The following is a 57,013-nucleotide window of genomic DNA, read 5'->3' as shown; positions in this document are numbered from 1 at the left end:
GACGTGGCCCTGGGCTAGCCCCGGGCCCGGCGGGGCATCCTGAAGGGCAGCATCAGCTGCACCACCGGACTCTCGAAGCGATTCAGCGAGAGGCTCTCGTGGAAAGCCACGGCCTTCTCCCCGTGGATGCGGGCATCCACCAGGGAGCGCGCGTAGAACGGGGTGTCTTCCAGGGTGTGCCGGATGGTTGCGCTGCCGGCGTCGGCGCGGGTGGCCCTGGGGGCGCGCCAGATGCGTGCCGTGGGGAGGCCGTGCGCTGGCGGTGCTTCCACCTCCCGCGCCTTTCCGTCTGCATCGAAGCGCAGTGAAAGCAGGCTGTGACCACCGTCCCGGCGGTCCGCCTCGTAGAGCACCACGGTCTCCTGATCTTCCATCACGGCCCGTGACCAGTCCCAGTAGCGGAAACCTTTCTCCACGGGCTCCTCACCCCGGTTGCTGTCCAGGTAGCCGCGTCCCTCCCATTGCAGGCCGGGTTGCTCCAGATCCACTTCCACCCGCGCCGAGGGCGCGATAGGGCGCCACTGGTGCAGGCCCTTGCCGTCCAGGGCGAAGCTGTATCCGGTGAGGCAGTGGGGTGTCAGACGCACCTGTCCTCGCAGTCTGGAGGGGATGGGTGCGGTGGTCTCATCGATGGTCACGGTGAGTGCCTTGCCATCCCAGGACATGGCGCTGGGGCCGATGATCAGGTTGTGGCTGTCCCGCGCCAGATCGCCCCGGCCCCGTTCCGTCATGGCCCAGCGCTTCACGTCACCGTACAGGGCGACATTGATGGCGCAGTGGTGATTCGGATCGGGATTGCCGCGGCGGCGGGCCCAGGCGTAGTAGGGGGAGAAGACACTGCCCACGAAGCCGATCAGGGTGATCCCGTAGCGGCCGTCATCGCTCAGGGCGTCCAGGTACCACCACAGATAACCTCCGGGGGTTACCGTCTCCGTGAAGTCAGGTCCTGACGCAGGGCCGATGCTGCCAGACGTCCCGAGAGGCTCGCCATCGGCACGCCCGCGCCCGGATGCACGCTCCCCCCGGTCAGGTACAGCCCCGGTATCCGGCTGCGGGCCCCCGGACGATTGAACGTGGCCCTCCATCCATGCGTGGCCTGGCCGTAGAGGCCCCCGCCCGTTCCCGGAAACAATCCCTCGAACTGGGTCGGCGTGGTGACCACGGGTTGGTCCGGACCCGTTTTCACCTGCAATCCACAGCGTTCCAGCACCCGGAAGGCATTGTCCTGACATTGAGCGATCTCCTGTTCATCGAAGGTATGGCGGTCGCCGATGGGCGGGGCATTGATCAGGCACAGCATGCGTTCGGGACCGGATACCCCGTTGCCGTCCCGATCGCCACGGTCCTGAGCGCAGATGTACACCGTGGGTTCAGCCGGCACTCGCCCTTGCTTGAAGATATGGTCAAATTCGGCTGGGTAATCACGGCAGAAAAACACATTATGGCGTAGCAGAGGGAATCCGTCAGTGGGTGCCACCAGGTTCCAGGTCATGGCCGACAGGGAGCGCCCTTCGCGGGCCACCGGCGCCACGGCACGACAGGCCTCCGTGCCCAAAAGGCCCTGGCTCAGGGCCGAGATGTCCGTGTTGGAGATGACCGCATCGGCGTTAAGGGTGTCGCCGTCGCTCAGACGCACCCCGGTCACTCGGCCGCCGCGGGTTTCGATGGACTCCACACGGGTGCGATAGCGCACCGTGGCACCACGTTCCTGGGCGAGGGAGGCGAGGGCCTCGGGAATGCGGGCCATGCCGCCTTCCACCATCCATACTCCTTCCTGCTCCACATGGGCCACCAGCATCAGGGTGGCCGGCGCCAGGAAGGGGGATGAGCCGCAGTAAGTGGAATAGCGCCCGAACAGTTGCCGTAGCCGGGGGTCCTGGAAATGCCGGCCCAGGGCGCTCCATAGGGTGTCGTAGGGCGAAATCCGCATGAGTCCGCCCAGGCCCCGGATACCGGCGCGCCCCACCAGGCTCAGTGGTGTGGGACGGGTATCGCGGATGAAGGGGCCTTCCAGGGCCTGGTAGGTGCGTCGTGCCCGCTCGCAGAACTCCTGAAATCGCCTGGCTTCAGCGGCGCCTGCGAAGCGGCCCACCGCATCCACCGAGGCATCATGATCCGCGTGCAGGTCAAAGCGCTCATCCTCGCTCCAGGCGTGGCGAGCCAGGATTGACATGGGTTGCAGATTCAGATGATCGGTCAGGGAAGTGTCAACCGAATCGAACAGTTCCTCGAACACCCAGCGCATGGTGAACACGGTGGGTCCCGCATCGATTCGGGCGTCGCCGACACCCACTTCCCGGATTTTGCCGCCGGGGCGGGCGGCCTGCTCGAGAACCGTCACATTCATGCCGGCGTGAGCCAGTTCCAGGGCGGCGGAGAGGCCTGCGATGCCCGCCCCAATGATGGCGATATTGGGTGTGCCCATGTGATTCCTTGTCGTTCGGCCAACGCCTTTGACTCGGCCCTGGCTTGTGTCTATGCTGAGCGAAACGTACCAATGACAACCTAACCTTACACTACGGGGCGGAGGCATACCATGGAAGCCACGACGCGAATCGAGCAGGCACTTGAACAGGCTCTGGCTGATGGCGAGTCGCCGGCCGGGCCGCCCTTATTGCTTGAAGCGATTCGCTACGCAGTCTTCCCGGGCGGTGCCCGGATCCGCCCCCAATTGGTGCTGGCCGTTGCCCAGGCCTGCGGTGATGATGCCCCGGAAGTCACCGATGCCGCCCTGGCCTCCATCGAGCTGATGCACTGTGCCTCTCTGGTCCACGATGATCTGCCCTGTTTCGACAGCGCCGACATGCGTCGCGGCAAGCCCTCGGTTCACGCTGCTTATGGGGAGCGCCTGGCGGTGCTGGGTGGAGACGCCCTGATTGTCCTGGCCATGGAAGTGCTGGCCCGGGGTACGGCCAAGTCACCGGAACGGCTTGCACCCCTGCTGCTGACGGTGGGGCAGGGCGTGAGCGTGCCCTCGGGCATCATCGCCGGTCAGGCCTGGGAGTGCGAGCCCAAGGTGGATCTGGCCGAGTACCAGCGTGCCAAGACAGGCGCCCTGTTTGCGGCGGCCACCATGGTAGGGGCTGCGGCGGCGGGTCATGACCCCGCTCCCTGGCGTGCCCTGGGCGAGAAACTCGGAGAAGCCTTCCAGGTGGCGGATGATCTGCGCGACGCGGTGTCCAATCCCGAGGAACTGGGCAAGCCGGTGGGTCAGGACGAGGCCCTGGATCGGCCGAATGCGGTTCGCCAACTGGGCGTCAAGGGCGCGACCGAACGCCTCAAGCGTTTGCTGGAAGAAGCCATGGGTTCCATCCCGACCTGCCCGGGTGAGGCCGAGTTGCGTGTGCTCCTCATGAAGCAGGCCGCCAAGTTCCTGCCCAAAGAGCTGGCCCAGCAGGCCGCCTGAACCCAGGCAACTCTCCCATGACAAGATACTGGAAGCGGATGGCGACAGGCTCGTCATCCGGAGCCCTGTGGCGAGGCGGCTTCCTGTCGCTGCGTAATCGCATCCTCTCCAACCCTGCCTTCCAGCGCTGGGCGGCTGCATTCCCTCTCACCCGGCCCATTGCCCGTCGGCGTGCCCGCCACTTGTTCGATGTGGTCGCGGGCTTCGTCTATTCGCAGGTGCTCTACACCTGCGTGCGGCTCAAACTGCTGGAACATCTGCATGCTCAGGGCCCGCAAACCGTACCGGAGTTGGCCCGATATCTGGATCTGCCTGAGGAAAACTGCCTGCTGCTGCTCAAGGCGGCGGCTTCGCTCAAGCTGACCGAATATTACGGTCGTGGCTGTTACGGGCTGGGCGCGCAGGGGGCCGCCATGATGGCCAATCCCGGTATCGCTGCCATGGTGGATCACCACGCCATGCTCTACGAAGACCTGGTGGATCCGGTGGGCCTGCTGCGCGGGCATTACCCGCAGACCCGTCTTGGGGGTTACTGGGCCTACGCGGGAGATGGTCCGCCAACGACGCTGGCGGGTGAGCAGATCACGCCCTACACCCGACTCATGTCGATCTCTCAGCAATTGGTGGCGGAAGAGATCCTTGATGCCTTCAATCCCAAGGGCTACAAGCGGCTGATGGATCTGGGGGGTGGCAATGCCACGTTTCTGTCTGCGGTAGCCCGGCGCGCCCCGGACATCGAGCTTGTGCTCTACGACCTGCCGGCGGTGGCGGAGCAGGCTCGGGCAAATTTCCAGGCTCAGGGGTTGGCCCATCGAGCCACTGCCATGGGCGGGGACTTCTTCCAGGATGAGTTGCCCAGGGGCGCGGATCTCATCTCCCTGGTGCGTGTCGTTCATGATCACAATGACGACCATATTCTGGGCCTGCTTCGCGCCGTCCGCGAAGCCTTGCCTGAGGACGGTGCCTTGCTGTTGGCAGAACCCATGTCCGGCACCCGGGGTGCCGAACCCATAGGCGACGCCTATTTTGGCATTTACCTCTTCGCCATGGGGCGCGGGCGGCCCAGAACCCCTGTCGAAATCGAAATTTTGCTAAGAGAATCAGGGTTTAGCCGGGTGCGCTTGCTGAATACCAGAAACCCCTTATTGACCCGTGTCATGTTGGCCCAGCCGTGACCTCGGGTGCGTGTTAGTTTGGGTTGACAACCTCTAGGGTCACGCTAGACTTACACGCATATCTCGTAGGGGCAAGAACGCCCCGGGTCAAATTGCCATGAAAGCGACAGCCGTCGTCATCGAAAAGCCTGAGCATCTTGTGATCAGTGAGCTGGACCTGTCCGTTCCAGGCGATGCTGACGTGGTCGTTGATATTGCCTTCAGTGGTATCAGTACCGGCACGGAGCGCCTGCTGTGGACCGGACGCATGCCCAGCTTTCCCGGCATGGGCTATCCCCTGGTGCCCGGTTACGAATCGGTGGGGCGCATCGCTGCTGCCGGTCCTGAGTCGGGTCGGCAGGTGGGTGAAGAGGTCTTTGTGCCGGGCGCAGCCTGTTATGGCGAGGTTCGCGGTCTTTTCGGCGGTGCCGCCTCCCGCGTGGTGGTGCCGGGCGCAAAGGTGGTGCCGCTGCCGGATGATCTGGGTGAGGAAGGTGTCCTCCTGGCGCTGGCGGCCACGGCCTATCACGCCATCTTTCAGGGTAAGCCGGTGGATGGGCTGGACAAGGCCGCCCTGCCTGAACTGATCGTTGGTCACGGTGTGCTGGGTCGCTTGCTGGCCCGCGTCGTCGTGGCGGCCGGTGGGCAACCGGTGGTCTGGGAACTGGATGCCGAACGGGCCCTCGGTGCCGAGGGCTACACGGTGGTCCACCCGGATAAAGATGAGCGCCGGGATTATCGCTGTATCGTGGATGTCAGTGGTGATTCAAAGATCCTGGATACCCTGGTCGCTCGCCTGGCGCGCGGTGGGGAAGTCATCCTGGCTGGCTTCTACAGCCAGCCGCTGAGTTTCGAGTTCCCCCCTGCCTTCATGCGCGAGGCCAGGATCCGATGTGCGGCTGAGTGGCATGCATCGGATCTGATTGAGGTCAAGAAGCTCATTGAGTCGGGTGGGTTATCCTTGAAAGGCTTGATTACCCATCGGTATCAGGCGGCCCAGGCAAATGAGGCTTACCGCATCGCCTTTGGTGACCCCCAGTGTCTGAAGATGATCCTCGACTGGAGGAGTGGCCAGTGAAGAAGGCAGACGGCCAATCCTCCGTATCACTTGAAAGCCTCCGTGGCCAGCTCCGTTCCGGGGCCGGCATGGACTCCAGTCAGCCCGAAGGGGACGTTAGCGTGCAGAGCTCTTCCGCCAAAGAAACCCAGATTATCGCCATCTACGGTAAGGGCGGGATTGGCAAGAGCTTCACCCTCTCCAATCTTTCCTACATGATGGCGCAGCAGGGCAAGCGCGTGCTGCTCATCGGTTGCGACCCCAAGAGCGATACCACCTCTCTGTTGTTCGGTGGGCGTGCCTGCCCGACCATCATTGATACCGCGGCCCGCAAGAAACAGGCGGGCGAGCAGGTGGAGATCGGTGACGTCTGCTTCAAGCGGGGTGGCGTGTTTGCGATGGAACTGGGCGGGCCCGAAGTAGGGCGCGGCTGCGGGGGGCGTGGCATTATCCACGGCTTCGAGATCCTCGAGAAGCTGGGTTTCCATGAGTGGGGTTTCGACTACGTTCTTCTGGACTTCCTGGGTGATGTAGTCTGTGGCGGCTTTGGCCTGCCCATTGCCCGTGACCTGTGTCAGAAGGTCATCGTGGTCGGCTCCAATGACCTGCAGTCCCTGTATGTGGTGAATAACGTCTGCTCGGCAGTGGAATACTTCCGCCGTTTGGGTGGCAACGTGGGGGTTGCAGGCATCGTGATCAACAAGGATGACGGTACCGGCGAGGCTCAGGCCTTCGCCAAGGCAGCCGACATCCCGATTCTCGCGGCAATCCCAGCCAATGAAGACATCCGCCGCAAGAGCGCCAACTACCAGATCGTGGCCCATCCCGATGGGGAATGGGGTCCGCTGTTCGCCGAACTGGCCACGCAGGTGGCCGAAGCGCCACCCAGGCAGCCTCATCCGCTGAGCCAGGACGAGCTTCTGGGTCTGTTCACCAGCGAAGAGGTTGGTCGTGATGTGGTGCTCGAACCGGCCACCCAGGAAGACATGCATGGTGGCACCATCGTCAAGAAGCCATCCCTCGAGGTGATCTATGACGATGTCTGAAGGACATCGCGGTCACCCGGGCGACGCCAGTCTCGCTGAGACCGCCTCCGGCGCGGGAGAGGGTGTATCTGCTTCCGGTGTTTACAACGCCTCGGAGAGAACATCGGTTGAAACCATCCCCGTGACTGTAGAGACCGCGCAAAGTGCCCAAGGTTCACACTCGGGTAAGTCGGCCAAGGGCCCTCATGATCAGCCTCAGAGCATGTGCCCGGCGTTCGGATCCCTGCGTGTGGGTCTGCGCATGCGTCGCACCGCCACAGTGCTTTCCGGCTCCGCGTGTTGTGTCTATGGGCTGAGCTTTACGTCGCATTTCTATGGTGCGCGTCGCACCGTCAATTACGTCCCCTTCGACTCCGAAACCCTGGTCACCGGCAAGCTGTTCGAGGATATCCGCGAGGCCGTGCACCAGTTGGCCGACCCCGCAGTAAACGATGCTGTGGTGATCATCAATCTGTGTGTGCCCTCAGCTTCCGGTGTGCCGCTCCGGCTGCTGCCCAAGGAGATCAATGGAGTTCGCATCATCGGACTGGATGTTCCGGGCTTTGGGGTCGGCACCCATGCCGAGGCGAAGGATCTTTTGGCGGGCACCATGTTGCGCTATGCCCGGGGCGAGGCAGAACAGGGCCCGGTGCAGGCTCCGCGCGAGGGCCGCAAGGACAAACCCACCGTGACGCTGCTGGGTGAAATGTTCCCGGCCGATCCCATGGGTTTGGGCGCCATGCTCGAGCCTTTGGGTCTGGCGACCGGGCCGGTGGTGCCGACCCGCGAGTGGCGCGAGCTCTATGCAGCTCTCGATTGCGCTGTGGGCGCTGCCATTCACCCGTTTTATACCGAGTCCGTTCGCGAACTGAATGCTGCGGGCCGTGAGGTGGTTGGCTCTGCCCCGGTGGGGTACGACGGGACAGCGGCATGGCTGGACGCCATTGGTCAGGCGTGCGGTGTGAAGCAGGCCGCGGCGGACGCGGCCAAGAACCGCTTCCTGCCAGCGATCAAGGGTGCCTTGAGCAGTGCGCCCATCAAGGGCCGGATCACGGTTTCCGGTTACGAGGGTTCGGAACTCCTCGTGGCCCGTCTGCTGATCGAAAGCGGCGCGGATGTCCCTTATGTGGGCACGGCCTGCCCCAAAACGCCCTGGTCCGCATCGGATCGGGAGTGGCTGGAGGCCAAGGGTGTGCGTGTTCAGTATCGCGCCACTCTGGAGCAGGATATTGCCGCCATTGAGGAATTTGGTCCGGATCTGGCTATCGGTACAACACCGGTGGTGCAGCACGCCAAGGAGCGCGCGATTCCTGCCCTGTACTTCACCAACCTGATTTCAGCTCGTCCCTTGATGGGACCTGCCGGCGCCGGCTCCCTGGCCCAGGTGATCAATTCAGCGCTGGGCAACCAGGCGCGTTTCGATCGGATGAAGGCCTTCTTCGGTGATGTGGGCAAGGGTGCCAATGCAGGTGTCTGGGATCACGTACCGCAGGATGAGGCTGAATACCGTGACCGTTTGGCCAGACAGCGCAAGGCCTCCAGAAAAGGGGGGGCAGTCTGATGCTGGTACAGGATCTGGATCGCGCGGGTGGTTACTGGGGCGCAGTCTATGTGTTCAGTGCCATCAAGGGCCTGCAGGTCATCATTGATGGTCCCGTAGGCTGCGAGAATCTGCCCGTCACCTCGGTGCTTCATTACACCGATGCCCTGCCGCCCCATGAGTTGCCCATTGCGGTGACCGGTCTGGGCGAAGAAGAGCTGGGTCAGAGCGGAACTGAAGAGGCCATGAAGCGGGCCCACAGCACGCTTGATCCCGAGTTGCCGGCAGTGGTGGTGACAGGATCGATTGCAGAGATGATTGGTGGGGGTGTCACGCCGGAAGGAACGAACATCCAGCGTTTCCTGCCTCGCACCATCGATGAAGATCAGTGGCAGTGCTCCGACCGTGCCTTGAACTGGCTCTGGACCCAGTACGGATTGAAAAAGGTCCCTGAGTTGAAGGCGCGCAAGGCGGGCGAAAAGCCCAAGGTCAATATCATCGGCCCCAGCTATGGCAACTTCAACATGCCATCGGATCTGGCTGAGATTCGTCGCCTGATCGAAGGGATTGGCGCCGAGGTGAACATGGTGTTCCCCCTGGGTAGCCACCTGGCAGAAGTGCCGCGGCTCGCGGACGCCGAAGTGAATGTCTGTCTGTACCGGGAATTCGGGCGCCAGCTTTGCGAGACCCTGGAGCGTCCCTATCTGCAGGCACCCGTGGGCCTGCACAGCACCACAAAGTTTCTGCACAAGCTGGGCGAGTTGCTGGATCTGGATCCGGAGCCATTCATCGAGAAGGAAAAGCACACCACCATCAAGCCTGTGTGGGATCTGTGGCGGTCGGTGACGCAGGACTTCTTCGGTACGGCCAGCTTCGGCATCGTGGCAACTGAAACCTATGCCCGGGGGATACGGCATTTCCTGGAAGACGAGATGGGCATGCCCTGTCACTTCTCCTTCTCGCGTAGCGCGGGTGTCAAGCCGGATAACGCGGCCGTGCGCAAGGCGGTGCACGAAAAGACCCCACTGGTGTTATTCGGAAGCTACAACGAACGCATGTACTTGTCGGAGATCGGTGGTCGGGCCATGTACATCCCGGTCTCTTTCCCGGGCGCCATCGTGCGGCGTCACACGGGGACCCCGTTCATGGGCTACGCCGGTGCCACCTACCTCGTGCAGGAGGTGTGCAACTCATTGTTTGATGCCTTGTTCCACATTCTGCCTCTTGGGACGGATCTGGATCGAGTGGATGCCACGCCCACGCGGATGCACCGTGAACTCTCCTGGGATGACGATGCCAAGGCGGCGCTGGACAAACTGGTGGATTCCTATCCTGTGCTCACCCGTATTTCTGCGGCCAAGAGATTGCGGGACGCCATTGAAGGCGCCGCCCGCAAGGCAGGTGAGGAGCGTGTGACCTTGGAACGTGTGACGCAGAGCGCGGCTGGTGTGTCGGCCGGGAGCGTGGCATGAACGCGGTTTTTCTTGATTGTTGCCGAGTGGGCTGTGTCAAGGGCCTGGCGGCGGCGATCATGACCTCCCAGAGGGGAGGTTATGGGTCGATCGTGGTGGGGGCTGCAGAGATGGAGGAACCTCCGTTCTCGGATGGCTTCGACCAGATTCGGGGATTTACCTGTTCTGGATCACGATCGTTGAACCTGTCGTAGTGTAAGGTTTACTGCGACGTAAGTGATCGCGTTGAGTCAACGCGGTATTTGCCAATTAGGCTCATTTGGAGGGTATTTAAATGGTTGATGAAACGAAAGGTTCGCTCTCGGGGCTGAATGAAGAGGAGGCCATGGAGTTTCATGGCGTCTTCATGACCAGCATGATGGGCTTCCTGGCGGTTGCCGCTGTGGCCCACGTTCTGGCCTGGATGTGGCGTCCCTGGGGTGTGGCTTGGTAAGACGCTTCGCCTGAAAGGCGAATCGAGTCTTAAGCCGTACCTTTAGCGAAGCATTAAAAGCAGTTTCTTTCCAATATAGGAGATTTCAATATGTGGCGTGTTTGGCTGCTGTTCGATCCGCGCAGAGCGCTGGTTGCCCTGTTTGCGTTCCTGGCCGTGCTGGCTCTTCTGATCCACTTCATCCTGTTGAGCACCGAGCGCTTCAACTGGATGCACAGCGCCTCTCTGGTCGATACGACCGAGCAGGTTGCGGTGCAGGCTCAGACAGGCAAGTCAACCCTGGGCTGAAGACGTCTGATGCCCACGCTCCCGGGCGGGATAATGGCTGTGAAATATTCATCCCGCCCGGTATCTGGGCCAATACGTTGACCAGAGTGTTGAGAGTATAGGGCAGCGGCCGGAATCTCCGGCCGGTGCCTTCTGACCGGAGGTTCTAGGAATGTCCATGCTGAGCTTTGAGAAGAGATACCGCGTACGCGGGGGGACGTTGATTGGGGGCAATCTATTTGACTTCTGGGTAGGCCCATTCTACGTTGGTTTTTTTGGGGTGCTAACGGCCATCTTCGCAGCGCTGGGAACGCTGCTGATCGTCTGGGGCGCGGCGATGGGCCCAACCTGGAATATCTGGCAGATTAATATCGCCCCACCTGACTTGAGTTATGGCCTGGGTCTGGCTCCTCTTGCTGAGGGCGGCCTATGGCAATTCATTACCATCTGCGCCATCGGTGCGTTTGTCTCCTGGGCACTTCGCCAGGTAGAAATCTGTAACAAACTGGGCATGGGCTACCATGTGCCGATCGCGTTCGGTGTTGCGATCTTTGCCTATGTCGCGTTGGTGGTCATCCGCCCGGTTCTGCTGGGTGCCTGGGGTCATGGTTTCCCCTACGGGATCATGAGCCACCTGGACTGGGTGTCCAACGTCGGTTACCAGTTCCTGCACTTCCACTATAACCCGGCACACATGCTGGCCATCACCTTCTTCTTTACCACGGCCCTGGCCTTGTCGCTGCATGGCGGCTTGATCCTGTCCGTGACCAACCCGAAGAAGGGCGAGGCCGTCAAGACTCCCGAATACGAAGATACCTTCTTCCGTGACACCGTCGGCTACTCCATTGGCGCCCTTGGTGTGCATCGTCTGGGTCTCTTCCTGGCCTTGAATGCCGCTTTCTGGAGCGCCGTGTGCATCATTCTGAGTGGTCCCTTCTGGACCCGCAGCTGGCCGGAATGGTGGAACTGGTGGCTTAACCTTCCGATCTGGGCTTAATGTAAGGGGACCACAATGGCCGAATATCAAAATATATTCAATCGAGTGCAGGTCCAGGCGGAGCCTGAGGCCGGCGTCCCGCTGGAAAATGAACGGGAGCGAATCGGCAAGCCGATGCTGATGCATCTAGCCGGCCGGTTCGGAAACGCCCAAATTGGCCCCATCTATCTGGGTTATACGGGCCTGTTCTCGATCCTCTTTGGTTTGATCGCAATCCTGATCATTGGTTTCAACTTTTGGGCCCAGGTGAACTGGGATCCCGCGCAGTTTGTACGTCAACTGTTCTATCTGGGTCTGGAGCCGCCGCAGGCGGAGTATGGTCTGGGCATTGCGCCGCTGGCTGAAGGTGGCTGGTGGCAGATGGCAGGATTCTTCCTCACGGCTTCGATCCTGCTGTGGTGGGTACGTGTCTATCGTCGGGCACGGGCGCTGAACCTGGGCACGCATGTGGCCTGGGCGTTCGCGGCGGCGATCTTCCTGTATCTGTCCCTGGGCTTCTTCCGTCCGCTGTTGATGGGTGACTGGTCCGAAGCGGTTCCGTTCGGCATTTTCCCTCACCTGGACTGGACGACGGCCTTCTCCCTGAAGTACGGCAACCTGTACTACAACCCGTTCCACATGCTCTCCATTGCCTTCCTGTATGGCTCGGCGCTGCTGTTTGCCATGCATGGTGCAACGGTTCTGGCAGTGGGCCGGTACGGCGGTGAGCGCGAAATCGAGCAAATCACTGACCGCGGTACAGCTTCCGATCGTGCCGCTCTGTTCTGGCGCTGGACCATGGGCTTCAATGCCACCATGGAATCCATCCACCGCTGGGCCTGGTGGTTCGCCGTCCTGACCGTGATTACCGGCGGTATCGGCATTCTGCTCACGGGCACGGTGGTTGATAACTGGTACATGTGGGCGATTGATCACGGCGTCGCACCGTCGTATCCGAACATCTATCCGCCCGTCGAAGATCCAGCCATGCTTCAAGGGATGTCGCAATGAATACCATTACGCGCAAAACTGTGACAGTGGCAGCACTGACAGGTGCTGCACTCCTGGTGACTGGCTGTGAACTGCCAGTTGGAATTGAAACCGAGCAGAAGGGCTATCGCGGACTGGGCATGGAGCAGGTGACCAAGCGTCATCTGGAGGCCAGAAAGCGTGTTGACATGGTCATCCCGGATGCCGAACCGCCGGCAAGTGATGCTGGCCCGCGCGCTGGGGATATCTACTCCAGTGTGGAAGTGCTGGGCGATCTCAGCATTGCGGAGTTCAACCGCCTGATGAACGCGATCACCGCCTGGGTGTCGCCGGAACAGGGTTGTAACTACTGCCACGTGCCGGGTGACTTCGCGGATGAGAACATCTACACCAAGATTGTCTCCCGCAACATGCTCGAGATGACCAAGACCATCAACACCGAGTGGGATGCCCACGTGGGTGAAACGGGTGTGACGTGCTACACCTGCCACATGGGTCAGCCCGTGCCTGCGGAGATCTGGTTCGAGGACCCGGGCCCGAGACAGGCCGGTGGTGTGGCCGCGAGCCGGATGGGCCAGAACCTAGCTGGTCCGAATGTGGCCTCCACATCGCTGCCCAACGACGTGTTCAGTGCGTTCCTGGCGGATGATCCCAAGGATCTGCGTGTAACCCCGCGTTCCACGCTGCCCATGGGAGACAATCCCCATAACGTCATGGACGCCGAGTGGGGCTATGGTCTGATGATCCACATGTCCAAGGCGCTGGGTGCCAACTGCACGACCTGCCACAACACGAACAACTTCCCGGACTGGCAAACCAGCCCGCCGGAGCGTGTGACGGCATGGCACGGCCTCGAGATGGTTCGGGCGCTGAACGTGGACTATCTGGATCCGCTGCAGCCGGTGTATCCGGACACCCAGTTGGGCCCCCTGGGTGATGCACCCAAGACCAACTGCGCCACCTGCCACAACGGCCTGCAACTGCCTCTGGATGGGGCCAACATGTTGGCAGACTACCCCGAACTCAACCGCGTGCAGCGGCGTGAGGGCTGGGCACCTACAGAAGCCGATGCCGAGTTGAGCGAGACCCAAGTGGATCCCGACATCTCTGCGGATGACTTCGATGATGACGCAGCCGAGGAAGCGGCTGGTATCTAAGGTTGGAACGGGCTCAGGCCTGCTGAAAACCTGAAGCAGTATCACAGGGGACCCGCAAGGGTCCCTTGTGCGTTTTGGACAGCCCGGTTCGTGTTCAGCTCAGGTGGTGGCCCTGGGTGGGTGAATGAAGGGATTTTCCGGATGCAGTGCTTCCTGGGTTTGTGTATCGTTCAACAGATAAAATCTCCACTTCTCAAGCCTTCCAGGCGGCCATACGATCGTGATACCCGAGCGGTTCAGTAAATCCATACCCTTCTCCTCAAGCGAAAACCTCGGCACCTGGCACTGGTTGCTGGGCGCCGCTGCGGTCGTGGTCATCCTCGCCGGGCTCAGGGAGGTGAGCCACATACTCACGCCTTTCCTGCTAGCGGCATTCCTGGCCATCATCTCAGCACCGCCGCTCACCTGGATGGAACGCCGCGGAGTACCTGGTGCCCTGGCTGTGCTCATTCTCTTTCTTTGTGTGGGATTCACGTTCTTCCTGCTGTTTCTGGCCTTGAGGGGGGCGGCTGAAAACATGGCCAGTCAGGCGCCGCTTTACCAGGAGCGCCTGGAGCAGTGGTTGGTGGATCTGCGGGAGGCTTTCGAGGCAAGGGGCTTGCCGGTGGAGGCGTTACCGGAGGAGGTCTCCTTACCGGGAGCGGCGACGTTGACCAGTGCGGCTCGAGGGATTGCGGGGGGCTTGGGGGCGTTCACCGCGAGTACTTTCCTGGTCCTGCTGGCTTACATGTTTCTGTTGCTGGAGGAACGTACGCTGGCTGCCAAACTCAATGCGGCCTTCCCGGGGCGCCCTCGGGCCCGCGTTCGCATGCGCCGTTTCCTGCGGTCTGTGTATCGCTACCTGTTGATCAAGAGTGCGGCCAGCTTCACGACGGGCATTGTCATCTGGGCGGGCCTCGCGTTGATTGGGGTCGACTTCGCCGTGCTCTGGGGCATTCTGGCCGGTTTGCTGAATTTCATCCCCAATGTGGGTTCCATCATCGCGGCGGCGCCCGCGCTTTTGATCGCGTTGCTGGGGATGGGTATCCCCGAGGCGCTGATGGTGCTTGGCCTCTATGTAGCCGTGAACGTCACCATTGGCAGTGTTCTGGAGCCGCGTTTCATGGGGCGCACGCTGGGGTTGTCGCCGGTGATCGTGCTGGTGTCATTGCTGGTGTGGGGTTGGGTGTTCGGCCCGGTGGGGATGATATTGTCCATTCCGCTGACCATGATCGCCAAGTTGGCCTTGGAGGCGCAGCGGGATACCCGGTGGATTGGCATCATGATGAGTGACCGGGTGAGACGCGGTGACTGACAGGCGTCCCCATAACGGGTCTGGCGAGTAAAGCTCATAATTGGATGAATCAATATGGAGACCTCCGTGGGTATTGTTCCTGTGATCCTTTCCGGTGGCGCCGGTACGCGGCTGTGGCCCATGTCGCGCCAGCACTACCCCAAGCAGTTCTTACCCCTGACGGGTCAGGGTCAGACCATGCTTCAGGCGACACTGGAGCGACTGCCCAAGGACACTGCTCTGGTAGCCCCCGTTGTCGTGTGCAACGAAGCGCACCGCTTCCTGGTGGCCGAGCAATTGCGGCAGACGGGTGTGGACCCATGCCAGATCATCCTGGAGCCGGTGGGCCGCAATACCGCCCCGGCGGTGGCATTGGCGGCACTGGAGCAGACGGCGTCCGGGGGCGATCCGGTCATGGTGGTGATGCCTGCGGACCATCTGGTTGCCGATGTGGAGGCCTTTCAAAAGGCCCTGGATGAGGCCGTATCCCTGGCCGAGGACGGTGATCTGGTGACCTTTGGCGTGGTGCCCACCGAGCCCCATACAGGTTACGGGTATATCCTTGCGGATCACGTCAAGGATCGCTCTGGCGCGCCGGTGAAGGCGTTCGTGGAAAAACCTGATCGGTCCACTGCCGAGGACTATCTGGCCTCCGGAGATTATTACTGGAACAGTGGCATGTTCGTGTTTCGCGCCTCGGCGTATCTGGAGGAGCTTGAGCAGCATGCACCGGATATCCTGGAGGCCTGTCGTCGTGCCATGGAGGGCACGCAGGCAGATCTGGACTTTTTGCGGGTGGACCGGGAGGCCTTCGCCGCCTGTCGTTCCGAGTCCATCGACTATGCGGTGATGGAGAAAACACGCCGTGCGGTCATGGTACCCCTGGATGCCGGCTGGAGCGATGTGGGCTCCTGGGAGTCGCTATGGTCGGTGGGCAAGCAGAACGGGGATGGCAACGTGGCTGTGGGCGATGTGATGACGGTGGGTGCCCGCAATTGCTATGTGCACGGCAGTCATCGCCTGGTGGCGGCCGTGGGTGTGGAGGATCTGATCGTGGTGGAGACCTCCGATGCGGTGCTCGTGATGCACAAAGACCGCAGTCAGGATGTGAAAGAAGTGGTGGCACGCCTGAAGGCCGATGGTCGACAGGAATCGGAGAATCACCGCTGTGTGGCACGTCCCTGGGGAACCTACGAACAGATCGACATGGCCTCGCGTTTTCAGGTGAAGCGGATCACGGTGAAGCCGGGTGAGACCTTGTCACTGCAAATGCATTATCACCGGGCCGAACACTGGGTGGTGGTGAGGGGCACTGCACGCATCACCCGGGGCGAGGAGCAGTTCGTGCTCACGGAGAACCAGTCCACCTTCATCCCGCTGGGGGTGACGCATCGGCTGGAGAACCCGGGCAAGATCCCCCTGGAACTCATCGAGGTGCAGTCGGGGAGTTACCTGGGGGAGGATGATATTGTCCGGTTTGAAGATACCTACGGGCGGGCATGATTTGGGTCGCCCAACCCCTCTCCCGCAAGCGGGAGAGGGGTTGGGGTGAGGGCCGCGCTCAGGCCGCGGCATCCTGCTTGATCTGCAGCCGCCCCAGCAACTGGTTTACGCTCTCGACGCGCTGATCCAGACTCTCCATTTCGGCGTTGAAGCGCAACGTATCCTGGCCATCAAGACGGAAGCTTTCGGGCTGGGATTGCACCAGCTGGATCACGCTCATCGGGTCCACCGATGGGTTGGTGTGGAAGATCAGCCTGCCACCCTTGGGCCCGACTTCCAGTTTGCGCGCCCCCAGGGGCTGCAGCCTCAGCTTCAGCCGCGTGGCCTCCACCAGGTTCTTGGCCTGCGCCGGCAGCAGTCCGAAACGGTCCACCATCTCCACTTCCATCTCCCTGAGTTGGTCCGTGTCCTGGCAGGCAGACAGGCGCTTGTAGAGGATCAGGCGCGTGTGGATGTCGGGTACATAGTCATCGGGTAGCAGTGCCGGCAGACCCAGGTCCACCTCCGTGGTATCGGATGTGGTGTGATCCAGGTCGGGGACCTTGCCTTCCTTGAGGGCTTTGACAGCCCGGTCCAGCAGTTCGTTGTAAAGGGTGAAGCCGATCTCCTGGATTTGTCCACTCTGCTCGTCCCCCAGCAATTCGCCGGCACCCCGGATCTCCAGATCGTGGCTGGCCAGGGTGAAGCCGACCCCCAGGTCCTCCAGGGACTCGATGGCCTCCAGTCGTTTGACGGCATCCTTGGTCATGCCCGACGGATGCGGGGTGATCAGATAGGCATAGGCGCGATGGTGGCTACGTCCCACTCGCCCCCGCAACTGGTGCAGCTGGGACAGGCCCATCTTGTCGGCCCGGTTGATGATGATGGTATTGGCGGTGGGCACGTCGATGCCGGTTTCGATGATGGTGGTGCACACCAGAACGTTGTAGCGCCGGTGATAGAAATCCAGCATCACCTGTTCCAGTTCCCGCTCACGCATCTGGCCATGGGCAATGCCAATGGTGGCTGACGGGACCTGTTCCTGAAGCTCCCTTGCAGCCTTTTCGATGGTCTGAACCTCGTTGTGCAGGTAGTACACCTGCCCACCCCGGCGAATCTCCCGCAGACAGGCCTCCTGGATCAGGGCACTGTTCCACTGGCTGACGAAGGTCTTGATGGTCAGACGCTCCTCCGGCGGCGTGGCGATGATCGACAGATCACGCAGACCCGACAGGGCCATGTTCAGGGTCCGGGGAATGGGCGTGGCGGTGAGGGTGAGCATGTCCACCTCGGCTCGCAGGGACTTCAAACGCTCCTTGTGGCGGACCCCGAAGCGCTGTTCTTCATCAATGATCACCAGCCCCAGGTTCTTGAAGCGCAGGTTGCCCTGGATCAGCTTGTGAGTGCCGATGACGATGTCCACCCGGCCATCTTCAAGGCCCTTCATCACTTCCTGGTGCTGTTTCTGGGAACCGAAGCGGGACAGGGATTCGATGCGTACAGGCCAATCGGCGAAGCGGTCGCGGAAGTTCTGGTCATGCTGCTGGGCCAGCAGGGTGGTGGGCACGAGCACCGCCACCTGCTTGCCGCCCTGGATGGCCACAAAGGCCGCCCGCATGGCCACTTCGGTCTTGCCGAAGCCCACATCCCCGCAGACCACCCGGTCCATGGGACGCTCGGAGGCCATGTCGTCAAGCACGGCGTCGATGGCACTGAGCTGGTCCGGGGTTTCCTCGAACGGGAAGGCGGCGGCAAATGCAGTATATTCCGCGCCTCTTGCCTGGTAGGCATGGCCCTGGCGCGCCGCCCGGCGGGCATAGATGTCCAGGAGCTCTGCGGCCACGTCGCGGGCCTTTTCGGCTGCCTTGCGCCGGGCCTTCGACCAGGTTTCGGTTCCCAGCTTGTGCAGCGGGGCGTGTTCGGGGTCGGCCCCGGTGTAACGGCTCACCAGATGCAGCGAGGCCACCGGCACATAGAGTTTGTCGCCGCCCGCGTATTCCAGGGTGAGAAATTCCGTTTCCTGACCACCGGCGGTGATCTTCTGCAGGCCAAGGTAACGCCCCACGCCATGATCCTCATGGACCACGGGGGCGCCTGCGTGCAGGTCGGTGAGGTTGCGAACCACCGCGTCTGCATCCCGGGTGGGTTTGCGTCGACGACGTTCCTGGCGGGCCTTCTCCCCGAACAGCTCGGATTCGGTAAGTACCGCAATCCCCTCGCCGGGCAGGCAAAGGCCTGATTGCAAGGGGCCGATGGTGATGGCCGGTGAGGCATCTGACGCCAGAAATTCGGCCCAGGATTCCACGTGGTGCGGAATGATGCCGAAGGGTCGCAGGGTATCCAGCAGTACCTCTCGACGCCCGGGGGATTCCGCCATGAGCAGCACCCGGCCCGGGAAATCCTTGAAAAAGTCGTTGAGTGCCCTGGCAGGCTCGGCCTGGCGAGTCTGCAGGCGCAGGTCGCCGTGGGCATGGGCGTTGGCGTTGTGGGTGCTGGCCGGGCCGTTGTCCTCCAAGGGCTCGCTGGTCAGTTCCAGCGTGGGCCAGTCGCGCGTGCCGTTCGCTACGTCCTCAACACCGAGGAAGAGGCTATCGGGGGGGAGCAGGGGGCGTTCGCGGTCGTGACGGCGCTGTTCGTAACGATGGGCCACTTGATCGGCAAAGGCCTGTGCGGCAGCCAGGGTATCTCCGACGTGAACCGCCAGGGTATTGTCGGGCAGGTAGTCGAACAGGGTTTCCATCTGCTTGAAGAACAGCGGTAGATAGTACTCGATGCCCGCCGGAGCAGAACCCTGGCTCACCTCCCGATAGATGTGGCTGGCCTGGGGGTCTCCCTCGATCACGGTGCGGTAATGCTGGCGGAAGGCCTTGATGCCGGCCTCATTGAGAGGGAACTCATGGGCGGGCAGCAGGCGCACTTCCTGGATGGTTTCACGTGAGCGCTGGGTTTCCGGATCAAAGGTGCGGATGGTCTCGATCTCGTCGTCCAGCAGATCGATGCGATAGGGGGCGTCGCTGCCCATGGGGTAAACATCCATCAGGGCACCACGCACGGCGTATTCCCCGTGCTCCATCACCTGACTCACATGCTGATAGCCGGCCTGCTCGAAACCTTCCCTGAGTTTGTCCCGGTCGATTCGCTCACCCTGTTGCAGCATCAGACACTCCGATTGCAGCCAGGCTCGAGGGGGCAGGCGCTGCATGAGCGTGGTGACGGGAATGATCAGGGCGCCCCGTCTCAGGGCGGGCAGGTGGTAGAGCGTTTCCAGTCGCCGGGAGACGATGTCCTCGTGGGGAGAAAACACGTCGTAAGGCAGGGTTTCCCAATCGGGCAGGGACAGGGTCGGAAGATCCTCGCCGGCCAGGAAGAAATTCATCTCCTGTTCAAGACGCTCGGCAGTCTGCGTGTCTGGCGTGATGAGCAGAGAGACGCCACGGTGTCGACGAGCGGCTTCTGCGACGGCGAGCCACAGGGCGGAACCAGAAAGACCTCCCCACCGGGCCAAGTGGCCGGCGGTGGGGAGTTCAAGTGCTTCAAGCGGGTTGGACTTGCTGTTTTGTGGCATTCGGTATGCGTGTGGCCGGGGTGTGTTTCACTAGGCCGCCGATTATACCGTGCCCTTTTTATTTACGCGCCCGATCCCCGTAATCAGCGGATCGGGGTCCCCCGGTCAGCCTGAAGGCGAATCAGGCTTCTTTGTCGGGATCGGTGTTCATACCCAACAGGTTATAAGCCGGGCACCAACCAATGGTGGCGGTGGCCAGAGGGATCAGTCCCAGCCAGCCCCAAGGGGTTTGCGGGCCGACAAAAACCAGGGCCAGCAGCACCAGGCCCACGACGACACGAATCATGCGGTCGTTGGAACCCATGTTCTTCATTTCTTCAAAATTCATCTTTAAAACCTCCTCGGTTTGGTACAGCAACCCCTCACTCTACCGGGAAATGGGGGCCGTGTCGTTGATAAGATTGGAATCATCGCCCGAAATTCCGTCCGGGATCGGCTCAGTCATCCCGGTAGCGTTTGAGCAGGTCCTCATAGGCATCGATGCGTCGATCCCGGAGGAAGGGCCAGATACGCCGCACAGCCTCGCCCCGGGCCAGATCCACATCCACCAGCAGGCAGGCCTCCTCATCGGTGGAGGCCTGGTCCAGAAATTCCCCCTGCGGGCCGCAGACGAAACTGCTGCCCCAGAACCGGCTCCCGGCGCCGACGCCGGAGGGATCGGCCTCGAAACCCACCCGGTTGCAGGCGGCCACAGGCACACCATTGGCCACCGCATGGGCCCGCTGCACGGTGATCCATGCCTCCCGTTGGCGCGCCTGTTCCTCGGCATTGTCGTCCGGATCCCAGCCAATGGCTGTGGGATAGATCAACAACTCGGCGCCTGCCAGTGCCATGAGCCGAGCGGCTTCCGGGAACCACTGATCCCAGCAGACCAGCACCCCCAGCCGGCCCACGGAGGTGTCCACGGGATGAAAGCCCAGGTCGCCAGGGGTGAAGTAGAACTTTTCGTAATACCCCGGATCATCGGGGATGTGCATCTTGCGGTAGCGTCCGACCAGGCGGCCATCGCTGTCGAGCACCACGGCGGTGTTGTGATAGAGACCGGCAGCACGACGCTCGAACAGCGAGCCGACGATCACCACGCCCAGTTCCGCCGCCAGTTCCGAGAGGGTCTGCGTGGTGGGGCCGGGGATGGGTTCGGCCAGATCGAAGATTCCGGTGTCCTCCGTCTGGCAGAAATAGGGGCCCGTATGCAATTCCTGCAGGATGACCAATCGGGCCCCCTGCTCGGCTGCCCGGCGGATGCCCGCCAGGCTCTTGTCCAGGTTGGCCTGGGTGTCATCGGTATTGGATTGTTGAATGAGTGCAATACGCATGATGTGGGGTCTGCGGGTTTCAGGAGAGATCAGAGCCGGCGTCGGAAGCTGCGCACGGCCAGGTAAAAGTGAAAACAGGCCAGCAACATCAGGCCCAGACTGACGAGGAAGATCCCGCCATACGCCCCGAACAGCATCAGAATCCCCAGGGTCATCAGGCAGGCGCCGGTGGCGCCCTGGATGATGAGGCTGTTGATGGGGCCGGCGTTCCAGGTGGACATGGTCAGGAACCACCAGCCCATGGGGATGCCTGGCGCAGAAAACAGCAGTACGAGTTGCCGGGGCACGCCCCCCAGGTAGCCCACGCCGATGTAGATGCCCAGCCCGGCCACCATCAGCAGGCCCACACCCACGGCAGCAATCCGGTAGGTGGGCTGACGGGAACGCAGCCAGGGACGTCTGGCTGGCCGTGGATAATCGCTGGAAGATGGTTTCTTGACGGGTGGCATTGGATTCCTGCCGGGACAGGCTTCTGATCCCGGTCCAAGGGGGGCTTGGGGATGGGTGTCGGGTGTCAGCGCAGGATCAGCAGCGGTATGCGGCATGTCTTGAGCATTCGCGTGGTCGTGCTGCCCACGAAGAATTGTCGGACCTTGGAATGCCCGAACGCCCCCATGAGCAGTAACTGGATGTCATGCTCCTCCAGGTAGTCAGTCACGGACGCTTCCACCGGGCCAGGGCGCAACGCTGCCTGCATGGAAAAGCCCTTACGCTCCAGCATGCTCTGCGCTGCGTGGATCGTGGCGCGGTTGTCGGCGGTATCCTTGCCCACCATGAGCAGGTGGCCCGGCAGCCCTTTCAGGAGCTGGCTTTGCGCCACCCGGGCCACCACCTTGTTGGCAGCGTCACTGCCGTCGTAGGCAATCAGGAACCGTTCCGGGGGAGCGTAATGCTCGGGAACGATCAGGAGTTTGGGACCCAGGGTGCGGATCATGGTCTCCAGATGGCTACCCACGTGCCGCATGTCGTCCCCGGAGTCATTTCCCCTGCGGCCCACCACCACCAGGCGGGCCTCGCTCTGCAGTTCCCTGAGCACCTGAGCGATGTCTCCCTGGCGCAGCAGATTGCCGGGCTCCAGGATACCCTGGCGCATCAGGCGGTCCGCAGCATCATTCAAAATGGCCTGCCCCTGTTTATTCAACAGCTGTCGTCTGGTCTGTTCTGCCTGCTCCAGCTCACCGTGGAGCGCTTCGCGGTGTCCCAGGGTCAACTCCTCGCGGACCTGTTGGGTTGTGGCGGTCTCCGGCGGTGTGCTCACATGTAGCAGCATGACAGGGAGGTCCATGCGTCGGCTCGCCCAGGCCGCGTAATCACAGACGGACGGAGAAGCACGGGAGCCGTCGACACAGGCAATGACGTTGTTCATCTGGGATCACCTCCAGCACATCGGTCGGCGGCGGGCGGGACAGGTGCCTGCCGCCGTGATATCCATTTGGACTGATCCGATGGAATATGGTGCCCGGAGCCGGACTCGAACCGGCACGGCCTGGGGCCGAGGGATTTTAAATCCCTTGCGTCTACCAATTTCGCCACCCGGGCGGGATGATTGCGGGCGCTGTGCCATGTTCTACTGGTGCGCCGGCAGGTGGCAGTATAACGGCCCCGCCAGAGCGGTCAAAGCAATGGGCTTAAGCCGGGGCCTCCGATGCCGCTATCCTGAAGTGAGTGTCCTTCATGACTGATCAAGGAAAAACAAGATGAGTGCCAAATCCGAGAGCTTGATGAGGCTGGTGGCCCTGACCCGCGGCAGCGAGGAGGTGGGTCCGCTGCTGGCGGATTATGTGCAGCGAAAGTACCACGTCAAGGATATATCCTCCTTCATCTCCGGCGATGTGGAGGGCGTTGACGACAAGGAAGCCCTGTATGAGCAGTGGGCGCAGTGGATCGAGAATGGTGAGCTGGATCGATTCGTCATTGATGAGCCTCCCGAGGGCAACGACGATGCCGATGACAGCCAGCCCTTTCAGGACCCTGAAGAAGCCCTGCTGGACATGGTGGGTTCCGAGCCCGAGCGCCGCTCGGCACCCACCCCGCTGCACCCCGGGATGATCCCTGAAGCGGCACCCGAGCCCGAGCCGGAGCCGACGCCTGATCCAGAGCCTGTCCCGGAGCCAGAACCGACGCCCAACCCGGAACCGACCCCGGAGCCAGAGCCGACCATGACACAGCAGGACCCACAGGAGGAGGCCCATATGGCCGCAGAGCCGGAGAACACACCGCCATCCGAGAGCCTCGCCGAGGCTCGAGCACCCACCGGAAGCCTGGACGCGATGGTGGCATCCATGATCAGCGATCGTCTGGAGGCGTTGCCGCCGCCGGAGTCGCCCATCTCGGAGGAGCGCATCCGGGAAATCGTCCGCGAGGAGGTGCGCTCAATGCTGCGCAACATGCTGTCGTAGGCGGTGTCTGGCCATGAGAAAGGCCTTGCGTGGCGCAGGCTTCAGCGATGGAAGCAATACCGGTTGCGTCCCGCCTGCTTGGCCTGATACATGGCGTGGTCGGCTTGTCGCAGCAGACCATCCGGTTCCACGGGCGTTGACTGGGGGTAGAAGCTCACGCCGATGCTTACCGAAATGGATGCTTCGCCATGGAGGTTTGAATCGCACAGGCCCTTGCAGGCCCCGAGGATGCGTTCCAGCACGGGCTGGGCATCCGCCGGGGTTTTCAGGTCCAGCAGGATACCGGCGAACTCGTCCCCGCCGATACGCGCCAGGGTGTCTTGCTGGCGCAGGCAGGCGTTGAACCGCGTCCCTGCCTGTACCAGCAGGGCGTCCCCGGCGGAATGGCCGAGTAGGTCGTTGACCTGCTTGAAGCCGTCCAGGTCCAGATAGATCACTGCCAGCAGACCGTCTGAGCGATCGGTCATGGCCATGGCCTGGTGCAGGCGGTCCTGAAACACCGCCCGGTTGGGAAGTCCCGTGAGCAGGTCGTGACTGGCATTGTGCTCCAGTTGGGCCTGCAGGGCCTTGCGTTCAGTGATGTCCGAAAAAACGACCACGAAGTGCCGGGTCTGCCCGGAAGTGTCCGGAACCGCACGGATCGTGGTCTGGGCTGCGAACAGGGAGCCATCCTTGCGGCGGTTCCAGAGTTCGCCTTCCCATTGGCCGGTGGCGAGCAGCATTTCCCAAAGCTGGGTAAAGAACGGCTGATCATGCTGATCCGACCTGAGCAGTCCTGGGTTCTGGCCGACAGCTTCCCCGGCGGTGTATCCGGTGAGCAGGGTGAAGGCCGGGTTGGTTTCCAGGATGATGCCATCGGCATCAGTCACGAAAATGGCATCCCCCGCGGCCCTGAAGACAGTGTCACTCAGCACCAGGCGGCCCTGTTGGCGTGTCTGCTCGATAGCCAGGCGGGTCAGGTTTGAGAAGGCTTGTACGGTCTGGATCTCATGTTCATCGGGGCTGCCGGGATCATCCCGGTAGGTGGCGAAGGTAGCGATGACCTGGCCCTGGGAGTCCAGGATCGGCTCGGACCAGCAAGCCCCAATCCCTGCTTCCCGCACGGCATTGGCCAGTGTTTCCCAAAAGGGGTGGGTGGTCACATCATCAATGATCACTCGTTGCAGGGTGGCTGCGGCCGTGCCGCAGGACCCGACCCCCTCGGCGATGGCCAGTCCATCGCAGGTGATGTTGTATTCCATGGGTAGGCTGGGTGCGGCGCCCAGCAGCAGGAGCTGGTTTTCCTCGTCCACCAGCTGAATGGCTGCCCGCCGGTTGGACAGCAGTCTCTCGATACCCTCGGCGATGGTGCGCAGGATATCGCGCAGGGGGGCATGCTCCAGCACTTGCTCAAGTACCTGACTGTGCACCCGGTTGGTGAGCTCCGCCTCCTTTCGACGGGTCACATCCAGACAATGGCCGATATACCCCAGGAAGGCGCCATCCGCCCCGTAGCGAGGCTGGCCATCGTCCTGAATCCAGCGGAACTCACCGCTGTGGTGACGCAGTCGATAGTCCATGCTGAAGGGTTGTCGCCGCTCGAAGGCTTCGGTGTAGATCGCGATACAGTCATCCAGATCCGCCGGGTGGACCCCCTCGGTCCAGCCTGCGCCCCGTTCCTGATCCATGGTGCGACCCGTAAATGCCAGCCAGACGCGGTTGAACCAGTCACACTGCATATCCAGGCCAGAGGTCCAGATCAGCGCCTGGCCGGCGTCGGCCAGGGCACGAAACCGCTCCTCATCCCCTCGGGGAGGCTCCGGGGATGACGTCTTGGCATCGTTTTGAGGGGGGAGCGATTCGGTCATGGCGCCTGCCGGTATTCGAGATTCTGGGGCGTGATCAGGACGCGCCAGTGGACGCTCAAGGGGTGAGGGCAAGAATGTAGCATGTTAACGAGATTTCGCCCTCGTGGCGGCGTAAACTGCGACGAGAGGGCGGTAAACCGGATAGGTGCGCGGCGTCACGGCGTCCCCCTGTGAGGGGGAGGCTTGAATATTTTTGGCAACGACCCTGGGAGGTCGATCTATGTGGTTGCGGGTGGGTTGTACCCTTGAGATGGACTTTCAGGTGGAGAGTCCCATGTTGTTGCTCATGCGACCGCGTAGCGATGCGCACCAGTGGGTGGCCCAGGACCGCTACACTGTGTCGCCCGGCATGCCGATCATCGAATATACCGATATGTACGGCAATCTTTGGCAACGTTTGACGGCGCCGCCCGGGCACTTCCAGGTACAGGTGCAGTCAGATGTGCGCGTGCCCCCCAGACTGGATCGGGTGCCGGGAGCGCCCTTTGTGCTGGTGCAGGACTTGCCGGATCACACGCTCATGTATCTGACGCCCAGCCGCTATTGCGACTCCGATCGCCTGGGGCAGCAGGCTGCGCAAATCGTGCGTGGCAAGATTCCCGGTTACGACCAGGTGGAGGCCATTGCCCGCTGGACCCATGAGCACATGACGTATCTCACCGACTCCGATCCCACTCCCATCTCGGCCCAGGAGGCCATCGAACGGGGCAACGGGGTATGCCGCGACTTTGCCCACATCGGGGTCGCCCTATGTCGAAGCCTGAGTATCCCGGCGCGCTATGTGGTGGGCTATCGGTACCGGTTGGTGCCCATGGACCTGCATGCCTGGTTCGAGGCGTACGTGGGTGGCCAGTGGTTCACCTTCGACCCCACCCAGTCCGAGCCTGAGGCGGGGCGGGTGCGGCTGGGCTACGGTCGGGATGCCTCGGATGTGCCTGTGTTCAACCAGTTTGGTCCACTGGTGATTCCCTCGCGCATGGATGTGTCTGTTGAAGAGATTGATGGCCTGATCCCTTGAGCTGCCCCTTGACCTGAAGGGAGCAGGGAGCAGATCGGTTCACTCCAAGGGTTCTACCTGCTGCAGGCGCAGACTGCGCCCTTCCTCGGGGGCGTAATGGAAACGGCCGGTTACCTTGACGGTTTCCCCCAGGTGGGGGGCAATCAAGTCGTCGGGTTCCACGGCCACACGGCGCAGTTGCTCATCCTCGATCCAGTAGTGCGAGGGTTCCTCCAGATGGCGCACCACCCCCTGGGTGGTGATCAACTGGCCGTCATGACTGGCGGGTTGGGAGGCCAGCACCATCAGCGGCACTTCCGAGGCGGTTTCCTCGCCGCCGCAGGCGGACAGCATCACCCAGGTGGTGGCGGCAGCGATCATTGTCAGGGTACGGGCGAATTTCATCAGAACTCCTTTGCATGGGGAATGCCGTGGTACGGCATCGGGTCAGGCACGGGTGTTTCGCTGCAGCCAACGATCCAGTTGATTGGCAAAGGCCTGCCGGTCGCTCTGGCTGAGGGCTGGAGGGCCGCCGGTATCGACGCCGCTTGCCCGCAGGGTGTCCATGAAGTCCCTCATTTGCAAGCGTTGGCGGATGGTGTCCTGGGTGTATGACTCACCGCGCGGGTTGAGCGCCTGGCCCTGTTTGTCCAGTACCTGTGAGGCCAGGGGGATGTCGGCGGTGATGACCAGATCTCCCGGTGACACCAGACGAACGATTTCATCATCGGCCACGTCATAGCCGGCACCCACCTGCATCGTCTTGATGAAGGGCGAACGCGGCACCTGGATGAACTGGTTGGCCACCAGTGTGACAGGGATCCGTGTGCGCTGTGCCGCACGAAACAGGATCTCCTTGATCACCACGGGGCAGGCATCCGCGTCCACCCAGATGCGGGGGCCGGGGTCATGTGAGGTGGGTTTGGCAGAAGTCATTGCCCCAGTATAACCACATGAATCACTTCTCTGCCCCCGGTCAGGCCGCGAGGGCCCTAACGGGTGTTCACGGCATCCATCGGTTCCAGCAGCTCTCCCTGGTCGTTCACCAGGTTCGCGGGCCGATAGGGGGACTGCTCCGGGGGTAGTTGCGCGCTCTGCTGGATGCGATCCAGGGTGGCCTGGTGGATCATGGCGTTCCGTGCCATGCCCAGACCAGCCCGATGCCGGGCCTGAGCACCGATGAGGCGTGGGCGGTTGTCGTCGATCCATGGCCAGTAGGCGGTGAGCTTGTATTGGAGATTCAGGGAATCATGGGCCGGGGCAAAGGGGTTGGGAGACAGCCATTCATCCATCACATCATCCTCCATGTGCAGCCCCAGCGCCTGGGCTTCGCGCAACATCCACAGGAAAGGCACATCGGCCAGGGCCTTGTTGTCGTAGCCGCCGCCCACATCGGAATGAACGCCAGGGAACCAGGCCTGCACCACTTGCTGTTCCACTGTGCTGCCATCAAATCGCCGTGCCTGGGGCGGGGTTCTATCCGGCATCGTCCAGAGGGTGGGCTTGAAAGGGCCACGTTGCTCGTCGATGGCCATGGCGTGAAATGCGTTCTCCACCAGGGGGCCCAGCGTGGTGTCATGGAAGTTGACCCGTCGTCCCCCCTGGGCAAACGAGGCCAGCGTAGGGATAGGTACACCCAGGGCACCGACCGTGTCGAAAACCCCCAGCATGCGCACGCTCAGGGTCTCTTCCGGATGACGCGTGATGCGCTGGAGTCGACGGTGTTGGCGGCTTTGCAGCCTTCGTTCGGGGGGTGCCCGGTAGTAATCCATGGCCAGATCCGTGTCGTCCCGATGTTGCCTGCAGAAGAGGCCGGATGTGCCGATCATCCCGCAAAGAGACCGCGCCGTGTAGGCACCTCGCGAAAAACCGAAACAGAAGATCTCATCACCGGGTTCGTAATGCTCCACCAACCAGTTGTAGGCCCGTTGCAGGTTTTCATTGAGTCCGAAACCAAAGGCCCCACCGCGAAAACGGGTCCATCGCGAGGAGCCCACGCCGGGTACGTATTCCTTGAGTTGATAGGCATCGTTGGCGGGCGCCTCGGAAATCATCCTGAACAGGCGGAAGATATGGGTCTCGTTTTCTTCCTTGGCCCAGGTGCCGTCGCAACAGACCACAAGGCGTTTTCTTGTCATCTTGGTTCATCCCCACGCAGTCGGCCCGAGCGGCCCTACCATGAGCGTAGCAGGGGATTCACGAACGGTGAGGTCTTGCACGGGCCGAATGCCGTCGGCACCCGCAGGGGCGCCGACGGAGGCGAGCACAGGGTGAGCGGGAGCGCAGGCCCTAAAGCGGGACTTCGGAGCGGCTTGCCCTGGCCTGGCATGCCTGGACGGCCTTGACCAGTTCGTCGTCCTCGGCAGGGGCATGCCCCCAGCCATCCACATGGATCAATTGCTCCAGCGGTAACCGGGGACGCCAGCCGGCGGCTTCCAGTTCGGGCTTGTCATGGAAGTGGCTGACCCGGCCAATGCATAAATAGGCCACGGGGACGATCTCATCGGGCAGATTCAGTACCTGTCGGATGTCTTCGGGCCGGAAGATGCTCACCCAGCCCACGCCCAGCCCCTCGCTGCGTGCCGCCAGCCACAGGTTCTGCACGGCGCAGACCACGCTGTACAGGTCCATCCGATGGTCGTGGGTGCGACCGATCACCACCGGGCCGGCGCGGTCCCGGTCGCAGGTGATGCACAGATTGATGGGCGCATCCAGGATGCCTTCCAGGCGCAGGCTGCGATACGTCTCCTGCTTTTCGCCTTCGAACATCCCTGCTGCCTCCTCATTGGCGCGGGTGAAGGCCTGATGGGCCCGATGCTTGATCTGTGGGTCCTTGACGACCACAAAGCTCCAGGGCTGCATGTAGCCCACCGAGGGTGCAAAATGGGCCGCGGTCAGGATGCGGGCCAGCATGTCATCGGGCACCGGGTCGGGCAGGAATTGCCCCCGCACGTCTCTCCGGCAGAGCATGTTGCGATAGATGGCCTTGCGTTCGGCCTCGTTGAAGCGGTGTTGATCAGGTGTTGAATCACCAGCCTGCATGTTGTTCCCCTTGTTCAAGCAGGTGGGACGGCAGCCCGGCCTTGCTGCCGTGCAAAGAAACTGTCGGGCCGGTCTTCTGACTCGGGTTCGTCCCGCGCGGACGCCTTCCCGCCCATGGCAGTGGCTCGATGTCTGCGCGATCCCCCTCACAGCGCTGGGCGCGTTGCGGACTCGGTGATCCTTGATCGATCACCCCACCGCATTCCCGATTCTCCCGTGGACGAACGGGCACCCGACAGCGGGTTGATGAATTTTCGGGCACAGTATAGCGGATCGTTCGTCCGGTATACTGTGGTGATGGATGCCCCCACCTACGCCGTCACCGCTGACCCCTTGCTGAAACTGACGGGTTTGCAATCCGATCATGTAGGGCCGGTCGATCTGGAACTGGCGCCTGGGGCGTTGCTGCTCATTGCCGGGCCCTCCGGCGCGGGCAAGTCGCTGCTACTTCGGGCCATTGCCGATCTGGACCCCCATCGTGGTCAGGTGTGGTTGGCCGGCCAGCCGCGGGCCACCATCCCTCCGGCCTTATGGCGGCGTCAGGTAGGGTATCTGCCGGCAGATCCCGTGTGGTGGGCGGACACCGTGGATGAGCATCTCACGGGGGTGCAGGACGACTGGCTGCAGCAGTTGGGATTCACCCCGGAGGTGCGCCAATGGGAGGTGGAACGTCTCTCCAGCGGCGAGCGTCAGCGCCTGGCGCTGGCAAGGATGCTGGGCAACGGCCCGAGGGTGCTGCTCCTGGATGAGGCCACGGCCAACCTGGATCCTGAAAACACCCTGCGCATGGAAGCGCTGGTCATGGGGTATGTGAGGGAACGGGAAGCCGGGGTCATCTGGGTCAGCCATGATCACGAGCAGCGCGACAGGCTGGGTGGCCGTTTGCTGATGATGGATCAGGGGCGGCTGGCCGACCCGGCAATGGCATCGAGGTCCTGAGCATGGATGTGATCTACCTTTCTCCCTGGGATCTGAGTATTGCCGCTCTGCTGGTGATTGCCCTGGCGGTCCTGACGAGCCGCGTGGGCATGGGGCTTTCCCGAAGCCTGCTGGTGGCGGCGGCACGCACGGTGATCCAGTTGCTGCTCATTGGTCTGGTACTCACCACCCTGTTCGAACACGCAGCCCTGTACTGGGTGGCCCTCATGGCGCTGATCATGCTGCTGGTGGCGGGGCGCGAGGTCATGGCGCGCCAGGCCCGGCGGTTTCGGGGCTGGTGGGGATACGGCATTGGCACACTGGCCATGTTCACCTCGGCCTTCACGGCCACCATCCTGGCCCTCACGGTCATCATCAGCCCGGCCCCCTGGTGGGAGCCCCAGTACGCCATCCCGTTGCTGGGCATGCTGCTGGGCAACACCATGACGGGCATCGCCCTGGGGCTGGACCGTCTCACCACCACGGCCTGGCAACAGCGGCGCACCATCGAGGGGCGCCTGATCCTGGGGCAGACCTGGTCGGAATCCATTCAGGATATCCGCCGCGATGCGGCCCGCAGTGGCCTCATGCCCATCATCAATGCCATGGCCGCCGCCGGTATTGTCAGTCTGCCAGGCATGATGACCGGCCAGATCCTTGCCGGCACACCGCCCATGGAGGCGGTGAAATATCAGATTCTGGTCATGTTTCTGATCACCGCCGGCACGGGTTTTGGCACCCTGGGCGCGATCTGGCTGGGGGCCCGGCGCCTGTTTGATGAACGCGAGCGGCTGCGACTGGATCGGCTGGCCTGACAGAAGCGATGCGTCTTCGGGGGGCGGCGATTCAAGGGGTCTGACCCACCGCCGTGCCGCGTTCATTCAATAACCACGAGAACAGCCAGGCGACACTCACGCCCACGATGGCGAAGAGCATGAAGGTGGTCACATGGCCTTGGGTGTCCACCAGCCAGCCGGCCAATGGGGAGCCGGCCACCTGGCCCAGGGACGTGGCCAGCAGCGGCATGACCGGACCGAGGGCCGGCGCCTGGTCCATGATCTGGATGCTCCGGACCAGGTAGAAGCCGGTAAGGATCATGTATCCGACGCCAAACAGGGCTGCGGATGTCAGGGCCAGCGCGAAACTTCCGGGATTCAGGGCCAGCAACCCGATGGCGGCTGCCATCACGGTGAGTCCGCCAGCATGGCTGAGTGCCGGCCCGAAGCGAGAAATGAGATCACCGGCGGTGAATCCCGCCATTCCACCCAGCCCCACCGCCAGCCACATCCAGGCGGTCTGGCTGGACACCAGTCCGCCAGAAGTGATCACTGCGTCGGGGGCAAATACCCAGTAGGCCGCGCTGACCAACCCCATGGCGAAGGCCATGCCACTCAACCGGCTGATCGCAAGCCACTGCATCCAGTGTATGGGCGGGGTGGTGGTGTGATCGCTCGACCGGGAAGCGGGACGTGCATCCCGGGGCAGATAGACCAGGGCCGCCAGGACGCCCACAGCGGCCAGAGCCGCAAAGCCCACGTAGGCGCTACGCCAGGCCTCTGCCCAGATCAATACGGCGGGCATGGCAAGGGCGATGCCCAGGCTGGTGCCCGCGTTGATGGTGGCATTGACCCTGCCGCGAAGGTGGGAGGGCACCACGCGGTGAACCGCTTGCGCCATGACCGGCGAGGACAGCCCGGTGCTGATACCGCAGATCAGCACACCTGCAGCCAGAAATAGCGCTGAAGGTGCCTGGGAAATGGTCAGCAGCCCCAGCGTGGCGAGCCCGGCGGCCGTGACCGCCCCGCGACGGACCCCGAGTCGGCGCGTTATCCAGGGGGCCACGACGATGGCGAAGGCAAAGCTTAAAAAGGGCAGGGAGCCGATCACGCCCGCCATGGTGGGTGTGATGGTCAGTTCCTGACGCATTTCGGGCAAAAAGAGCCCGAACACGAAGCGAGCCAGGCCGTAGGTGATGGCAATGATGCCGCCGCCCAGTGTGGCCATGCCGAGGGGAGATAAGGGTTTCATTCAGTTTTGCCTTGGGCTGCTGAGAGCAGGGTGTCCGTCAGTGCTTGCGTATCCGCCAGGGCCGTATGTGTGCCCTGCAGGGCAACGGCCGTGTTACTGCCTTCCAGCACCATGAAAAGCTGTCGCGCCAGGCCTTCCTGGTGATCCAGCCCGTCGCGGGCCAGGCTGGCCTCGAGGTGCGCCAGCAGGTCGGTCTTGGCGGCAACTGCCAGCGCATGAATCTCGGTGCTGTGCTCGGCGAACTCGCCCATCGCCTTGACCATGATGCAGCCATGCGGACTGTGGTCTTCCAGCCAACGACCATGGGCATCCACCAGGGCCCGGGTCACCTGGCCCGGCACCGCGGAGGCCGTTGCCGTATCGAGGCTGGCCATGAAGCGTTCATGACGCGTCGCCAGCACGGCGGCCACCAGGGCCTCTTTGGAGGCAAAGTGGTTGTAGAGCGTCATGCGCACGACCCCGGCGGCCGCGACGATGCGGTCGATCCCCGTGGCATGAAAGCCCTCCTCATAGAAGAGTTGCTCGGCCGTGGCGAGCAGTTGGTCGCGTTTGGAGGCTGGCATGGGGTGTCCGTATATAGATGGATCGGTCTATATAAAGATGAGGCCTCCATCCCACGGTTGTCAAGCGCCCTTTATTTCTTATGACCATTTTTGGATTGTGTTTTTAGAACCTTATAGAACATGATGCGGTCCGAATAACTGATCAAGGCGTCATCAATCATCCGCATTTTTCAGCAGGAGGGCAGGGCCATGCTTTGGGTAGCTGTTTGCGTATCGCTCGTGACGATCCTGGTGGGCGTGTGGTCGGCCTCCCTGTCAGCCCGGTCGGCGGATATGACTGCCGCCGCCGTATCGAGAAATGACTTTTGGGTGCGTGTGCTGGGCGTGTCGCTCACGCTCTTCATCGCAGAGCGCATGTTTCGCGTGGAGCAGGCGGGTTTGATCCTGGGCTTCGTGGTCTGGTGGGTCGCTCTGAACCCTATTGTCGCCTTCATCTCCATCTTCGCGGTCATGGGTTTGAGGCAGATGGTGATCGCGATTGTCGAGCCGGAAGACCCGGATGCCGGTTCGGCCTGATGGCCGATACCTCACTTTCCGCCCGGTTATTCGAATGACCGGCGGATCTCCCGCATACTCAAGTGCACGGTTCAGAAACTCCCCAATCCATTGCCTCACCGGCGTTTCTCGAGGACGACCGACCCCATGGCCACCGTCAAAAGTACCTGCTACGAGTGTGATGCCAACTGCGCCATCGACGTGACCCTCGATCCCGGTGGCGAGCCCGTGAAGATCGAGGGCCCCGACTGCCCCCGGTGTTATGTGCAGCTGGATCGGCGCAACCATCCGGATCGACTGATCCATCCGCTGCGGCGGGTGGGGCCCCGAGGTGGGGGCGAGTTCGAACGCATCTCCTGGGATGAGGCGCTGGACACCATTGCCGAGCGCCTGAGTGCCACGCGCGCGCAACATGGCGCCGAGACGGTGGCCTTTTTCGCAGGCTACACCAAAGAGGCCCGCCCCCAACTGCAGCGCCTGGCCCACGCCTTCGGATCGCCTAACTACATGACCGAGAGCGGTTGCTGCTTTTCCTCCACCAAGGTGGCGGAGGAGGTGACCTTTGGCACCAAGATCAAGACATCCTCCACGGTGGCCTCAGAGGCCACTCGCTGCCTGCTGGTGTGGTCCACCAACCCGCGCGGGTCCATTCCGCCCTTTCATCAGCATGCCCTGGCCCGGGCCAAACCCGGACGGCCCATGATCGTGGTGGATCCGCGCGTCACGCCCCTGGCGGAGCAGGCCGAGGTTCACTTGCAGATCCGGCCCGGTACCGACGGGGCCCTGGCACTGGGCATGCACCACCTCATCTTCGCGCATGGCTGGCAGGACCAGGCCTTCCTGGACGAATGGGGCAACGGTGTGGAGGCGTTTCGGGATTACGTGGCGGCATTCACGCCGGAGCGGGTGGCGGCCATCTGTGGCATTGCGGTGGCTGATCTGGAGCGTGCAGCCCGGTTGTATGCCACCCATTCGCCGGCGCAGATCATGCTCTCACCCACGTCCACGGTGCAGCACAGTAACGGCTTCCAGAATCACCGGGCCGTCATCCTGCTGGCCGCCGTCACGGCCAATATCGACCGCGAGGGCGGTAATCGCTTCTTCAATGACAAGGTCACTCCCAAGCCCATCGATCTGTTCGATCACTGCCTCAAGAACCTGCCACCGCGCATCGGCGATGAGACCTTCCCGGTGTGGACCCGCCATTGGCCGGCGGCGCAAAGCATGCTCTTGCCCGATGCCATTCTGGAAGGGCGGCCTCAACCGATTCGTGCGCTATTGGCCATGGGCATCAACACGGTGATGTGGCCACACTCGCAGCGCATGGAGCAGGCGCTGGGGGCGCTGGACTTTTTCGCTGCATCCGATTTCTTCCACAACCCCGCCACGCGCATGGCAGACATCGTCCTGCCCGCCGCCACCAATCTGGAACGCACGGCCTTGATCGCCTATCCGGGGTGCAATTTCCGTGGCGAACTGCGCTACCGGCGCGCCGCCGTCAAACCCCGTGGTGAGGCGCGCCCGGATGCGGAGGTCTTCCTGGATCTGGGGGTGCGCCTGGGGATGGCGGATCAGTTCTGGAACGGCGATCTGGAAGCCTGCTGGGCTGAAGCCGCCGAGGGGATTCCGGAAAGCATCCGTGAGCAGGTGTACAACGACCCGGATGGAGTGACCGTGTTTGCGGGAGTGCTGGATGAACTGGTGGAACATGGCTTCCTGGAGGGGGATCGCCAGTATCGCCTGAAAGGATTCAAGACCCGGAGCGGTAAGGTGGAATTCGATGCCGGAGAGCTGCGCGATGCCGGGCACGACGGCCTGCCCGTGTGGTGCGAGCCCGCGGAAAGTCCTGTTTCCACACCCGAACTGGCCCGGGATTACCCGCTGGTGCTCACCAGTGGTGCCCGTCACAAGCATGCCACCCACTCCCAGCATCAGTATCTGGAACGCATGCGTCGGGCAGTGCCCGATCCTCTGGTGGAACTGCATCCTCATGATGCTGCCGCCCGCGGTATCGGTGATGGGGACGCGGTCGAGGTGGCCTCGCCGCGCGGGCGGGTCCGGTTTGTGGCGCGCGTGACCGACCGTATCAAGCCCGGTGTGGCGCACTGCGCCCACGGCTGGAATCACGCCAACGTCAACGAACTCACCGACGACCGAAGGCTGGATCCCATCAGCGGCTTCCCGGCATTCAAGTCGCTGCTGTGCCAGGTGACGCGGACGCATGAGGACTCCGGGGATCAGCTGGCGGAGGTGGGTTGAAACATGCCCTTTGTTGGCGTGCTACCGGAACGCAGGTACCTGTTCCAGCCTGAACCTCGGCGAGAGGTGGCCGTTTCGGATGCGGCTGCCTGGCGACTGAACCCGCGTTACCGCGATGTCTACGACAAGTTGCGGCTGGCCCTGGACGCAGGTTTGAGCGCCGCCCCCTGCGGCGTGACGCCCATGGATCTGGGTATCGCGCCGGGGGATGAAGTCTTCGTCAAGCCCATTACCAATCTGTCTGGCATGGGGCTGGATGCCCGGGCGATGCGGGCGGGTGATGTGCCTGCGGAGCCCGGAAGCTTCTGGTGTGAGCGCTTGACCGGATTGCACACCAGCACCGACTGTCTGGTTCAGGAGGGTGTGGTGCGCTGGTTCGCCCACACCCGGGCCTTGGCCGAAAAAGATGCCGCGCGGCCCATTTACTGGGAAATCGGCGCTTCCCTGCCGGAACTGGAGCCCTGGATTCATGACTGGGTGGGGCGTCATCTGTCCGGTTACAACGGCCTGTGCAATATCGAACTGATCGGCGGGCGGCCCATCGAGGTCCACCTCAGGGGGTCCAATGGTTTTTTTGACTTCTACGGCCCGGATTTTCTGCCGGCCTGGGTGGCTCTGGCTGATGGGGCGCCATTCACCCCACCATCGGCCCCCGAGGGCGGCTTCGTGATCTCCGTGTTTGGCAGTGCTGATTTAAGCAAGGCCAGCCTGAAGGCCGCTGAAGCCGCCGGGGTGCGGGTGCAGCCGGATAACGCCACGCCTGGTCGGGCCGCCATCCTGCGCTGTCACGATCTTGAAGCGGGCGCTCAGGTGTACGAGCGGTTGTCAGGGGGCACGCTGGAACGGGATGGTGGAGGCTGAGTGCCGGGTTGGCGGGGTATCCCGGTCGTTGGCTTGTCACGTCAACCCTGCATCACGGAATTCCTGGGAGATGACCAGTCGGTTGCGGCCTGATTCCTTGGCTTGAAGCAGGGCCTGATCCGCCGCGTTGAGCAGGGCCCGCGCCCGTTGCTCGGGGGGTTCTCCCTTCAGCAGTCTTGGCGGCAGACGGGCGGCGCCGATGGAGACAGTCACGTGGATTTCACCCTCTTGATCCATGGGCACGGGGGTGGCTTCCACCTGATGGCGCATCCGTTCGGCCACGGCATGTATTTCAGCGGGCTCCAGAGCCGGTAGCAGAATGACGAACTCCTCTCCGCCATAGCGGGCCAGCAAATCGAACCTGCGCAGGTGGTGCGCAAGGCGCTGTGCCACGGCGGTGATGACATGGTCTCCGGTGGCATGCCCGTGATCGTCGTTGACCCGCTTGAAATGGTCGATATCCACGAACAGGCAGGCCAGGGCGTGGCCCTCCCGTTCCATGCGCAGGATCTCGTCCTGCAGTCGCTGGTCGAAGAAACGGCGATTGCGCATGCCCGTGAGAGGATCCGTCACACCGATTTCCCGTAGCCGCCACGCGGAAAGGGTGTTCTGCAGGCACACCGATACCACCGCCGCCAGTCGCTTGAGCAGGTAGGTATCCTGGTCGGTGCTGTAACGTTCAGCCCGGCAGCTGCCCAGCACCAGCAGACCAATGGGGTCCGTGCCCCGCCTGAGTGGCAGCAGGGCCCGACTGCTCAGTTTTTTCATGCCACAAAAATCCAGGACGTGGGGATCATCATCCCCTGGTGAGCCCAGGGTGGGTTCCCGCAGGGGGCGCAGTGGGGCAGGGTCTGCGATCAGTCGCAGCGGCCAGTGCTCGGGCAGACTGTGACTTTCCAGTGCCGTTTGCAGGTCATTCTGGTCGTCGCAGAGCACCAGGGCCACCTGGTCCAGGTCGAAACCGGTCTTGAGATCTTCCAGGAGAATCCCCAGGACCGCCGGGAACTCATGCGCTTCCAGCAGTCGCAGTTCGAGAGCGGCGAGACGGTTGAGCTTTTGTTCGGTTTCTCGAGCCGCGTCGATCAGGGACTCCAACCGCGTCCGCAGCCACTGTTTCTCCGTTGCCAGGTGTCTGTCCATGTTCAGGTATGCCTTTTGTTGGGACTCGCGAGGGAGTACTGCGCAACTGTTCGATAGACTAACCGAGCCGGCGGCCAGTGCACAGCCTCTCTGTCATATGCCGCCTCCTGTGCCGGGAGGTGGTATTGCGGTGGGCTTGTGAGATTGTGATAGTGCTTTTATGATGTGGCTTGATCAGGTTGGATAAGGCCTCTCGTTTTCTTTTTTAAAGCTTGATAAAACAAAGGTTTAATCGTTTATTGTCCACTAAACATTTATCGCCCGAAGTGCTGAATGAGCGCCGCCTGGAAGCCGTGCGGCTGCGCCTGGATGGCCACACCGTTGCCCAAACCGCCGCCCGGGCCGGGCTTTCTGCACCCACCGTGTCCGCAGCCTGGAAGGCCTTCCGGGAAGGGGGGTGGACGGCGGTGCCTGTGCGCCCACGGGGGCGCAAGACGGGGCAGGGGGGCACACTCGATGTCGCCGCTCAACAGGTGCTGTGCGCGAGGCTCACCATGACCCCCGATTCCGGCGAGCCGGCCTGGAGCAGTCGTGGGCTCGCCGATGCCTTGAGCGAGGTGGGGCACCCGGTCTCGGCTCGCGCCATCGACCACTGGCTGGAGGCCCGTGACCTCAAGCCCGAGCCACTGGCACTGACAGCCCTGGCGCGGCAACGCAGCAGCGCTGGCCGTTGGTATCGCCAGCAAGTACAGCCGGTGCTGGAGGCGGTGCGCAAGGCCGGCGGCGGCGTCTGGCAGGGGGGCGTGAGGGTGACCGGGACGCGGTCTGAGCCGGCCTCCGTTTGGCCCCGTTATCAGCTCTATCTGCACGGCAAGCGGGGGGTGCTTCACACCCGTTGCCTGTGGGCGCCGCCGGCGGCGGGTGAGTACATGGCGCTCTTCCAGCGCTTGCACGACCTGCTGCCTGACAGGCCGACAGCGCTGGTGTTCCAAGGCGCGTATTTCCAGGCCAGCCCCGAAATTCGCCGGTGGCTGGAGGCACATCCGGATTTCTATCTGATCAATGTCCCCCCCGGTCACGGGACCGGATCGACCTTTTGAGACAGGCCAATGCCATGACAGCACTCACCCATCTACAAAAGCTGGAAGCCGAGAGCATCCATATCATGCGCGAGGTGGTCGCCGAGACCGAGAACCCCGTGATGCTCTACTCGGTGGGCAAGGACAGCGCAGTGATGCTGCACCTGGCACGCAAGGCCTTTGCCCCGGCACCGCCCCCCTTTCCGCTGCTGCACGTGGACACGCGCTGGAAGTTTCGCGCCATGTACACGTTTCGGGACAACATGGCCCGGGAGATGGGCATGGACTTGCTGGTGCACATCAATCCGGAAGGGGTGGAGAAGGACATCAATCCCTTCACCCATGGCTCGGCCATCCACACCGATGTGATGAAGACCGAGGGCCTCAAGCAGGCATTGGACCAGTACGGTTTTGATGCCGCCTTTGGCGGGGCGCGCCGGGATGAGGAAAAATCCCGCGCCAAGGAGCGGGTGTTCTCCTTCCGGACCGCCCAGCACCGCTGGGACCCGAAGAACCAGCGCCCGGAGCTCTGGAAGCTTTACAACACCCGCAAGCACAAGGGGGAGTCGATCCGCGTGTTCCCCCTCTCCAACTGGACCGAGCTGGATATCTGGCAGTACATCTACCTCCAGGACATTCCCATCGTGCCGCTTTACTACGCTGCCGAGCGCCCGGTGGTGGAGCGCGACGGCGCGCTGATCATGGTGGATGATGATCGCATGCCGCTTAAACCCGGCGAGGTGCCGATGATGCGCAAGGTGCGGTTCCGTACCCTGGGCTGCTACCCGCTCACGGGGGCCATTGAATCCGAGGCCGACACCCTGCCGGCGATCATCCAGGAAATGCTTCTCACCAGGACATCTGAACGCCAGGGCCGCGTCATCGACCACGACAGCGCCGCCTCGATGGAAAAGAAAAAGCAGGAGGGGTACTTCTGATGGCACATGCATCCGACATGATCGCCGGCGATATCGAAGGCTATCTGAAGGCCCACGAGCACAAGGGGCTGCTGCGCTTCATCACCTGCGGCAGCGTGGACGACGGCAAGAGCACCTTGATCGGGCGACTGCTGTTCGAATCCAAGCTGTTGTTCGAGGATCAGCTGGCCGCCATCGAGGCGGACTCGAAGAAGTATGGCACCCAGGGGGACGAGATGGACTTTGCCCTGCTGGTGGATGGCCTGGCCGCCGAGCGGGAGCAGGGCATCACCATTGATGTGGCCTATCGCTTCTTTTCCACCGACAAGCGCAAGTTCATCGTTGCCGATACGCCCGGGCATGAGCAGTACACCCGCAACATGGTGACCGGGGCTTCCACTGCCGATGCCGCCATCCTGATGGTGGATGCCCGCCATGGCATCCTCACCCAGACCCGCCGCCACAGCTTCCTGATGGCGCTGATTGGTATTCGGCACCTGGTGGTGGCCATCAACAAGATGGACCTGGTGGACTACTCGAAGGCACGCTTTGACGAGATCGTGGACGAATACCGCGCCTTCGCCAAGCAACTGGGTCTGGAGGACATGACCTTCATCCCCCTGTCGGCGCTCAAGGGCGATAACGTGATCGAGCATGGTCATTACATGCCCTGGTATCACGGGCCCACCCTGATGGGCTATCTGGAAACCGTGGAGGTGGACGAGGAACGCCTGCAGCACACCCCCTTGCGCATGCCGGTGCAGTGGGTGAACCGACCGAATCTGGATTTTCGGGGGTTCACCGGGATGATTTCCAGCGGCAGCGTGAAACCGGGGGATGCCATCCGTGTGCAACCCTCCGGCAAGACCAGCCGCATCAAGCGGATCTACACCTACGAGGGTGACCTGGAGCAGGCCATTGCCGGGCAGTCGGTGACGTTGCTGCTGGAGGACGAGATCGATATCTCCCGCGGTGACGTGATCTCCGGTGTGGACGCGCCGGCCGAGACGGCCGATCAATTCGAGACCACCCTGGTGTGGATGCACGATCAGCCCTTGCTGCCGGGGCGACCCTATTTGCTGAAGCTGGGTACGCAGACGGTGTCGGCGACGGTGAGCCAGGTGAAGTATCAGGTGAACGTCAACACGCTGGAGCATACCGCGGCCAAGCAGCTTGATCTGAACGGTATTGGGGTGTGTACCCTGAGCCTGAGCAGGCCGGTGGCCTTCGACCCCTACAAGGAGAACGCCGACACTGGTGGCTATATCCTGATCGACCGGATGACCAACAACACCGTGGGCGCTGGCATGCTGCATTTTGCCCTGCGCCGCAGCCAGAACATTCACATGCAGCATGTGGATATCGACAAGCAGGCTCGGGGGATCGCCAAGGGGCAGAAGCCGGCCGTGTTGTGGTTTACCGGCCTTTCAGGCGCGGGCAAGTCGACCATCGCCAACCTGGTTGAGAAGAAGCTGCATGCTGCCGGCCAGCATACTTACCTGCTGGATGGCGATAACGTTCGCCATGGGCTGAATCGGGACCTGGGCTTTACCGATGCCGACCGAGTGGAGAACATCCGTCGGGTGGCGGAAGTGGCCAGGCTGATGGCGGATGCCGGTCTGATCGTGCTGACGGCCTTCATTTCGCCATTTCGCAGTGAGCGCCAGATGGCGCGGGATCTGATGGAGGAGGGTGAGTTCATCGAGATCTTCGTGGATACGCCGCTGGATGTGGCCGAGGAGCGGGACCCGAAAGGGCTTTACAAGAAAGCCCGTCGCGGTGAGCTCAAGAATTTCACCGGCATCGACTCTGCCTATGAGGTCCCGGAGAGCCCGGAATTGCATCTTCGGGCGGCAGAGCTGAGTACCGAGGAGGCCGCCGATGCTGTCATTGCGCTACTGCGTGAGCGAGAGTTGATTGCCTGTGACTAGTTCAACCTATGAAACGGTAAGAATCGGCGTTGTTTCCGTCAGCGACCGGGCCTCCAGCGGTGTATACGAGGATAAGGGGATTCCTGCCCTGCAGGACTGGCTGGGACGTGCATTGCACAACCCCTTGATCTGGGAGACGCGTCTGATTCCCGACGATGAGAAGATCATCAGCGAAACCCTGATGGAGCTGGTCGACGAGGCCGAGTGCCATCTGGTGCTGACCACCGGAGGCACCGGTCCAGCGCCGCGCGATGTCACGCCGGAGGCCACTCTGGCGATAGCCGACCGGGTCATGCCGGGTTTTGGTGAGCAGATGCGCCAGATCAGCCTGACCTTCGTCCCCACCGCCATTCTCTCGCGCCAGGTGGGGGTTGTCAGGGGCAGCGCCTTGATCATCAATCTCCCGGGGCAGCCCAAGGCCATTGCCGAAACCCTGGCAGGTCTTCCCGATGCCTCACCGCCCGTGCATGGCATTTTTGCTGCCGTGCCCTACTGCATCGATCTGATCGGTGGCCCTTATCTGGAAGCCGACCCCAAGGTGTGCAAGGCATTCCGGCCGGCCGGTCGACGTCCTCCTCCTAGCGATGGTCATCGGGGGGCATGAATCCAACGGACCTCTGTTGGAGGGGAAGGTGATCCGCGACGGTCAGGGGGGCTTGTTCTCGCTTTCACAGGGGTTCCCTGGACATTCCGCGTACGACAGCTATAAACCAAGTAAGGGAGTGGGGATTGTCCTTTCTCCACACACAAAGGAGGTCAATCGAACCAAATCGAAACGACATGTCAGTCTCATGAGGAGTACCCCCATGCACGGTGAATATCTCAGAGGCCATTGCCCTCAAAAGGGCGTATTCGGCCAAGCCGGCCGTTTCGGCCGGATGTTTCCGCATCTGCGCTCCCTCAAGGAGTCGCATCTTCCTCAACCTGCGCAACCGCATGCCCTGGGGGCCGCTGATGGCCCCATGAAAGATGACCTTGGGGAGGAGGGCGACAATCCCGGTATACCGGCCGGTTTCACTTTTTTCGGTCAGTTTGTCGACCACGACATTACCTTCGACCCCACCTCCAGCCTGGAATCCCAGAACGATCCCCAGGCATTGCGAAACTTCCGCACCCCTATGCTGGAACTGGACTCCCTGTATGGCGCAGGCCCGGCGGCCCAGCCCTACCTTTATGATGGCGTGGGCCGGTTCCTGACCTCGGCAGAGGGCGATCATGATCTCCTCAGAAATCATCGTGGCACCGCCGTCATCGGTGACCCACGAAACGACGAGAATCTGATTGTCTCGCAACTGCACCTGGCCTTTGCCAGATTCCATAACCATGTGTTCGACGAGGAGGCAGGCCGGGATTTCGAGGAGGCCCAGCGACTCGTGCGGTGGCACTATCAGTGGATCGTCCTGCACGACTACCTGCCGCGTATCTGTGGTCAGGCGCGGGTGGACGACATCCTGGATAACGGACGACGCTACTACTGGTTTGCCGAAGAGCCTTACATGCCCGTGGAGTTCAGCGTGGCCGCCTTTCGTTTCGGACACAGTCAGGTGCGGGCCGGCTACCGCATCAATGCCACCGCGGGCGGCGCGCGACTGTTCCCGGCCGAGGCGGATGCACCCAGGGATGGAGGGCTCAGCGATCTCCGCGGCGGGGTGCCCGTGGCCAGGGAGCACACCGTGGATTGGTCGGGTTTTCTGGGGGAAGGCGAGGGTGTGCAGCCCAGTCGCCTGATCAACACCCGGCTCAATGAGTCGTTGCTGTTTCTGCCGGACTCGGTGGTACCCGCGGGCGTTCCGGATGAAGCACGCTCGCTGGCCACCCGTAATCTCAAACGGGGCGCCGCCTTCTCCCTGCCGTCCGGTCAGTCAGTGGCGGCTTGCATGGGGGCCGATGTGCTGAACCAGGAGGAACTCTGGGGCCAGGTACCCGGCCTGCCGACACCCCTGCCGGTACCCGCTCCCTTGTGGTACTACATCCTGCGCGAAGCCGAGGTGCGCGAGGCTGGCCAGCACCTGGGCGAGGTGGGCGGTCAGATCGTGGCTGAGGTGCTGATTGGTCTTCTGGAAGGTGACCGGGCGAGTTTCGTGAATCATGCCCCCCACTGGAGGCCCACCTTGCCCTCCAAAGAGGAAGGCCACTTCACGCTGGAAGATCTGGTCAACATTGCCCAGCACAGTCACCAATCCCAGGCCGCCGCCTGATCGGCAAGTGCGAGCGCCTCTAGACCTCAACGACACCATGGGCATGGAAGCCCCTGGGACACCCCATACCCCGGTTGCCCTGCCGGACTGTTCGCCGCGTGTGGGAGTTCAACCTGGCCACCTGCAAGGGCAGTTTCGGACCGATCGTCTATGCCGTGATGCTGCTCAACCGCCATCGGTCCTATGGGGTGCGTCCCCTGCCTACCCCTGAAAGCCCTCGTCCGAGGGGCCTCAAACCGACTTTTTATCGTCTTTCGTGCGAGTAATCCAGTCGAAATTGATGTATCTCAGGGGTAGTATCGCGTCCTTGTCTAGAATTCCGACACTCTATCAGCACTTTTGCGGCTATCTTCTTTTCACGGCAGCTTTGGTGGTCGATCGGCAGTCGTGCGCGCTGGCTGGGGACGTCAGCGCCAAGCGAACGGGCGTCATGGTCACCCGCGTTGAGACCGTTTGGCAATGTGCGTCGTTGTCCCCGGTGATGGGGGCCATGGCCTGGGAGGGGTTCAGTGTTTTTCCAACGATTCCGATTGACGCCCAAGCTACTGATACTACTCGGCATCCCCATGTTGCTGGCGCTTCTTGTGGTGGCGCTTATCGTGATTGCTCAGGTGAACCATCGCGTGGTGGGGTTGATGCACGACGCCGCTCAGAATCGGGCCAGCGCGGGCTCAGATAACGTGGGTTGGTGGTTGGAATCACACATGGGGGTGGTGCGCACGCTGGCGCAGACCCGGGTGCTCGCTTCGGGCAATACCACGAGCATCTCGGGCGTTCTTCAGCACTTTGGCCAGCGCATGAGCGATGAGTACGAAGTGCTGTTCTTCGCCGACGATGCCGGCGAAGCCTACTACCACAATGAACATCGCTCGAATCTGGCCGATCGGGGCTATTTTCAGCGTATTGTACGGGACCAGACGGATATCTCCGTGATCACCGATCCGGTCTACTCGCGCAGCACCGGTAATCCCATCACCGTCCTTGCCCATGCCGTGGAAAATGCGCGAGGCGAAGTGCTCGGCGTGCTGGCCGCTACCGTGACCCTGGACACCCTGTCCCGCATTGTTGCTCAGGTCATCGACCAACCTGGGGCCATGGCCTGGGTGCTGGATTCTGGTGGCATGACCATTGCTCATCCGGATACCGGGCGACTCATGTCGGAAAACGCTCTTGATTCGACCAATCAGGAGTACGCCGCCATTGCCCGGCGTATGGTGGCGGGTGATCAAGGTATTGGTGCGTATGTGGATGATGATGGACGCGCGTTCAATGTAGCTTACCAGCCCATACCTGATACGCCGGGCTGGTCCTTGGCGGTAGCCATCCCAACGGATCATTTGCTGGCAACTGCGCGCGAGCTGCGAACAACGCTGGTTGTCGTTTTCGGCATCACCCTGTTGTTACTGGCCGGGATCATCGTTTGGGTTGCCAGCATGATCGTGCGCCCGGTGCGTGAAACGCGTCAGGCGCTGGACGATATTGCTGCCGGGGATGGCGATCTCACGCAGCGGCTCAATGAGGATCGCCATGACGAGTTCGGAGATCTGGCGCGCAGTTTCAACACTTTTGTGGATGGTGTTCATACCCTCGTGAGGCAGGTTTCGGAAGCAGCCAGTCAGTTGTCGGCGGCGGCTGAACAATTATCCGTGTCCAGCCGCGAAGCCAGTGAACAAGTTCAACAGCAACAGTCCGAGACCGAGCAGGTCGCGACCGCGATGACCCAGATGGCGGCTACCGTGACTCAGGTGGCCGGTAACGCCAGCCAGGCAGCCGATGCTGCTGCTGCATCGGACCGCGCGGCCCATTCGGGTGCCGAGGTGGTGCAACTCACCTCACGGGAGGTGGGCGACTTGGCCAAGGAGGTGCAGAGTGCGGTGTCAGTGATCAACCGCCTGCAGGGCGACGCCGAGAGCATTGGTACGGTGCTGGAGGTCATCCGTGGCATTGCCGAGCAAACCAATCTGCTGGCGCTCAATGCGGCCATCGAGGCTGCGCGTGCCGGTGAGGCTGGTCGCGGGTTTGCGGTGGTGGCCGACGAGGTGCGGACCCTGGCCACACGTACACAAAGTTCCACCCAGGAGATCCGGAGTATCATCGAGAAACTTCAGGGTGCCGCCAATGATGCGGTCAAGGTCATGGATGCCGGGCATGCCAAGGCCACCGATGGGGTGTCTTCGGCCGAACGCGCCGCCAAAGCTCTGGAGGATATTACTCAGAGTATCGGTACCATTAACGACATGAACACCCAGATTGCCAGTGCCGCAGAGGAGCAGTCAGCCGTAGCAGAGGATGTGCACCGCTCGTTGACACGAATCAGTACCGGCGTGGAACAGGCTGCCAATGGTTCCACGCAAATCGCAGCGGCCAGTGACGAGTTAGCGCGACTGGCGGCGGACCTTCAAACACGGGTGGGGCGTTTCAAGGTGTAACTTTATTTGATCCCGCTCATCCGGGGCCTGGTATCTCAAGCGATGGCCTTCCATGGCCGGCCTGGCAGGGAAGACAGCCTGTCTCAAGCTGCCCCTGAACCCGACCCTCAGAAGCTCAGGCTGTACCCGGCCACGAATAGATCCTGGGCATCGCTTTCGTTGCGCGAGGCATAGGTCAGGGAGATATCCCCCATCTGGGTGGAGCGGGTCACGCCCAGGGCCCAGAAGGTGGCATTGTCGTCTTTCCTGGGTTTGTCGTACCCGATCTCCGCGTGGAAGGCGGTGTCAGGGAGGAACTCATGGCCGGCGCCCAGGTGGTAGACCGTGTCACCCTCCGCGTCCCGGTCGTGGGCACGGGTTACGTAAGTGATCTCCCCGTAGAAGGGGCCGTGTTCGGCGGCGACAAAGATTTCCCCCTCGTATGTCTCGCCTGGCAGTTCGGAGTAATAGAAGTACTCATAGCCGAGTTCGAAGGCGGTTTCACCGAAGTCGAAGCCATAACCGATGAAGGGTGCGACCTCTTGGCCATCGCCGGGTGCCAGCGTGGACATCTGCACCCCGAGGAACAGCCCGGTGTCCAGGGTGTATTCCATCCCCCCCTGGACCACGGCGTTGTTGTCGGATCGGCTCTCTCCGTGATCGATGTAGTCGCTGAACACCCCGATATTGAATTCCAGCTCCGCCTGGGCGGTGAGAGGGGCGGCCAGGCCCAGGGTCAGGGCCGTCATGGAGAGGCCCATGAGGCGGGTGTTTTTCTTGAGGTAAGTCATAACGATAGTCCCAATGATATTGATTGCTTACTCAATCACGTCCATGGCGTCGCCGAAGCACAGCACGCCGGCCAGGCGACGGCGTTCGTCCAGCACCGGCAGGATGGGCAGGTCGGTCCGTTGCAGCAGGCGGGCCGCCTCGGCCTTGTCCTGGTGAATGGAAGCGGTGAGGCCACACCTCCCGGAAATCACAATTCATGACGGCTGAATGATAGCGTTTCCGGTTTTTTTTAAAGAACCCTTTTTCGGCTTTAATTTGCCCGAAATTGATTTCATTTTTATTCATTGAATGAACGTTCAATTTTACTTTTAACACGAGCGCACATGCCCTCCATGAAATAAAATATGGAAGACAAGCGGGCTCGCTCTCATAGGTTGAACGAACCGGTCCCTAGTTGTCCCGCGTCGATGACACGACGGAGGTTTGGCAGGTCCAGGGTCTTCGGACAAAGGGATTTTCTCCTCACGTATCGGCTGATGGATCGAGGAGACAGAGAGGGTGTGCAGGCGCTGGCACGGTCGACAACCCGGGTGGCCGGGGTCGATACAGGGGGCAGGTGGGGTGGGGCGGGTAAGCCGGATTCCCACTGGGCATGGCACAAGAGGCCGCGCCAGCGGGGTTCCAGGCATCAGGCGGCGTGAGAAGGCCGCAGAGGGGAACGCCGATGGCGCGGGGCACATGCCATGACCAGGCCGCTGGGGCCCTGGGTGTGCCTTTTTCTACAACAATCGCTGTCCATCGATGGTGTTCAGCCTCGTCTGATGATCGGCGTCGCTGACATAAGCGACATCGGGGGGAAGTGTAACCGCAGGTGTAGATCAAATAAACCCCTGACTCATACTTCAAGCGTGCTGATTTGTTGGGCGCCTCTCCAGACGCAATGAGTCTGGCAGGGTTCCCATTGAGTCACTTCAGGTGTAGTCTTTCTTCGCTTCTATCTTGCGGGGTGGCGTGTTGCATTTTCATATTCGTCATGTAGCCTCGTTTAGATCTTCAAGGCATTCGCTGGGCAGTGTGATTCGCTACGGGAATTGCCCAGTGGCCGATGTTCAAAACCGACGCAGCATTCCTGATGCAATGCGACGTCTCAACCGGAGGACATGGCCCATCCATGGACAGCAGCTGTTGTCGATCCATGTACGGTAATGCCGCTCAAGGCTGGCGGCTGACGTGCGCCGGTGTCGCTCAGGTCGTGCCCGCCACGCGTCATCCCTGACGCATTCCGGCCCCCTGATCGACCCGGTATCGTCGGTCCATCGGGGGACATTTCATCTTCTCCCTTCCTGCCGCCGTCACTCACTTGTCATCAAGTGTCGTGATCCTTGAGTGCGTTTGTGGGCACCGTGTCGGGTGCCTTCAGATTCAGGAAAAGGTGATGTGATGGAATTGATCAATCTGGTGGCCGGCATCCTGCTGGTCCTCTTCGGGCTGCGTTTCCTGCGCAAGGGATTCGCGCGGATCATGGGCGGCGACCTGCTGGACTGGCTTCAGGGGTTCACCCGCACCCGCACCCGGGCCTTCGTGGGGGGCGTGGCCGGTGGTGCGGTCATGCCCTCGTCCACGGCCACGGCCATGCTCTCGGTGCAGATGACACGCCGTGGCCGTGTGTCCTGGCGCAACGTGCTGGCGGTGCTGCTGGGTGCGCAACTGGGCACCACGGTGCTGGTGCAGTTGGTCTCCTTCGACTTGCAGGATTTCAACGGCCTGTTTCTGGCCGTGGGCGCGTTCCTGTTCCTGTTTGTGGAGTCCAGTCGGCCAAGAGGGGTGGGGCAGTCCCTGCTGGCCTTCGGCTTCATGCTCATGGGCATGGGGCTGTTGAGTGAGTCGGCCATCGCCATGGGCTCGGACCCGGCGGTGGAGGCACTGTTCGCAGCCCTGGCGGAACTACCGCTGCTGTTCATGCTGGGCGCGGTGCTGCTCACCCTTGTGGTGCAGAGCGCCACTGCGTCCATCGCCGTGGCCCTGGCCCTGGTGTCGGGCGGGCAGATCAGCCTGGAGATGCTGCTGCTGTGGGTGCTGGGGGCCAACATCGGTCTGTGCCTGACGGTGTTGATGGCGGGTTGGGGCGATTTCCAGGGCCGGCGCCTGGGCCTGGCCGTGCTGATGGTCAAGCTGCCCCTGGCCATGGCCCTCGCTGCCGTGGTGCTCACCCTGCCCGGACTGCCGCCGGAAGGCTGGGTGGGTGGATTGCCACAGCAGGCAGCCTGGGCGCATACCCTGTTCAACCTGCTGGCCTGTCTGGCCATTCTGGTGGCCCCCACACTTGAGCGCTGGGTGAACGCCCTGATCCAGGAGCCGGAGCGTCCGGAAAAGCCGGCCATCACCCGTCTCGATCCGCTGTTGCTGCAAAACCCCACTCTGGCCATCAACGCCGCCATGCGTGAAACCCTGCGCGTGTTCGATGCCCTGCACCTGATGGGGGAGACGGTCATGCAGGGGCTGCGCCAGGGCGAGCTGCCACCCGGCGTGGGCATGGACATCGACGTTCGCACCCGCGACATGCAGCGGGTGTGCCGCGAACTCACCGAGTTCCTTGACGCCATACCGGACGATTCCCTGAGCCCGGAAGATCAGGCCCTGAAGGATACCCTGGATGATTTCATGCGCGAACTGCCGCTGATCGTGCGTACCCTGGGCGAAGACATGCACGATGAGGTGCGCCGGCTGCTGGAACACGACACTGCGTCGGTGGAGGCCGCTCGTCCACTCCTCCTGGAGGCCGCCTCACGCTTCACCCAGCAGATGAACACCGTGGCCCGCATGCTCATGCGCGAGCGCCCGGAACTGGGCCGCAAGATCCTGGATCGCAAGCAGGAGACCAGCCGCTGGCTGATTCAGGCCAAGCGCAATCAGCCGGGACTGCCGTACGCGGCCTGGGAGGTCCTGGATGGCTTTCAGCAACTCAACCGGCGTCTCAGTGGCGTGGTGTATGTGTACTGCCACGACGAGCCAGGGGCGGAGGCCCTGCAGGACGACAATGGTGATGAGCCGCAGGTGGTGGTCAAGGGAGAAACCGGACGTTGATTTCGAATGAATGTAGTACGCATTCATCAATACTCCCCACCCGGGGGCCACAGCGCCGGCGTGAAACGTACCACCTGATTGCGGCCGTTATCCTTGGCGGCATATAGGGCCACGTCAGCGTATTTGAGCACCTGCCAGAAGGCCTGGGCATCGTCCGGGTAGGCGGCCAGGCCGATGGAGAGGGTCTTGTAGAGGTCGCCACCCGCCACCTTGAAGGGATGGGTCTCCACCGCCTCGCGAATCTTGTTGGCCACTTCCATGGCCGCTTCGGCGCCGGTGTCCAGCAGGATGACCATGAACTCCTCACCGCCGTAGCGGATGACCAGGTCGGATTCGCGCAGGTGAGCCTGGAAGATACCGGCCAGCTCCCGCAGGATCTGGTCGCCCACATCGTGTCCGTGGGTGTCGTTCACCGTCTTGAAGTAGTCCAGGTCCAGCATCATCAGTGTCATGGGCATCTTGCGACGCTTGCATTGGGACACCAGGCTGTCGGAATACTCCTCCAGGAAACGGCGGTTGCGCAGGCCGGTCATGGCGTCCTTGAGGCTGGACTCGCGCAGGCTGGCCATCAGGCCCTTGGCCTGAAGCACCGGTGCCGCTTCGCGCAGATAGGCGCTTATCAGGGGGCGCGAGCGAGTGAGCGCCGGGATGTTCTGAGGCGGCACCACCAGTTGCACGACGCTGCCCACGCCGCCGGACTGGATGATGGGCAGGCAGAGATAGCTGCGTCCATCGGCCAGGGCGTCCTGGTCGAACGCACGGCATAGACGGGGGTTTTCAAGGCCGTCGATGGCATGACCGGTGCGTACGGCCCGGCAGGTGGTGCACTGCTCCAGAATGTCAGGATGGCACCAACGTATTTCGTCATGTGGCACCCCGTCCACGATCACCGTTTCCATCAAACGCTTGTCCTGGTTCACCTGATAGATGGAGAAATGCTCCAGCCCAAACTCGGTGCGCAGAACCTCGCTCAAGCGGAAGAATACCTCCTCGGTGGTCTGATCCTCCTCGATGGCCTGCTTGAACTGGGCCACTTTCACCAGCCCGGAGACGGTGGACGCGGTCTCCTGCAGCAGGTTGGCCTTGGGGTCTGGCACGGTATTCACCAACTGGGCCACGTGGTCCCGAATCTCGGTGAGTTTGTGGGTGATGGCATCGGCCATCTGATTGAAATGGACAGCGATCTGCCCGATCTCATCATGACTGCGACTGCGTACCCGCTGGCTGAAATCTCCGCTACTGGCCAGGCTGGCAGCCTGACGGATCTCCTGGGTGGTCTCCACCAAAGGCCGAAGCATGCGCTTCAGAAAGGCGATGGACAGGATGGCGAACAGCCCCATGATGGCCACCAGAAACAGGGCCGTGGCCATGCCGGCAGTCTTCATGTGATCCACGGATGCGGTGAGGGTCACGGCCCCCAGGGCCGCTCCCTCGGGCGCCTGATGACAGGCCATGCAGTTGATGTCTTCGTTGGAGGAGGCAATGTAGGGAATGGTGGCGCGGAACTCCTCGCCGAGCACCCCCCCCATCAACCCGAAATAGGGCTGCCCGGTCTCCAGTACCTGGCGGTCGATGTCATCGGCCGGGGTCTCCATCGCCAGGCCCTCGCCATACTGCTCGATCACCTGTTCGCCGCGGATCACCCGCACCTCATTGAGGCTGTTCACCTCCGCAAGCCGTCGGAGCATGGAGGCCCGGCGGTCAATGGTGTCATTGATCATGGCTTCGGTGAGGGAGACGCGGATCATCTCCGCCGCCGTGCGGGTGTGCTCGGTGGCAGAGCGCACGGAAAAATCCCGGATCAGCACCATGCTGGACAGCCCGATGACCAGCATCATGATCAGCATGACCAAAAGCAGGGCGCCCATGGTCTTGGTCTGCAGGCGACTGATGGTCACGGGAAACCTCGCGATTGGGTGAGTGACTTAACCCCGCGAGGATACGCCTTCAACCCCTGTAAGTAATATGAAATGAATCAATTGGCCCAACAAGAAGACCACTCCTCAAGCAGGCTCTGTTCAAGTCTGGCACTGCACCCGCAAAATCCGCAGCCCCCTGTTGCAGGGTGCTGCGGCTTGCTTCACCATCCCCGTATCGATCCGCCAGGGATAGGCTGCCGCCGCCCGGTCGGTCACAATGTCGATGTTCAGCCCTCCATCCGGTGAGCCACATGTCTCGTATCGACCCCAAGCCGCTTTCGGCTTATCCCTGGTTCATTCGCTGGTTTCTGGGCCGTCAGCGGCGGGTCTATGGCGCCGTGCTGGCCCCGTCCTGGCTATGGGGCCGTCTGCCTGGCGCCTTTCTCGGTATGCTGGTGCTGTTGTCGATGTTTCAGCGCCGGTCCTATCCGGTAGACACGGCATTGCGTTCCCTGGTCTCGATCCGCATCGCCCAGCTCAACGGCTGTCGGTTCTGCGTGGATCTCAACGCGCACAATTTCCTGAAGGCGCGCGGGGAGGAATCGAAGGCGAAGGACGTGGCGCAGTGGCGCGACAGCGAATTGTTTTCCGCTCGCGAACGGGCGGCGCTTGGCTGGGCAGAGGCGGTGACCCTGACCTGCGCCGACATCGAAAGCGACGCCATCGACCGGCTCCGCAACGAATTCAGCGAGGACGAGATCACGGCGCTGACCGCCTGGATCGGTTTTCAGAACATGAGCGCGAAGTTCAATGCCGCGCTGGGCGCCGAGGAGCACGGCTTCTGCGCGCTGCCCGGGAAAGACCATCAGCAGGACGTGTGACACTCATCCGACCTGCGGGCATGTATCCCGCACACTCGACCGGGGGCCTCCCCTTGAGGGGAGAGCAGCAATTCGCCCCGGCAGGGCAGGGGGGCATTCGGAGTAGGGGCGAGGGGCCTGGAGCGTCTCTTTGGCAAAACAACTCTGGAGGCTCCGCCAATAATATGGCGAAATACCTGCCATGGATCAGTTCACCTTGCCCCTGGCGTTGTTCAATTTCCTCCCGGTCCTGCTGACGGCAGTGGGATTGGGTTTTCTGGTGTATCTGCTCGGTCATCTGCGTTCCGACCTGATGGGATGGGCCATGGTTGGGGCCGCCCTGGTGGTGGCCGGCGGTCTCTCCAAGGCCATCTGGAAACTGCTGGCAACCCTCACGGGGCAGGACGTGGTCTGGCTCTCCAACGCCCTGTTCCTGTTGATCGGGCCGGGTTTCATCCTGCTGGCGGCCATCGCCTGGGCCGTGTTTCGCCGGGTGGACATGGCCCCCGGGAAGTACGTGGTTCTGGGTTGGGGGCTGGTGGGGATCGCGCTGGCCTGCATGGTGGCCGGCGTCCGTACCTGGGGACTGGAGATCACCCGAGGGTGGTTCCTGCCGTTCATGCTGCTCACCACCTTGGGTAATCTGGGCCTGATGGCGCTGCTCATCCGGCGCGGTTGGCAGGCCCGGCAATGGGGCGTGATCGGCCTTCTGCTGGTGAATGTGTTGGTGGTCTTCGCGTTGCAACCCATTGCCATGGCCGGGGCGGATACGCTGGCCATGCAGTGGCTGGAACAGGTGATCACTGCATCGGGTAGCTTGTGCCTTGCCGTCGCTCTATGGTTGCTGGTGCGCGCCGCTGGAGACTCAGGAGATGAGCCGAAACCCATCGGCACATAGTTCACGGCGGTGGCCGCACCGTCCTATCATTACGGTTTGTAAGCGGATTGCGCCCATGGGTCCGTGCGACGGCAAGAGCAGATGACACATGCCGCGTACGGACCATCCGGGTCATTAACCAGATGGCGAGGCGATGCCTGAAGTACCCACCCGGATCCCGAGACCTGTTCATCACCATCGTTCCCGTTGGCCCCGACCGGATCTCGCGGTCCTGCTGACCATCGTCTCGCTGTTGCTGTTGCTCGCCCTCGGTGTCTGGATGTGGGCACCCGCGTCCTTGCCTCCCGCCTATGTCGCACCCGCTGGAGATGGGAGTGGCCACGTGGAGGATGATCAGTTAACGCCGGTGCCAATGGTGCCGCTCACTCCCGAGGAACAGGCGTACATCCAATCGATCGGACCGATCACGGTGGCTCCGGACCCCGACTGGGTTCCCTACGAATACGTGGACGAGGACGGTGACTTTACCGGCATTGCGGCCGACCTCCTGGATCTGGTGCAGGAGCGGCTCGGGATCGAGTTTACCTATGTTTTCCCCGGAGACTGGGGTGTGATTCTCGAGGAATCCCGGGCAGGGAATGTGCTGATTCTCCCGTTCCTCAACCAGACTCCGGACCGGGAAGACTGGCTGGTCTTTACCGAGCCCCTGCTGGTGGACCCGAGCGTGTTCATCACCCGCGAGGAGCACCCCTTCATCTTCGACGCCACCGGCCTTACCGATGAGAGCATCGCATTCCCGGTGGGCACCTCACTTGAGGAGCGGGTTCAGCGGGATTTTCCCAATCTGCACATCGTGCATGTGGAGCGCGAGAACGATGTCTTCCAGGCCGTTGCCAACCGTTCTGCCGACATGGCCCTGCGCCCACTCACCGTTGCAGCCTACACGATTCGCAAGGAGGGCCTGTTCAACCTCAAGATCGCCGGGCAGGCCCCCGAACACTATACGAATCACCTTCGGATGGGCGTGCTGAAAGAGCACGCCATGCTGCGCGACATCCTCGACCGGGCCATCGCCACGATCAGCCATCGTGAACGCGAGGAAATCGTCAACCGACACGTGAACATCACCGTCGTCCAGCCCTTCGATTACGGGGTTCTGATGAGATTGGTCGTGGTGGCGGGGATCTTGCTCATGCTGACCAGTTACTGGAACCTGCGTCTGCGGCGGCTGAACGCCGCACTTGCGGAGAGCGAACGGAGTAAATCGGTATTGCTGGCCAACCTGCCGGGGATGGCCTACCGAGGGCTCCTGGATCGGGACTGGACCATGGAGTTCGTATCAGAGGGCGTGAAGTCACTCACTGGCTGGCAGCCCTCCGACCTCACCGGTGAATCCGCCATCCGCTATGCGTCGCTGATTCATCCTGAGGACGTGGAGGTCGTCTGGCAGGCCTGGAGCGGTGCGACCGAGTCGTGGCAGCCGGTCAGCGTGGAGTACCGGATCCGCACCCGTGATCATAAGGAACGCTGGGTATTCGACCAGGGGGTGCCCATCGGTCGGGACAGTTCAGGAACCCCCATCATCGAGGGTCTCGTGATCGATATCACGGACCGCAAGCATGCGGAGAAAGCGCTTTACGAGGTGTCCATCCACGATCAACTCACGGGCATCTTCAACCGTCGCCACATCTTCAACTGCCTGAATGACATGCTGATCAGGGCCGCGCGTGAACATACGGGGTTGTGCGTGGCAATCATCGATCTGGACCACTTCAAGACGATCAACGACACTCTCGGACACGGTGGCGGTGATACGGTGTTGCGCGGGTTCGGGCAACGATTGAAGGCGTCCGTGCGTCCCTATGACCTCGTGGGCCGTTACGGCGGTGAGGAATTCATCGTCGCCGTCAGCGACGTGGATCTGCCCACGGCAGCATCCATGCTGGAACGTTTTCTGGAGCAGATGAACGCGGACGGATTCGAAGTGGCTGGCGAGGGCCTGAAGGTCACCTTCAGTGCCGGAATTGCGGACATCGGCGAGCCTGGCATGGAGCCGCTGCTGGAACCACTGCTGGCACGAGCCGACGCACGCCTCTATGCCGCAAAGCGTGCCGGAAGAAACTGCATCGTCACATCCGATTGACGGCCGTATGGCCGGTGCCAAAAGGTACGCATCTCCTCTAAACACGGATGACCGGCAGGTTGATGCCCCAACGGATGGCAATGAGGCGCAGCGCCACTACGGTGGCAAAACCTGCACCGAAGGCCATGAGGTCGTTGATGCCAGCGGCCATCGCCAGCAGGTAAACCACCACGCCACACAGGGCGGCGGTGGCATAGATCTCCTTTTGCAGGATCAGAGGTACGCGAGCCGTGATGACGTCCCGCAACATGCCTCCCATGGTGCCTGTCATCACCCCCATGATGATGACGATGAGGGGAGAATGTCCGGCGGCCAGGGCCAGCGTGGCACCGGATAGGGCGAACAACGCCAACCCCAGGGTGTCGGCCACGAGGAAAAGCGTCCCGGGTGGGGGGCGCCACTTCAGGTACAGGATGGTGGTGACGGCCGAAGCAATGATGACCACCAGATACCAGGAATCCACCACCCAGAAGATCGGATGCCGGTCCAGGAGCAGGTCGCGGATGGTTCCGCCTCCGATGGCCGTCAGGGTGGCGACCATGATCAACCCGAAGATATCCAGATTCCGGTCCCGCGCGGCGAGCACACCACTGGCCGCAAACACAGCCACACCCATCAGGTCGAAGTAGTAAAGCATCAGGAAGCTCTTTGGGCAGGTGGAGCGAAGGTGTTGGAACAAAGGGTTGGGTCATGCTCAAGAAGCCCCCGATCCTATACCTGACGCGACACGGGTCGCCAGAGGAGGCGCCGACTTCTGTGCTCCGCCAGGGAGGTTGAGATGCTTGGTGCGTTGATGGAGAATCGGCGGGCTCCTGATGGTCTTCGAGAGCCATGTCCTCGCGGATGGGCTGCCGCTCGGGGTCCACTTCACCAACATCACCGGACGCGCTTTCCTTATAGCCAAAATATCGACCTTCCTCGCCAAATGGATCCTTATATCTGGCTGGCCGTATGTCAAAACTCGGAAACTTCAGCTCCTATTTTGGTGTGGTACAGGGTGATCCGGCATGAGTCTCGGCGCCCGCGCACCGTGCTGGTATCACCGGCCTGATATCGGCAAGGTCGGCTCGGCATGACTCACCTTTTGATGCGCACGGAATGGTCCGAGGAAATAGGGGGTGGCCGAGGTGATTTGCAGGAGGAGGATGAGGGCGAAGTGAAGAGGGGAGGCACCAGTTTCAGTGATTATATCGTCTATGTGGACGAGGCTATCCCCATGGCTACCTGCTAAGGCAGAAGGGGTTTCAGACTGGTGACCTGGTTCAGGCCCGGGTGCCGACCGGCAAGAAGGCAGGCACCTACCAGGGCCGCGTGATCATGCTACGCACGATGCGCTATCCGTTCCATCATACCTACCCAAAA

51 protein-coding genes, 1 tRNA gene and 1 riboswitch (1 of these 53 cut by a window edge) are annotated in these 57,013 nt (G+C 62.2%); of the genes, 32 read left to right on the top strand and 20 right to left on the bottom strand.

Annotated elements, in window-relative coordinates:
• Positions 1–18, top strand: the end of a protein-coding gene (locus LPW30_RS11010) for a phytoene/squalene synthase family protein (RefSeq protein ID WP_239680873.1). The gene continues 1,119 nt to the left of window position 1, outside the view; 18 of the gene's 1,137 nt are visible here — the last part of the coding sequence; its start codon lies off the left edge, out of view; it ends in the stop codon at positions 16–18.
• Here the strand turns inward: LPW30_RS11010 and LPW30_RS11005 are convergent.
• Positions 15–845, bottom strand: a complete 831-nt coding sequence (locus tag LPW30_RS11005; RefSeq protein ID WP_238984744.1) for a carotenoid 1,2-hydratase — start codon at positions 843–845, stop codon at positions 15–17. The genes LPW30_RS11010 and LPW30_RS11005 overlap by 4 nt on opposite strands.
• 77 nt (positions 846–922) lie before the next feature.
• Complete coding sequence (crtD, locus tag LPW30_RS11000) at positions 923–2,425, bottom strand: 1-hydroxycarotenoid 3,4-desaturase CrtD (protein WP_025281954.1); 1,503 nt, start codon at positions 2,423–2,425, stop codon at positions 923–925.
• A 111-nt stretch (positions 2,426–2,536) separates the two neighbouring features.
• Here crtD and LPW30_RS10995 point away from each other — a divergent pair, with 111 nt between their 5' ends.
• The 13 genes from LPW30_RS10995 to LPW30_RS10935 all read left to right on the top strand — a co-directional run bounded on the left by LPW30_RS10995 (position 2,537) and on the right by LPW30_RS10935 (position 16,253).
• Complete coding sequence (locus tag LPW30_RS10995; protein WP_025281953.1) at positions 2,537–3,406, top strand: polyprenyl synthetase family protein; 870 nt, start codon at positions 2,537–2,539, stop codon at positions 3,404–3,406.
• A gap of 17 nt (positions 3,407–3,423) precedes the next feature.
• Positions 3,424–4,581: a methyltransferase gene (locus LPW30_RS10990; protein ID WP_128571913.1), complete on the top strand. Its 1,158-nt coding sequence runs from the start codon at positions 3,424–3,426 to the stop codon at positions 4,579–4,581.
• A 97-nt stretch (positions 4,582–4,678) separates the two neighbouring features.
• Positions 4,679–5,638 carry a chlorophyll synthesis pathway protein BchC gene (bchC, locus tag LPW30_RS10985; protein WP_239680872.1) on the top strand — a complete coding sequence of 320 codons (960 nt, stop codon included), beginning with the start codon at positions 4,679–4,681 and terminating at the stop codon, positions 5,636–5,638.
• A gap of 68 nt (positions 5,639–5,706) precedes the next feature.
• A complete protein-coding gene (locus tag LPW30_RS10980) occupies positions 5,707–6,663 on the top strand; it encodes a chlorophyllide a reductase iron protein subunit X (protein ID WP_051582623.1) in 957 nt (318 codons plus the stop codon).
• On the top strand, positions 6,650–8,203 hold the full coding sequence (gene bchY / locus LPW30_RS10975) for a chlorophyllide a reductase subunit Y (RefSeq protein WP_420796958.1): 1,554 nt from the start codon (positions 6,650–6,652) through the stop codon (positions 8,201–8,203). The genes LPW30_RS10980 and bchY overlap by 14 nt, the downstream gene beginning before the upstream one ends.
• On the top strand, positions 8,203–9,654 hold the full coding sequence (gene bchZ / locus LPW30_RS10970; protein WP_025281948.1) for a chlorophyllide a reductase subunit Z: 1,452 nt from the start codon (positions 8,203–8,205) through the stop codon (positions 9,652–9,654). The genes bchY and bchZ overlap by 1 nt, the downstream gene beginning before the upstream one ends.
• A gap of 274 nt (positions 9,655–9,928) precedes the next feature.
• The gene (gene pufB, locus LPW30_RS10965) at positions 9,929–10,087 is read left to right on the top strand and encodes a light-harvesting antenna LH1, beta subunit (RefSeq protein WP_025281025.1); all 159 of its coding nucleotides are present in this window, start codon (positions 9,929–9,931) and stop codon (positions 10,085–10,087) included.
• A 90-nt stretch (positions 10,088–10,177) separates the two neighbouring features.
• On the top strand, positions 10,178–10,375 hold the full coding sequence (pufA, locus tag LPW30_RS10960) for a light-harvesting antenna LH1, alpha subunit (RefSeq protein ID WP_025281947.1): 198 nt from the start codon (positions 10,178–10,180) through the stop codon (positions 10,373–10,375).
• Positions 10,376–10,526: 151 nt separating this feature from the next.
• Positions 10,527–11,351, top strand: a complete 825-nt coding sequence (pufL, locus tag LPW30_RS10955; RefSeq protein WP_238625085.1) for a photosynthetic reaction center subunit L — start codon at positions 10,527–10,529, stop codon at positions 11,349–11,351.
• Positions 11,352–11,366: 15 nt separating this feature from the next.
• Positions 11,367–12,341, top strand: coding sequence for a photosynthetic reaction center subunit M (pufM, locus tag LPW30_RS10950; RefSeq protein WP_025281945.1), 975 nt, complete (start codon positions 11,367–11,369; stop codon positions 12,339–12,341).
• Positions 12,342–12,397: 56 nt separating this feature from the next.
• The gene (pufC, locus tag LPW30_RS10945) at positions 12,398–13,477 is read left to right on the top strand and encodes a photosynthetic reaction center cytochrome PufC (protein WP_239680870.1); all 1,080 of its coding nucleotides are present in this window, start codon (positions 12,398–12,400) and stop codon (positions 13,475–13,477) included.
• A gap of 220 nt (positions 13,478–13,697) precedes the next feature.
• Positions 13,698–14,771, top strand: a complete 1,074-nt coding sequence (locus LPW30_RS10940) for an AI-2E family transporter (RefSeq protein WP_025281943.1) — start codon at positions 13,698–13,700, stop codon at positions 14,769–14,771.
• A gap of 54 nt (positions 14,772–14,825) precedes the next feature.
• Positions 14,826–16,253: a mannose-1-phosphate guanylyltransferase/mannose-6-phosphate isomerase gene (locus tag LPW30_RS10935; protein WP_239680869.1), complete on the top strand. Its 1,428-nt coding sequence runs from the start codon at positions 14,826–14,828 to the stop codon at positions 16,251–16,253.
• Positions 16,254–16,311: 58 nt separating this feature from the next.
• On the opposite strand, the gene mfd is transcribed toward LPW30_RS10935, so the two are convergent.
• The 6 genes from mfd to LPW30_RS10905 all read right to left on the bottom strand — a co-directional run bounded on the left by mfd (position 16,312) and on the right by LPW30_RS10905 (position 22,652).
• A complete protein-coding gene (gene mfd / locus LPW30_RS10930; RefSeq protein ID WP_239680868.1) occupies positions 16,312–19,797 on the bottom strand; it encodes a transcription-repair coupling factor in 3,486 nt (1,161 codons plus the stop codon).
• 121 nt (positions 19,798–19,918) lie between these two features.
• The gene (locus tag LPW30_RS10925) at positions 19,919–20,125 is read right to left on the bottom strand and encodes a YgaP family membrane protein (RefSeq protein ID WP_026623619.1); all 207 of its coding nucleotides are present in this window, start codon (positions 20,123–20,125) and stop codon (positions 19,919–19,921) included.
• Between the two features lie 109 nt (positions 20,126–20,234).
• Entirely contained in the window at positions 20,235–21,113 is an 879-nt protein-coding gene (locus LPW30_RS10920; protein ID WP_239680867.1) for a carbon-nitrogen hydrolase, read from the bottom strand.
• Between the two features lie 29 nt (positions 21,114–21,142).
• On the bottom strand, positions 21,143–21,562 hold the full coding sequence (locus LPW30_RS10915) for a hypothetical protein (RefSeq protein ID WP_025281938.1): 420 nt from the start codon (positions 21,560–21,562) through the stop codon (positions 21,143–21,145).
• Positions 21,563–21,627: 65 nt separating this feature from the next.
• Positions 21,628–22,479: a universal stress protein gene (locus LPW30_RS10910; RefSeq protein ID WP_239680866.1), complete on the bottom strand. Its 852-nt coding sequence runs from the start codon at positions 22,477–22,479 to the stop codon at positions 21,628–21,630.
• Positions 22,480–22,566: 87 nt separating this feature from the next.
• Positions 22,567–22,652 (bottom strand) — tRNA-Leu (locus tag LPW30_RS10905).
• 158 nt (positions 22,653–22,810) lie between these two features.
• Here LPW30_RS10905 and LPW30_RS10900 point away from each other — a divergent pair.
• Positions 22,811–23,512: a hypothetical protein gene (locus LPW30_RS10900; RefSeq protein ID WP_025281936.1), complete on the top strand. Its 702-nt coding sequence runs from the start codon at positions 22,811–22,813 to the stop codon at positions 23,510–23,512.
• 41 nt (positions 23,513–23,553) lie between these two features.
• Here LPW30_RS10900 and LPW30_RS10895 read toward each other — a convergent pair whose 3' ends face one another.
• Positions 23,554–25,359, bottom strand: a complete 1,806-nt coding sequence (locus LPW30_RS10895) for a sensor domain-containing protein (RefSeq protein WP_025281935.1) — start codon at positions 25,357–25,359, stop codon at positions 23,554–23,556.
• Positions 25,360–25,579: 220 nt separating this feature from the next.
• Between LPW30_RS10895 and LPW30_RS10890 the strand changes: the two genes are divergently transcribed.
• Positions 25,580–26,377: a transglutaminase family protein gene (locus tag LPW30_RS10890; RefSeq protein ID WP_239680865.1), complete on the top strand. Its 798-nt coding sequence runs from the start codon at positions 25,580–25,582 to the stop codon at positions 26,375–26,377.
• A 39-nt stretch (positions 26,378–26,416) separates the two neighbouring features.
• Here the strand turns inward: LPW30_RS10890 and LPW30_RS10885 are convergent, their stop codons facing one another.
• From LPW30_RS10885 to bluB, 4 genes are all read right to left on the bottom strand, one after another.
• Complete coding sequence (locus tag LPW30_RS10885) at positions 26,417–26,761, bottom strand: hypothetical protein (RefSeq protein WP_239680864.1); 345 nt, start codon at positions 26,759–26,761, stop codon at positions 26,417–26,419.
• Positions 26,762–26,803: 42 nt separating this feature from the next.
• Positions 26,804–27,292, bottom strand: coding sequence for a YaiI/YqxD family protein (locus LPW30_RS10880; RefSeq protein ID WP_025281932.1), 489 nt, complete (start codon positions 27,290–27,292; stop codon positions 26,804–26,806).
• Between the two features lie 56 nt (positions 27,293–27,348).
• On the bottom strand, positions 27,349–28,494 hold the full coding sequence (locus LPW30_RS10875; protein WP_239680863.1) for a DUF2235 domain-containing protein: 1,146 nt from the start codon (positions 28,492–28,494) through the stop codon (positions 27,349–27,351).
• Between the two features lie 151 nt (positions 28,495–28,645).
• On the bottom strand, positions 28,646–29,398 hold the full coding sequence (bluB, locus tag LPW30_RS10870; protein WP_238625093.1) for a 5,6-dimethylbenzimidazole synthase: 753 nt from the start codon (positions 29,396–29,398) through the stop codon (positions 28,646–28,648).
• Positions 29,399–29,447: 49 nt separating this feature from the next.
• Positions 29,448–29,649, bottom strand: a riboswitch (cobalamin riboswitch).
• A gap of 46 nt (positions 29,650–29,695) precedes the next feature.
• On the opposite strand from bluB, the gene LPW30_RS10865 reads away from it, so the two are divergent.
• Positions 29,696–30,337, top strand: coding sequence for an ABC transporter ATP-binding protein (locus LPW30_RS10865; protein ID WP_239680862.1), 642 nt, complete (start codon positions 29,696–29,698; stop codon positions 30,335–30,337).
• A 2-nt stretch (positions 30,338–30,339) separates the two neighbouring features.
• Positions 30,340–31,131 (top strand): ABC transporter permease, encoded by a 792-nt coding sequence (locus LPW30_RS10860; RefSeq protein ID WP_025281928.1) that lies wholly within the window; start codon positions 30,340–30,342, stop codon positions 31,129–31,131.
• A gap of 31 nt (positions 31,132–31,162) precedes the next feature.
• Here the strand turns inward: LPW30_RS10860 and LPW30_RS10855 are convergent, their stop codons facing one another.
• Positions 31,163–32,344, bottom strand: a complete 1,182-nt coding sequence (locus LPW30_RS10855) for an MFS transporter (RefSeq protein WP_239680861.1) — start codon at positions 32,342–32,344, stop codon at positions 31,163–31,165.
• A complete protein-coding gene (locus LPW30_RS10850) occupies positions 32,341–32,907 on the bottom strand; it encodes a TetR/AcrR family transcriptional regulator (protein ID WP_239680860.1) in 567 nt (188 codons plus the stop codon). The genes LPW30_RS10855 and LPW30_RS10850 overlap by 4 nt, the downstream gene beginning before the upstream one ends.
• A 189-nt stretch (positions 32,908–33,096) precedes the next feature.
• Here LPW30_RS10850 and LPW30_RS10845 point away from each other — a divergent pair, with 189 nt between their 5' ends.
• The 3 genes from LPW30_RS10845 (at position 33,097) to LPW30_RS10835 (ending at position 36,522) form a co-directional block, all read left to right on the top strand.
• Positions 33,097–33,423 carry a hypothetical protein gene (locus tag LPW30_RS10845; RefSeq protein WP_025281926.1) on the top strand — a complete coding sequence of 109 codons (327 nt, stop codon included), beginning with the start codon at positions 33,097–33,099 and terminating at the stop codon, positions 33,421–33,423.
• Positions 33,424–33,549: 126 nt separating this feature from the next.
• On the top strand, positions 33,550–35,661 hold the full coding sequence (locus LPW30_RS10840; protein ID WP_239680859.1) for a molybdopterin-containing oxidoreductase family protein: 2,112 nt from the start codon (positions 33,550–33,552) through the stop codon (positions 35,659–35,661).
• 3 nt (positions 35,662–35,664) lie between these two features.
• Positions 35,665–36,522, top strand: coding sequence for a hypothetical protein (locus LPW30_RS10835; protein WP_239680858.1), 858 nt, complete (start codon positions 35,665–35,667; stop codon positions 36,520–36,522).
• Positions 36,523–36,558: 36 nt separating this feature from the next.
• Here LPW30_RS10835 and LPW30_RS10830 read toward each other — a convergent pair whose 3' ends face one another.
• Positions 36,559–37,662 (bottom strand): sensor domain-containing diguanylate cyclase, encoded by a 1,104-nt coding sequence (locus LPW30_RS10830; RefSeq protein WP_239680857.1) that lies wholly within the window; start codon positions 37,660–37,662, stop codon positions 36,559–36,561.
• Positions 37,663–37,901: 239 nt separating this feature from the next.
• Between LPW30_RS10830 and LPW30_RS10825 the strand changes: the two genes are divergently transcribed.
• The 6 genes from LPW30_RS10825 to LPW30_RS10800 all read left to right on the top strand — a co-directional run bounded on the left by LPW30_RS10825 (position 37,902) and on the right by LPW30_RS10800 (position 46,156).
• A complete protein-coding gene (locus LPW30_RS10825) occupies positions 37,902–38,702 on the top strand; it encodes a helix-turn-helix domain-containing protein (protein ID WP_158407555.1) in 801 nt (266 codons plus the stop codon).
• A 14-nt stretch (positions 38,703–38,716) separates the two neighbouring features.
• Complete coding sequence (gene cysD / locus LPW30_RS10820) at positions 38,717–39,619, top strand: sulfate adenylyltransferase subunit CysD (RefSeq protein ID WP_239680856.1); 903 nt, start codon at positions 38,717–38,719, stop codon at positions 39,617–39,619.
• Complete coding sequence (gene cysN, locus LPW30_RS10815) at positions 39,619–41,529, top strand: sulfate adenylyltransferase subunit CysN (RefSeq protein ID WP_239680855.1); 1,911 nt, start codon at positions 39,619–39,621, stop codon at positions 41,527–41,529. The genes cysD and cysN overlap by 1 nt, the downstream gene beginning before the upstream one ends.
• A complete protein-coding gene (mog, locus tag LPW30_RS10810; protein ID WP_239680854.1) occupies positions 41,522–42,133 on the top strand; it encodes a molybdopterin adenylyltransferase in 612 nt (203 codons plus the stop codon). Before cysN ends, mog begins: the two co-directional genes overlap by 8 nt.
• A gap of 358 nt (positions 42,134–42,491) precedes the next feature.
• Positions 42,492–43,727: a peroxidase family protein gene (locus LPW30_RS10805; protein WP_203225268.1), complete on the top strand. Its 1,236-nt coding sequence runs from the start codon at positions 42,492–42,494 to the stop codon at positions 43,725–43,727.
• 509 nt (positions 43,728–44,236) lie between these two features.
• Positions 44,237–46,156: a methyl-accepting chemotaxis protein gene (locus LPW30_RS10800; RefSeq protein ID WP_238625105.1), complete on the top strand. Its 1,920-nt coding sequence runs from the start codon at positions 44,237–44,239 to the stop codon at positions 46,154–46,156.
• Between the two features lie 107 nt (positions 46,157–46,263).
• Here the strand turns inward: LPW30_RS10800 and LPW30_RS10795 are convergent, their stop codons facing one another.
• Positions 46,264–46,926, bottom strand: a complete 663-nt coding sequence (locus LPW30_RS10795; RefSeq protein ID WP_239680853.1) for a TorF family putative porin — start codon at positions 46,924–46,926, stop codon at positions 46,264–46,266.
• Between the two features lie 27 nt (positions 46,927–46,953).
• Positions 46,954–47,118, bottom strand: coding sequence for a CBS domain-containing protein (locus tag LPW30_RS10790; protein ID WP_156946822.1), 165 nt, complete (start codon positions 47,116–47,118; stop codon positions 46,954–46,956).
• Positions 47,119–48,307: 1,189 nt separating this feature from the next.
• Between LPW30_RS10790 and LPW30_RS10785 the strand changes: the two genes are divergently transcribed.
• Positions 48,308–49,951 (top strand): Na/Pi cotransporter family protein, encoded by a 1,644-nt coding sequence (locus tag LPW30_RS10785; RefSeq protein ID WP_239680852.1) that lies wholly within the window; start codon positions 48,308–48,310, stop codon positions 49,949–49,951.
• 26 nt (positions 49,952–49,977) lie between these two features.
• Here LPW30_RS10785 and LPW30_RS10780 read toward each other — a convergent pair whose 3' ends face one another.
• The gene (locus LPW30_RS10780) at positions 49,978–51,849 is read right to left on the bottom strand and encodes a diguanylate cyclase (RefSeq protein WP_239680851.1); all 1,872 of its coding nucleotides are present in this window, start codon (positions 51,847–51,849) and stop codon (positions 49,978–49,980) included.
• A gap of 272 nt (positions 51,850–52,121) precedes the next feature.
• On the opposite strand from LPW30_RS10780, the gene LPW30_RS10775 reads away from it, so the two are divergent.
• The 3 genes from LPW30_RS10775 (at position 52,122) to LPW30_RS10765 (ending at position 55,651) form a co-directional block, all read left to right on the top strand.
• Positions 52,122–52,691: a carboxymuconolactone decarboxylase family protein gene (locus LPW30_RS10775; protein WP_239680850.1), complete on the top strand. Its 570-nt coding sequence runs from the start codon at positions 52,122–52,124 to the stop codon at positions 52,689–52,691.
• Positions 52,692–52,872: 181 nt separating this feature from the next.
• On the top strand, positions 52,873–53,568 hold the full coding sequence (locus tag LPW30_RS10770; RefSeq protein WP_239680849.1) for a hypothetical protein: 696 nt from the start codon (positions 52,873–52,875) through the stop codon (positions 53,566–53,568).
• Between the two features lie 133 nt (positions 53,569–53,701).
• On the top strand, positions 53,702–55,651 hold the full coding sequence (locus LPW30_RS10765) for a diguanylate cyclase (RefSeq protein ID WP_239680848.1): 1,950 nt from the start codon (positions 53,702–53,704) through the stop codon (positions 55,649–55,651).
• 37 nt (positions 55,652–55,688) lie between these two features.
• Here the strand turns inward: LPW30_RS10765 and LPW30_RS10760 are convergent, their stop codons facing one another.
• On the bottom strand, positions 55,689–56,288 hold the full coding sequence (locus LPW30_RS10760) for a trimeric intracellular cation channel family protein (protein ID WP_239680847.1): 600 nt from the start codon (positions 56,286–56,288) through the stop codon (positions 55,689–55,691).
• A gap of 435 nt (positions 56,289–56,723) precedes the next feature.
• Here LPW30_RS10760 and LPW30_RS10755 point away from each other — a divergent pair, with 435 nt between their 5' ends.
• Complete coding sequence (locus LPW30_RS10755) at positions 56,724–56,882, top strand: hypothetical protein (protein WP_239680846.1); 159 nt, start codon at positions 56,724–56,726, stop codon at positions 56,880–56,882.
• Positions 56,883–57,013 lie beyond the last annotated feature (131 nt).

This window comes from Ectothiorhodospira variabilis (assembly GCF_022227625.1).
Lineage (GTDB): Bacteria > Pseudomonadota > Gammaproteobacteria > Ectothiorhodospirales > Ectothiorhodospiraceae > Ectothiorhodospira > Ectothiorhodospira haloalkaliphila.
This window is presented reverse-complemented; position numbering and strand designations above follow the sequence as displayed.

What these genes read in the sequence shown, in the direction of transcription:
- crtD (WP_025281954.1), bottom strand. Translation starts at nt 2,425, where the DNA reads ATGGGCACACCCAATATCGCCATCATTGGGGCGGGCATCGCAGGCCTC.
- LPW30_RS10995 (WP_025281953.1), top strand. Translation starts at nt 2,537, where the DNA reads ATGGAAGCCACGACGCGAATCGAGCAGGCACTTGAACAGGCTCTGGCT.
- LPW30_RS10990 (WP_128571913.1), top strand. Translation starts at nt 3,424, where the DNA reads ATGACAAGATACTGGAAGCGGATGGCGACAGGCTCGTCATCCGGAGCC.
- bchC (WP_239680872.1), top strand. Translation starts at nt 4,679, where the DNA reads ATGAAAGCGACAGCCGTCGTCATCGAAAAGCCTGAGCATCTTGTGATC.
- LPW30_RS10980 (WP_051582623.1), top strand. Translation starts at nt 5,707, where the DNA reads ATGGACTCCAGTCAGCCCGAAGGGGACGTTAGCGTGCAGAGCTCTTCC.
- bchY (WP_420796958.1), top strand. Translation starts at nt 6,650, where the DNA reads ATGACGATGTCTGAAGGACATCGCGGTCACCCGGGCGACGCCAGTCTC.
- bchZ (WP_025281948.1), top strand. Translation starts at nt 8,203, where the DNA reads ATGCTGGTACAGGATCTGGATCGCGCGGGTGGTTACTGGGGCGCAGTC.
- pufB (WP_025281025.1), top strand. Translation starts at nt 9,929, where the DNA reads ATGGTTGATGAAACGAAAGGTTCGCTCTCGGGGCTGAATGAAGAGGAG.
- pufA (WP_025281947.1), top strand. Translation starts at nt 10,178, where the DNA reads ATGTGGCGTGTTTGGCTGCTGTTCGATCCGCGCAGAGCGCTGGTTGCC.
- pufL (WP_238625085.1), top strand. Translation starts at nt 10,527, where the DNA reads ATGTCCATGCTGAGCTTTGAGAAGAGATACCGCGTACGCGGGGGGACG.
- pufM (WP_025281945.1), top strand. Translation starts at nt 11,367, where the DNA reads ATGGCCGAATATCAAAATATATTCAATCGAGTGCAGGTCCAGGCGGAG.
- LPW30_RS10935 (WP_239680869.1), top strand. Translation starts at nt 14,826, where the DNA reads ATGGAGACCTCCGTGGGTATTGTTCCTGTGATCCTTTCCGGTGGCGCC.
- mfd (WP_239680868.1), bottom strand. Translation starts at nt 19,797, where the DNA reads ATGCCACAAAACAGCAAGTCCAACCCGCTTGAAGCACTTGAACTCCCC.
- LPW30_RS10925 (WP_026623619.1), bottom strand. Translation starts at nt 20,125, where the DNA reads ATGAATTTTGAAGAAATGAAGAACATGGGTTCCAACGACCGCATGATT.
- LPW30_RS10920 (WP_239680867.1), bottom strand. Translation starts at nt 21,113, where the DNA reads ATGCGTATTGCACTCATTCAACAATCCAATACCGATGACACCCAGGCC.
- LPW30_RS10915 (WP_025281938.1), bottom strand. Translation starts at nt 21,562, where the DNA reads ATGCCACCCGTCAAGAAACCATCTTCCAGCGATTATCCACGGCCAGCC.
- LPW30_RS10910 (WP_239680866.1), bottom strand. Translation starts at nt 22,479, where the DNA reads ATGAACAACGTCATTGCCTGTGTCGACGGCTCCCGTGCTTCTCCGTCC.
- LPW30_RS10900 (WP_025281936.1), top strand. Translation starts at nt 22,811, where the DNA reads ATGAGTGCCAAATCCGAGAGCTTGATGAGGCTGGTGGCCCTGACCCGC.
- LPW30_RS10895 (WP_025281935.1), bottom strand. Translation starts at nt 25,359, where the DNA reads ATGACCGAATCGCTCCCCCCTCAAAACGATGCCAAGACGTCATCCCCG.
- LPW30_RS10890 (WP_239680865.1), top strand. Translation starts at nt 25,580, where the DNA reads ATGTGGTTGCGGGTGGGTTGTACCCTTGAGATGGACTTTCAGGTGGAG.
- LPW30_RS10885 (WP_239680864.1), bottom strand. Translation starts at nt 26,761, where the DNA reads ATGAAATTCGCCCGTACCCTGACAATGATCGCTGCCGCCACCACCTGG.
- LPW30_RS10880 (WP_025281932.1), bottom strand. Translation starts at nt 27,292, where the DNA reads ATGACTTCTGCCAAACCCACCTCACATGACCCCGGCCCCCGCATCTGG.
- LPW30_RS10875 (WP_239680863.1), bottom strand. Translation starts at nt 28,494, where the DNA reads ATGACAAGAAAACGCCTTGTGGTCTGTTGCGACGGCACCTGGGCCAAG.
- bluB (WP_238625093.1), bottom strand. Translation starts at nt 29,398, where the DNA reads ATGCAGGCTGGTGATTCAACACCTGATCAACACCGCTTCAACGAGGCC.
- LPW30_RS10865 (WP_239680862.1), top strand. Translation starts at nt 29,696, where the DNA reads ATGGATGCCCCCACCTACGCCGTCACCGCTGACCCCTTGCTGAAACTG.
- LPW30_RS10860 (WP_025281928.1), top strand. Translation starts at nt 30,340, where the DNA reads ATGGATGTGATCTACCTTTCTCCCTGGGATCTGAGTATTGCCGCTCTG.
- LPW30_RS10855 (WP_239680861.1), bottom strand. Translation starts at nt 32,344, where the DNA reads ATGAAACCCTTATCTCCCCTCGGCATGGCCACACTGGGCGGCGGCATC.
- LPW30_RS10850 (WP_239680860.1), bottom strand. Translation starts at nt 32,907, where the DNA reads ATGCCAGCCTCCAAACGCGACCAACTGCTCGCCACGGCCGAGCAACTC.
- LPW30_RS10845 (WP_025281926.1), top strand. Translation starts at nt 33,097, where the DNA reads ATGCTTTGGGTAGCTGTTTGCGTATCGCTCGTGACGATCCTGGTGGGC.
- LPW30_RS10840 (WP_239680859.1), top strand. Translation starts at nt 33,550, where the DNA reads ATGGCCACCGTCAAAAGTACCTGCTACGAGTGTGATGCCAACTGCGCC.
- LPW30_RS10835 (WP_239680858.1), top strand. Translation starts at nt 35,665, where the DNA reads ATGCCCTTTGTTGGCGTGCTACCGGAACGCAGGTACCTGTTCCAGCCT.
- LPW30_RS10830 (WP_239680857.1), bottom strand. Translation starts at nt 37,662, where the DNA reads ATGGACAGACACCTGGCAACGGAGAAACAGTGGCTGCGGACGCGGTTG.
- cysD (WP_239680856.1), top strand. Translation starts at nt 38,717, where the DNA reads ATGACAGCACTCACCCATCTACAAAAGCTGGAAGCCGAGAGCATCCAT.
- cysN (WP_239680855.1), top strand. Translation starts at nt 39,619, where the DNA reads ATGGCACATGCATCCGACATGATCGCCGGCGATATCGAAGGCTATCTG.
- LPW30_RS10805 (WP_203225268.1), top strand. Translation starts at nt 42,492, where the DNA reads ATGAAAGATGACCTTGGGGAGGAGGGCGACAATCCCGGTATACCGGCC.
- LPW30_RS10795 (WP_239680853.1), bottom strand. Translation starts at nt 46,926, where the DNA reads ATGACTTACCTCAAGAAAAACACCCGCCTCATGGGCCTCTCCATGACG.
- LPW30_RS10785 (WP_239680852.1), top strand. Translation starts at nt 48,308, where the DNA reads ATGGAATTGATCAATCTGGTGGCCGGCATCCTGCTGGTCCTCTTCGGG.
- LPW30_RS10775 (WP_239680850.1), top strand. Translation starts at nt 52,122, where the DNA reads ATGTCTCGTATCGACCCCAAGCCGCTTTCGGCTTATCCCTGGTTCATT.
- LPW30_RS10770 (WP_239680849.1), top strand. Translation starts at nt 52,873, where the DNA reads ATGGATCAGTTCACCTTGCCCCTGGCGTTGTTCAATTTCCTCCCGGTC.
- LPW30_RS10765 (WP_239680848.1), top strand. Translation starts at nt 53,702, where the DNA reads ATGCCTGAAGTACCCACCCGGATCCCGAGACCTGTTCATCACCATCGT.
- LPW30_RS10760 (WP_239680847.1), bottom strand. Translation starts at nt 56,288, where the DNA reads ATGCTTTACTACTTCGACCTGATGGGTGTGGCTGTGTTTGCGGCCAGT.
- LPW30_RS10755 (WP_239680846.1), top strand. Translation starts at nt 56,724, where the DNA reads ATGACTCACCTTTTGATGCGCACGGAATGGTCCGAGGAAATAGGGGGT.